Source organism: Corynebacterium sp. HMSC072D12, from assembly GCF_001813925.1.
Taxonomy (GTDB): Bacteria; Actinomycetota; Actinomycetes; order Mycobacteriales; family Mycobacteriaceae; genus Corynebacterium; species Corynebacterium aurimucosum.
Window position 1 is genome coordinate 53,834 of the sequence record NZ_KV814392.1, and the last position, 54,462, is coordinate 108,295.

At 63.8% G+C, this 54,462-nt stretch carries 56 protein-coding genes (2 of these 56 only partly in view); 30 read left to right on the plus strand and 26 right to left on the minus strand.

Annotated elements, in window-relative coordinates:
• The 6 genes from HMPREF2943_RS03855 to HMPREF2943_RS03880 form a co-directional block, all read left to right on the plus strand.
• Positions 1-383, plus strand: partial view of an aspartate:alanine exchanger family transporter gene (locus tag HMPREF2943_RS03855; RefSeq protein WP_070446522.1) — the 3' end only. 1,210 nt of this gene lie to the left of the window's left edge; the window shows 383 of its 1,593 coding nt (coding positions 1,211-1,593); the start codon falls outside the window, past its left edge; the stop codon is at positions 381-383.
• Positions 384-523: 140 nt separating this feature from the next.
• Entirely contained in the window at positions 524-1,093 is a 570-nt protein-coding gene (locus tag HMPREF2943_RS03860; RefSeq protein ID WP_070446520.1) for a hypothetical protein, read from the plus strand.
• Positions 1,093-1,785 (plus strand): tRNA (adenosine(37)-N6)-threonylcarbamoyltransferase complex dimerization subunit type 1 TsaB, encoded by a 693-nt coding sequence (gene tsaB, locus HMPREF2943_RS03865; RefSeq protein WP_070710841.1) that lies wholly within the window; start codon positions 1,093-1,095, stop codon positions 1,783-1,785. The genes HMPREF2943_RS03860 and tsaB overlap by 1 nt, the downstream gene beginning before the upstream one ends.
• Entirely contained in the window at positions 1,782-2,297 is a 516-nt protein-coding gene (locus HMPREF2943_RS03870; protein WP_070710842.1) for a GNAT family N-acetyltransferase, read from the plus strand. The genes tsaB and HMPREF2943_RS03870 overlap by 4 nt, the downstream gene beginning before the upstream one ends.
• Positions 2,291-3,343 (plus strand): tRNA (adenosine(37)-N6)-threonylcarbamoyltransferase complex transferase subunit TsaD, encoded by a 1,053-nt coding sequence (gene tsaD / locus HMPREF2943_RS03875; RefSeq protein ID WP_070710843.1) that lies wholly within the window; start codon positions 2,291-2,293, stop codon positions 3,341-3,343. The genes HMPREF2943_RS03870 and tsaD overlap by 7 nt, the downstream gene beginning before the upstream one ends.
• Before the next feature lie 167 nt (positions 3,344-3,510).
• Positions 3,511-3,939 (plus strand): hypothetical protein, encoded by a 429-nt coding sequence (locus tag HMPREF2943_RS03880; protein WP_070446512.1) that lies wholly within the window; start codon positions 3,511-3,513, stop codon positions 3,937-3,939.
• A 34-nt stretch (positions 3,940-3,973) separates the two neighbouring features.
• On the opposite strand, the gene HMPREF2943_RS03885 is transcribed toward HMPREF2943_RS03880, so the two are convergent.
• Together HMPREF2943_RS03885 and HMPREF2943_RS03890 are read right to left on the minus strand one after the other, a co-directional pair.
• Complete coding sequence (locus HMPREF2943_RS03885; protein WP_070446510.1) at positions 3,974-4,609, minus strand: response regulator transcription factor; 636 nt, start codon at positions 4,607-4,609, stop codon at positions 3,974-3,976.
• Entirely contained in the window at positions 4,606-5,736 is a 1,131-nt protein-coding gene (locus HMPREF2943_RS03890) for a sensor histidine kinase (protein WP_070446508.1), read from the minus strand. Before HMPREF2943_RS03890 ends, HMPREF2943_RS03885 begins: the two co-directional genes overlap by 4 nt.
• Positions 5,737-5,848: 112 nt before the next feature.
• Here HMPREF2943_RS03890 and HMPREF2943_RS03895 point away from each other — a divergent pair, with 112 nt between their 5' ends.
• The 5 genes from HMPREF2943_RS03895 to HMPREF2943_RS12605 all read left to right on the plus strand — a co-directional run bounded on the left by HMPREF2943_RS03895 (position 5,849) and on the right by HMPREF2943_RS12605 (position 10,751).
• Positions 5,849-6,454, plus strand: a complete 606-nt coding sequence (locus tag HMPREF2943_RS03895; RefSeq protein ID WP_070446505.1) for an ABC transporter ATP-binding protein — start codon at positions 5,849-5,851, stop codon at positions 6,452-6,454.
• On the plus strand, positions 6,438-7,712 hold the full coding sequence (locus tag HMPREF2943_RS03900; protein WP_070710844.1) for an FtsX-like permease family protein: 1,275 nt from the start codon (positions 6,438-6,440) through the stop codon (positions 7,710-7,712). Before HMPREF2943_RS03895 ends, HMPREF2943_RS03900 begins: the two co-directional genes overlap by 17 nt.
• Positions 7,713-7,853: 141 nt before the next feature.
• Positions 7,854-8,153 (plus strand): co-chaperone GroES, encoded by a 300-nt coding sequence (gene groES / locus HMPREF2943_RS03905; RefSeq protein ID WP_167595557.1) that lies wholly within the window; start codon positions 7,854-7,856, stop codon positions 8,151-8,153.
• 18 nt (positions 8,154-8,171) lie between these two features.
• A complete protein-coding gene (groL, locus tag HMPREF2943_RS03910; RefSeq protein ID WP_070710845.1) occupies positions 8,172-9,788 on the plus strand; it encodes a chaperonin GroEL in 1,617 nt (538 codons plus the stop codon).
• Between the two features lie 228 nt (positions 9,789-10,016).
• Positions 10,017-10,751, plus strand: coding sequence for a hypothetical protein (locus HMPREF2943_RS12605; protein ID WP_070710846.1), 735 nt, complete (start codon positions 10,017-10,019; stop codon positions 10,749-10,751).
• Positions 10,752-10,937: 186 nt separating this feature from the next.
• Here HMPREF2943_RS12605 and HMPREF2943_RS03920 read toward each other — a convergent pair whose 3' ends face one another.
• A complete protein-coding gene (locus tag HMPREF2943_RS03920) occupies positions 10,938-11,237 on the minus strand; it encodes a WhiB family transcriptional regulator (RefSeq protein WP_070446497.1) in 300 nt (99 codons plus the stop codon).
• 395 nt (positions 11,238-11,632) lie between these two features.
• On the opposite strand from HMPREF2943_RS03920, the gene HMPREF2943_RS03925 reads away from it, so the two are divergent.
• Positions 11,633-12,250 (plus strand): sigma-70 family RNA polymerase sigma factor, encoded by a 618-nt coding sequence (locus HMPREF2943_RS03925; RefSeq protein ID WP_070446495.1) that lies wholly within the window; start codon positions 11,633-11,635, stop codon positions 12,248-12,250.
• 105 nt (positions 12,251-12,355) lie between these two features.
• Positions 12,356-13,186 carry a hypothetical protein gene (locus tag HMPREF2943_RS03930; RefSeq protein WP_070710847.1) on the plus strand — a complete coding sequence of 277 codons (831 nt, stop codon included), beginning with the start codon at positions 12,356-12,358 and terminating at the stop codon, positions 13,184-13,186.
• Positions 13,187-13,264: 78 nt separating this feature from the next.
• Here HMPREF2943_RS03930 and HMPREF2943_RS03935 read toward each other — a convergent pair whose 3' ends face one another.
• Positions 13,265-13,639: a DUF5319 domain-containing protein gene (locus HMPREF2943_RS03935; protein ID WP_010189463.1), complete on the minus strand. Its 375-nt coding sequence runs from the start codon at positions 13,637-13,639 to the stop codon at positions 13,265-13,267.
• A 148-nt stretch (positions 13,640-13,787) separates the two neighbouring features.
• On the opposite strand from HMPREF2943_RS03935, the gene guaB reads away from it, so the two are divergent.
• The gene (guaB, locus tag HMPREF2943_RS03940) at positions 13,788-15,302 is read left to right on the plus strand and encodes an IMP dehydrogenase (RefSeq protein ID WP_070446490.1); all 1,515 of its coding nucleotides are present in this window, start codon (positions 13,788-13,790) and stop codon (positions 15,300-15,302) included.
• A 9-nt stretch (positions 15,303-15,311) separates the two neighbouring features.
• Positions 15,312-16,508 carry a GuaB3 family IMP dehydrogenase-related protein gene (locus tag HMPREF2943_RS03945; RefSeq protein WP_070446489.1) on the plus strand — a complete coding sequence of 399 codons (1,197 nt, stop codon included), beginning with the start codon at positions 15,312-15,314 and terminating at the stop codon, positions 16,506-16,508.
• Between the two features lie 170 nt (positions 16,509-16,678).
• Here the strand turns inward: HMPREF2943_RS03945 and HMPREF2943_RS03950 are convergent, their stop codons facing one another.
• On the minus strand, positions 16,679-17,656 hold the full coding sequence (locus tag HMPREF2943_RS03950) for an EamA family transporter (protein WP_168166178.1): 978 nt from the start codon (positions 17,654-17,656) through the stop codon (positions 16,679-16,681).
• 74 nt (positions 17,657-17,730) lie between these two features.
• Between HMPREF2943_RS03950 and HMPREF2943_RS03955 the strand changes: the two genes are divergently transcribed.
• Both HMPREF2943_RS03955 and guaA read left to right on the plus strand, forming a co-directional pair.
• Entirely contained in the window at positions 17,731-18,657 is a 927-nt protein-coding gene (locus HMPREF2943_RS03955; protein WP_070710849.1) for a LysR family transcriptional regulator, read from the plus strand.
• A gap of 24 nt (positions 18,658-18,681) precedes the next feature.
• Positions 18,682-20,250, plus strand: coding sequence for a glutamine-hydrolyzing GMP synthase (gene guaA / locus HMPREF2943_RS03960; RefSeq protein ID WP_070710850.1), 1,569 nt, complete (start codon positions 18,682-18,684; stop codon positions 20,248-20,250).
• A 414-nt stretch (positions 20,251-20,664) separates the two neighbouring features.
• Here the strand turns inward: guaA and HMPREF2943_RS03965 are convergent, their stop codons facing one another.
• The 3 genes from HMPREF2943_RS03965 to HMPREF2943_RS03975 are packed head-to-tail and all read right to left on the minus strand — an operon-like array spanning position 20,665 to position 24,074.
• The gene (locus tag HMPREF2943_RS03965) at positions 20,665-21,852 is read right to left on the minus strand and encodes an HNH endonuclease signature motif containing protein (RefSeq protein WP_070710851.1); all 1,188 of its coding nucleotides are present in this window, start codon (positions 21,850-21,852) and stop codon (positions 20,665-20,667) included.
• A 33-nt stretch (positions 21,853-21,885) separates the two neighbouring features.
• Positions 21,886-23,007: a threonine aldolase family protein gene (locus HMPREF2943_RS03970; protein WP_070710852.1), complete on the minus strand. Its 1,122-nt coding sequence runs from the start codon at positions 23,005-23,007 to the stop codon at positions 21,886-21,888.
• Positions 23,008-23,018: 11 nt separating this feature from the next.
• Positions 23,019-24,074, minus strand: coding sequence for a PspC domain-containing protein (locus tag HMPREF2943_RS03975; RefSeq protein ID WP_070710853.1), 1,056 nt, complete (start codon positions 24,072-24,074; stop codon positions 23,019-23,021).
• A 112-nt stretch (positions 24,075-24,186) separates the two neighbouring features.
• Between HMPREF2943_RS03975 and HMPREF2943_RS03980 the strand changes: the two genes are divergently transcribed.
• Both HMPREF2943_RS03980 and HMPREF2943_RS03985 read left to right on the plus strand, forming a co-directional pair.
• A complete protein-coding gene (locus HMPREF2943_RS03980; protein ID WP_210399719.1) occupies positions 24,187-25,335 on the plus strand; it encodes an ATP-binding protein in 1,149 nt (382 codons plus the stop codon).
• 2 nt (positions 25,336-25,337) lie between these two features.
• Positions 25,338-25,991 (plus strand): response regulator, encoded by a 654-nt coding sequence (locus HMPREF2943_RS03985; protein ID WP_070710855.1) that lies wholly within the window; start codon positions 25,338-25,340, stop codon positions 25,989-25,991.
• A gap of 109 nt (positions 25,992-26,100) precedes the next feature.
• On the opposite strand, the gene HMPREF2943_RS03990 is transcribed toward HMPREF2943_RS03985, so the two are convergent.
• Entirely contained in the window at positions 26,101-26,511 is a 411-nt protein-coding gene (locus tag HMPREF2943_RS03990) for a hypothetical protein (RefSeq protein ID WP_070644411.1), read from the minus strand.
• A gap of 59 nt (positions 26,512-26,570) precedes the next feature.
• Between HMPREF2943_RS03990 and HMPREF2943_RS03995 the strand changes: the two genes are divergently transcribed.
• Together HMPREF2943_RS03995 and HMPREF2943_RS04000 are read left to right on the plus strand one after the other, a co-directional pair.
• Positions 26,571-27,254 (plus strand): hypothetical protein, encoded by a 684-nt coding sequence (locus HMPREF2943_RS03995; RefSeq protein WP_070710856.1) that lies wholly within the window; start codon positions 26,571-26,573, stop codon positions 27,252-27,254.
• Positions 27,251-28,795, plus strand: a complete 1,545-nt coding sequence (locus HMPREF2943_RS04000; RefSeq protein WP_070710857.1) for a DNA polymerase Y family protein — start codon at positions 27,251-27,253, stop codon at positions 28,793-28,795. Before HMPREF2943_RS03995 ends, HMPREF2943_RS04000 begins: the two co-directional genes overlap by 4 nt.
• A gap of 5 nt (positions 28,796-28,800) precedes the next feature.
• Here the strand turns inward: HMPREF2943_RS04000 and HMPREF2943_RS04005 are convergent, their stop codons facing one another.
• Positions 28,801-29,454: an AMIN-like domain-containing (lipo)protein gene (locus tag HMPREF2943_RS04005; RefSeq protein ID WP_070446467.1), complete on the minus strand. Its 654-nt coding sequence runs from the start codon at positions 29,452-29,454 to the stop codon at positions 28,801-28,803.
• Positions 29,455-29,552: 98 nt separating this feature from the next.
• On the opposite strand from HMPREF2943_RS04005, the gene HMPREF2943_RS04010 reads away from it, so the two are divergent.
• On the plus strand, positions 29,553-30,422 hold the full coding sequence (locus HMPREF2943_RS04010; protein WP_070710858.1) for a sucrase ferredoxin: 870 nt from the start codon (positions 29,553-29,555) through the stop codon (positions 30,420-30,422).
• Between the two features lie 93 nt (positions 30,423-30,515).
• Here HMPREF2943_RS04010 and HMPREF2943_RS04015 read toward each other — a convergent pair whose 3' ends face one another.
• The 4 genes from HMPREF2943_RS04015 to HMPREF2943_RS04030 form a co-directional block, all read right to left on the minus strand.
• The gene (locus tag HMPREF2943_RS04015; protein ID WP_070446463.1) at positions 30,516-31,196 is read right to left on the minus strand and encodes a methionine ABC transporter permease; all 681 of its coding nucleotides are present in this window, start codon (positions 31,194-31,196) and stop codon (positions 30,516-30,518) included.
• The gene (locus HMPREF2943_RS04020; RefSeq protein ID WP_070710859.1) at positions 31,193-32,236 is read right to left on the minus strand and encodes a methionine ABC transporter ATP-binding protein; all 1,044 of its coding nucleotides are present in this window, start codon (positions 32,234-32,236) and stop codon (positions 31,193-31,195) included. Before HMPREF2943_RS04020 ends, HMPREF2943_RS04015 begins: the two co-directional genes overlap by 4 nt.
• Before the next feature lie 106 nt (positions 32,237-32,342).
• Positions 32,343-33,245 (minus strand): MetQ/NlpA family ABC transporter substrate-binding protein, encoded by a 903-nt coding sequence (locus HMPREF2943_RS04025; protein WP_070710860.1) that lies wholly within the window; start codon positions 33,243-33,245, stop codon positions 32,343-32,345.
• A 33-nt stretch (positions 33,246-33,278) separates the two neighbouring features.
• Positions 33,279-34,178 carry a MetQ/NlpA family ABC transporter substrate-binding protein gene (locus HMPREF2943_RS04030; RefSeq protein ID WP_070644405.1) on the minus strand — a complete coding sequence of 300 codons (900 nt, stop codon included), beginning with the start codon at positions 34,176-34,178 and terminating at the stop codon, positions 33,279-33,281.
• Between the two features lie 163 nt (positions 34,179-34,341).
• On the opposite strand from HMPREF2943_RS04030, the gene HMPREF2943_RS04035 reads away from it, so the two are divergent.
• Positions 34,342-37,479, plus strand: a complete 3,138-nt coding sequence (locus HMPREF2943_RS04035) for an error-prone DNA polymerase (RefSeq protein WP_070710861.1) — start codon at positions 34,342-34,344, stop codon at positions 37,477-37,479.
• Between the two features lie 5 nt (positions 37,480-37,484).
• Here the strand turns inward: HMPREF2943_RS04035 and HMPREF2943_RS04040 are convergent, their stop codons facing one another.
• The 3 genes from HMPREF2943_RS04040 to HMPREF2943_RS04045 are packed head-to-tail and all read right to left on the minus strand — an operon-like array spanning position 37,485 to position 38,222.
• Entirely contained in the window at positions 37,485-37,832 is a 348-nt protein-coding gene (locus HMPREF2943_RS04040; protein WP_246817263.1) for a hypothetical protein, read from the minus strand.
• On the minus strand, positions 37,832-37,954 hold the full coding sequence (locus HMPREF2943_RS12690; protein WP_256364858.1) for a hypothetical protein: 123 nt from the start codon (positions 37,952-37,954) through the stop codon (positions 37,832-37,834). The genes HMPREF2943_RS04040 and HMPREF2943_RS12690 overlap by 1 nt, the downstream gene beginning before the upstream one ends.
• Positions 37,955-37,961: 7 nt before the next feature.
• Positions 37,962-38,222 (minus strand): helix-turn-helix transcriptional regulator, encoded by a 261-nt coding sequence (locus tag HMPREF2943_RS04045; protein ID WP_070446452.1) that lies wholly within the window; start codon positions 38,220-38,222, stop codon positions 37,962-37,964.
• Between the two features lie 58 nt (positions 38,223-38,280).
• Between HMPREF2943_RS04045 and HMPREF2943_RS04050 the strand changes: the two genes are divergently transcribed.
• Both HMPREF2943_RS04050 and HMPREF2943_RS04055 read left to right on the plus strand, forming a co-directional pair.
• Complete coding sequence (locus HMPREF2943_RS04050; protein ID WP_070446450.1) at positions 38,281-38,730, plus strand: PH domain-containing protein; 450 nt, start codon at positions 38,281-38,283, stop codon at positions 38,728-38,730.
• Entirely contained in the window at positions 38,727-40,241 is a 1,515-nt protein-coding gene (locus tag HMPREF2943_RS04055; protein WP_246817264.1) for a PH domain-containing protein, read from the plus strand. The genes HMPREF2943_RS04050 and HMPREF2943_RS04055 overlap by 4 nt, the downstream gene beginning before the upstream one ends.
• Here the strand turns inward: HMPREF2943_RS04055 and HMPREF2943_RS04060 are convergent.
• The 5 genes from HMPREF2943_RS04060 to HMPREF2943_RS04080 all read right to left on the minus strand — a co-directional run bounded on the left by HMPREF2943_RS04060 (position 40,219) and on the right by HMPREF2943_RS04080 (position 45,167).
• Positions 40,219-40,482 carry a hypothetical protein gene (locus HMPREF2943_RS04060; RefSeq protein ID WP_070710862.1) on the minus strand — a complete coding sequence of 88 codons (264 nt, stop codon included), beginning with the start codon at positions 40,480-40,482 and terminating at the stop codon, positions 40,219-40,221. The two genes, HMPREF2943_RS04055 and HMPREF2943_RS04060, sit on opposite strands and share 23 nt — an antisense overlap.
• Positions 40,482-42,416 (minus strand): ferrous iron transport protein B, encoded by a 1,935-nt coding sequence (feoB, locus tag HMPREF2943_RS04065; RefSeq protein WP_070710863.1) that lies wholly within the window; start codon positions 42,414-42,416, stop codon positions 40,482-40,484. The genes HMPREF2943_RS04060 and feoB overlap by 1 nt, the downstream gene beginning before the upstream one ends.
• Positions 42,417-42,419: 3 nt before the next feature.
• On the minus strand, positions 42,420-42,668 hold the full coding sequence (locus tag HMPREF2943_RS04070) for a FeoA family protein (RefSeq protein ID WP_070644399.1): 249 nt from the start codon (positions 42,666-42,668) through the stop codon (positions 42,420-42,422).
• A 109-nt stretch (positions 42,669-42,777) separates the two neighbouring features.
• Positions 42,778-44,649, minus strand: coding sequence for a pyruvate kinase (locus HMPREF2943_RS04075; protein WP_070710864.1), 1,872 nt, complete (start codon positions 44,647-44,649; stop codon positions 42,778-42,780).
• A gap of 47 nt (positions 44,650-44,696) precedes the next feature.
• Positions 44,697-45,167 (minus strand): tRNA (cytidine(34)-2'-O)-methyltransferase, encoded by a 471-nt coding sequence (locus HMPREF2943_RS04080; RefSeq protein WP_070644396.1) that lies wholly within the window; start codon positions 45,165-45,167, stop codon positions 44,697-44,699.
• A gap of 24 nt (positions 45,168-45,191) precedes the next feature.
• Between HMPREF2943_RS04080 and HMPREF2943_RS04085 the strand changes: the two genes are divergently transcribed.
• Together HMPREF2943_RS04085 and HMPREF2943_RS04090 are read left to right on the plus strand one after the other, a co-directional pair.
• Entirely contained in the window at positions 45,192-46,046 is an 855-nt protein-coding gene (locus tag HMPREF2943_RS04085; RefSeq protein WP_070710865.1) for a bifunctional methylenetetrahydrofolate dehydrogenase/methenyltetrahydrofolate cyclohydrolase, read from the plus strand.
• Between the two features lie 217 nt (positions 46,047-46,263).
• The gene (locus HMPREF2943_RS04090) at positions 46,264-46,587 is read left to right on the plus strand and encodes a DUF3017 domain-containing protein (protein ID WP_070710932.1); all 324 of its coding nucleotides are present in this window, start codon (positions 46,264-46,266) and stop codon (positions 46,585-46,587) included.
• A 50-nt stretch (positions 46,588-46,637) separates the two neighbouring features.
• Here HMPREF2943_RS04090 and HMPREF2943_RS04095 read toward each other — a convergent pair whose 3' ends face one another.
• The 4 genes from HMPREF2943_RS04095 to HMPREF2943_RS04110 all read right to left on the minus strand — a co-directional run bounded on the left by HMPREF2943_RS04095 (position 46,638) and on the right by HMPREF2943_RS04110 (position 51,200).
• Positions 46,638-47,837, minus strand: coding sequence for a homoserine O-acetyltransferase MetX (locus HMPREF2943_RS04095; protein ID WP_236659323.1), 1,200 nt, complete (start codon positions 47,835-47,837; stop codon positions 46,638-46,640).
• Positions 47,785-49,104 carry an O-acetylhomoserine/O-acetylserine sulfhydrylase gene (locus HMPREF2943_RS04100; protein ID WP_070710866.1) on the minus strand — a complete coding sequence of 440 codons (1,320 nt, stop codon included), beginning with the start codon at positions 49,102-49,104 and terminating at the stop codon, positions 47,785-47,787. The genes HMPREF2943_RS04095 and HMPREF2943_RS04100 overlap by 53 nt, the downstream gene beginning before the upstream one ends.
• A 138-nt stretch (positions 49,105-49,242) precedes the next feature.
• On the minus strand, positions 49,243-49,857 hold the full coding sequence (locus HMPREF2943_RS04105; RefSeq protein ID WP_070710867.1) for an MBL fold metallo-hydrolase: 615 nt from the start codon (positions 49,855-49,857) through the stop codon (positions 49,243-49,245).
• 44 nt (positions 49,858-49,901) lie between these two features.
• Positions 49,902-51,200, minus strand: coding sequence for a MocR-like pyridoxine biosynthesis transcription factor PdxR (locus HMPREF2943_RS04110; RefSeq protein WP_070710868.1), 1,299 nt, complete (start codon positions 51,198-51,200; stop codon positions 49,902-49,904).
• A gap of 81 nt (positions 51,201-51,281) precedes the next feature.
• Here HMPREF2943_RS04110 and pdxS point away from each other — a divergent pair, with 81 nt between their 5' ends.
• The 3 genes from pdxS to ppc all read left to right on the plus strand — a co-directional run.
• Positions 51,282-52,184: a pyridoxal 5'-phosphate synthase lyase subunit PdxS gene (gene pdxS / locus HMPREF2943_RS04115; RefSeq protein WP_049157099.1), complete on the plus strand. Its 903-nt coding sequence runs from the start codon at positions 51,282-51,284 to the stop codon at positions 52,182-52,184.
• Between the two features lie 95 nt (positions 52,185-52,279).
• Positions 52,280-53,089: a type 1 glutamine amidotransferase family protein gene (locus HMPREF2943_RS12720; protein WP_371325743.1), complete on the plus strand. Its 810-nt coding sequence runs from the start codon at positions 52,280-52,282 to the stop codon at positions 53,087-53,089.
• A 124-nt stretch (positions 53,090-53,213) separates the two neighbouring features.
• Positions 53,214-54,462, plus strand: partial view of a phosphoenolpyruvate carboxylase gene (ppc, locus tag HMPREF2943_RS04125; protein WP_070710869.1) — the 5' portion only. The gene runs 1,502 nt beyond the window's last position; the window shows 1,249 of its 2,751 coding nt (coding positions 1-1,249); it begins with the start codon at positions 53,214-53,216; its stop codon lies beyond the right edge, outside the window.

A 54,462-nucleotide genomic window follows, 5' to 3' on the forward strand; every position in this document is an offset into this window, starting at 1 on the left:
ACTGGCAGCTTCCTTTCCACGCCAAGCAGACAATCTCCACGCTGGGCTTGACCTTGTTCTTGGCGGGCGTGGGTACGTCGGCAGGCGGCCAGTTCCGTGATGCGCTGTCGGATCCGACCTCCCTGAAGTACATCGGTGTGGGCATGGTGCTGTCGCTGGTCTCCGCCATCGGCATCGTCGCGGTATCCATGCTGGTGCTGCGCCTGAAGTTTGATGAGTCGATGGGCATCGCCGCGGGTATGACCACGAACCCGGCGATCATGGCCTACCTCAACCCGCAGACCGGTACTCAGCTGGCAGAGCGCGGCTATGCCACCGTGTATCCCACGACGATGATCGGCAAGATCCTCATGTGTCAGGTCCTAGCGTTGTTGATCGTGTGACCCTGTGTGCCTGATTTTTTATGCTGGGCGTGGCGCTTCAGCGCAGGGCCTTCACAAGGGTTGTTCAGGTTCGCGGCAAGGTGGTCGCGTAGGATATCTCCCGTACTGAACTCCCTATTAATTAGGAGCACATCCCTTTTATGAACAAAATCGGACAGTTCATCACCACCGTTGTTATCGGCGGCTTCGCCGTATTCCTTGCCGCGCTCATCGTGCTGCCGATGGTCCGGACGGCGGACGCGGAGTCGAAGGAGCCCTCAACCGTTGCTCAGTCCCTGAGCGCCTACCCGAAGAATCTGGACTTCGCTATGTTCATCCCGCAGGATGTGTACGGCCCAGAGTGGAGTGCGGCCGCAGCCGTCTGCCCGGGTATCACCGAAGAGCAGCTCAAGGAGCGCGGAGTGGAGACGGGAAACCTGAATATCGACTTCGTCGATGGGGCTGTGCCTGATGACGTGAACTACATGCTGCTGGTCTCGCAGTACAACGAATTCAAGGCGGAGAAGCTGCCGCGCGCGAAGGTGGACCTCTGTGATGGTTTCCTGCAGCAGCTGAAGACACCGGAAGCTGCTAGCCAGAATATCCCGCCGCTGTTGCCGTTCCAGCAGGGACAGCCGCTGCAGTTTATGCGCGATACCCCGGAATACGTGGAGAAATTGGGGAAGAACAACCCTGACTACGTTGAGACCGACTGGCACCTCGCAGGCTAATGAAGGTTCTCGCACTCGATACCGCCACCACGGATCTGGTCACGGGCATCGTTGACACCGACACCGGGGAGAGCATCGACCGTGTTATCAGCGGTACGCGCGCCCACAACGAGAAGCTCATCCCTACTATCGAAGAGCTGCTTGCCGACGCCTCCCTGACCTACCCAGATCTCTCCGCCATCGTCGTGGGCATGGGGCCCGGGCCGTTTACCGGTCTGCGCGTAGGCATGGCTACCGCTTCCGCCCTGGGAGTGGCCCTTGATCTGCCGGTCCATGGTGTGTGCACTCTGGATGCCATCGCGCACGGGCGCACGGGGGAGTGGCTGGTGGCCATCGATGCTCGCCGCAAAGAGGTCTACTGGGCCACCTTTGCCGATGGGGAGCGTCGCAGCGGCCCAAACGTATCGAAGCCGGAAACCCTTGATCTGAGCGCTGTCGGACTCGCGATCCCGGACAGCGTGCGCCTAGTGTTCCCAGAGTCTATTGCCCCTCGTTTGCCGGAGGGCATCGCTGGCCTTCCCCGTGAGTGGGCTACCCCGCGCGCAGCGGGTTTGGTTGCCTGCGCTGATCTGTCCGCTGAACCTGAGCCGCTTGTCCCGCTCTACCTTCGCCGTCCCGATGCCGTGGAACCACAGGCCAAGCCGCGCTCGGCTGCCTTGGTCGGCGGCATCGAGGAGATACCGGCATCATGAGGCTGCGGCCATTAGCGTCCGCGGACGCACCGCGCTGTGCCGAGTTAGAGAAGGTCCTTTTCCCCGGCGAAAGCCCATGGCCGGCGCGAGCCTTCGAGCAGGAAATCGCGGCGGGCCACACCACGTACTGGGCGGTTGACGCAAGCGTCAACCGCGTGGGCCACAACGTCAACCGCGAGGGCCACAACGACAACCGCGCCGAAGTTCTCGGCTATGCCGGCGTGGGCCGCATGGGCCCCGCTGCTTGGCCGGAGTACGAAATCCGCACCATCGGCGTCGACCCCGCGGCCCAACGGCAGGGCATCGCGCGGCTGATGATGGACGCCATCGTCGAACTTGCAGATTCCCACGACGCGCCCATCTTCCTCGAAGTGCGCGTGGGCAACGATCCGGCCATCCGCCTCTACGAGGCCTATGATTTTGTCATCAACGGCCTGCGCCGCAATTACTATCAACCCTCCGGTGCGGACGCCCACACCATGTATCGACCACGAAAGAGTGAAAGATGTTAATCCTCGGCATCGAGTCCTCCTGCGACGAAACCGGCGTGGGCATCATCGAGCTGTTTGATAACGGCCACATGGAGATCCGCGCCGACGTCGTCGCCTCCTCCATGGAGCAGCACGCGCGCTTCGGCGGCGTGGTGCCGGAGATTGCCTCCCGCGCCCACCTCGAAGCTATGCCGCAGGTGATGAAAGCGGCGTTGGAGGAGGCGGGCGTCGAGAAGCCAGATGCGGTGGCCGCCACCGTGGGCCCGGGCCTAGCCGGCGCGCTCCTCGTCGGAGCGTCGGCAGCCAAGGCTTTTGCTTCCGCGTGGGGCGTGCCCTTCTACGGCGTCAACCACCTTGGCGGGCACGTCGCGGTGGCGAACCTGGAGGGCGAGGAGCTGCCGCATTCGGTGGCACTGCTCGTCTCCGGCGGCCACACCCAGCTGCTCGAGGTGGAAGCCGTGGGCAAACCCATGAAGGAGTTGGGCACCACGCTTGACGACGCCGCCGGCGAAGCCTACGACAAAGTCTCCCGTCTGCTGGGCTTGGGGTATCCGGGAGGGCCGATCATCGATAAGCTGGCTGCCCAAGGAAAGCCCACCATCGACCTGCCACGGGGTTTGTCCAAGGCTGAGGACCTGCGCGGGCCCAACCGCCACAACTTCTCTTTCTCAGGGCTCAAGACTGCGGTGGCGCGCCACGTGGAAAAGGCCGAGCGCGAGGGCACGACGGTCCAGGTTGAGGAGCTCTGCGCCTCCTTCCAGGAAGCGGTGGCAGATGTGCTGACTGCCAAAGCTGTGCGCGCCTGCCAGGACACAGGCGCCAAGGTGCTGCTGCTCGGCGGCGGAGTGGCAGCGAATTCGCGGCTGCGCGCACTTGCGGCAAAGCGCTGCGAGTCTGCGGGCATTGAGTTGCGTGTGCCGCGCTTCAAGCTATGCACCGACAACGGCGTGATGATTGCGGCGGTGGCCGCCCAGCTCATTCACGAAGGCGCCGAGCCTTCCGGCCTGGCATGCGGGACGGATACGCAGCTTGAGGTGGAAGTCCCCCTCGTCGCCGCCGCGCGCTAGCAGATTCGTACCGCGCTCTGTGTCGTCGAGATTGAGGACGCCGGTCACGGCCGCGCTCCAGCGGAGGCGTACTTGGGGGTGCGCTCTAGCGGATGCGCAACCCCCAGGGTGCCGGTAGTGTGATGACCGATAATCGTCCGGCTCACACACAAGGAGCTCACACCGTTATGACCACTGGATTCCTCGTTAACCCTGATCTGTCCCGCCGCATCATCGAGTTTGAGCTCGAACAGGCAAATCAATTCCTCGGTGGTACCACCGAGGATCGCGTTTCCGTGGCCTTCCAGGATGATGGCCAGACCTACGCGGCGTTGTTTAACCCGAACGCGAAGGCTGACGACGCCGACCCGAACCCGGTGGCCTCCTTAGCCCGCAACGCTGCGGCTACCGGCAACTCCGCTTTCCTGCAGGACCCAATCCGCTCCATCTGCGGACCGGTCATCTTTGTCGCTGCCGACGGTGACGATAAGAACATCGACGAAGTCGTCGAAGCCGTGGAGCACGGCATCCGCGCGGTGAAGAACTACCGCGAGGACAACCCGGAGGAGTACCAGCTGTGGCGCGCGGCTGTGCTGAACTCCCACCGGCAGGTCTAATTCCAGCCTTTGTTTGTAGGGCCTGAGCGCTTTTCTAGCGCTCGGTGTGCCGCAGCCATGTCAATACGGCCTTCACCCGTCGGTTGGAGTCCTCGGGTCGAAACCCGAGTTTTATAAATACATTGGAGACGTGCTTGCTTACTGCTCCGGAGGTAAGGACGAGCGCGTCCTCAATGTCTTTATTGCTCAATCCTTGGGCCATAAGCCCCAGTACCTCCCGCTCGCGAGCGGTGAGCCGGGCTAAACCAGTGTGCCTTGCGGAAAGCAGCGCCGTGACCACCTCTGGGTCCACCACGGTGCCGCCGCGGGCGACATCGTTAAGCGTGCGCACGAATTCTTCAACATCAGAAACGCGCTCCTTGAGTAGGTACCCGAATCCGCCGTGCTCCAGGAGGCGGTCGAGATAGCTTGCCGCTACGTATTGGCTGAGCACCACTACGGGTTGGGCGGGGTTGGCTGCCCGCAGATCATGCACGGCTTGAAGCCCGTCATCGGTCATCGTGGGCGGCATACGCACATCGCTGATAATGAGGTCGAAGTCTTCCTGCCCTGCGATGGCGCGCAGTGCTTCGGCATCTGTGACTGCCGTTACGCTATAGCCTAACGCACTGAGTAGTTGCTCCAGCCCCGCGCGCAGGAGCGCGGAATCTTCTGCGAGTAGTAGCTTCATTTCGCCTCCTTCAGCGGTAGTTTGACCAGCAGCTGGCCGCCGCCTTCACCCGTAGCATTGGCGCTAGCAGCATCAAAGGTCACCGTGCCGCCGAGTGCAGCAGCACGCTCGCGCAGCCCGGCGAGGCCCGTGCCCGAACCCACAGCTGCACTCTCACCGTCCAGCTCTTTGTCCGTGGGTCCCGTGCCATTATCTACGATTTCTAGGCGCAGCATATCCCTAAAAGCGACCGTTACCGCGGCTTCGGTGGCTGCGCCGTGCTTAGAGGCGTTTGTGAGCGCCTCGGCGACTGCATGGTAGGCCAGCAGTGCTGTGGTCTCGTCAATCGAGCTCTCAGCGCCCTCTACACGAAGTGTGGTCTCAAGCCCGGAATGGGCGAGTAACTCGTCGAGGGCGGGGATAAGTCCGTCATCGAAAAGCACCTGCGGCGCAATGCCACGCACTGTCGCCCGCAATGAAGCCAGGGCCAAAGAGGCATTATGTTCTGCGTCAGTCAAGGCCTGCTGTGCTTGGGACGGGGCTTGTCGTTTTGCCGCGGCCAAGTTGAGCTTGAGCGCGGTGAGGTACTGCTGCGGACCATCGTGCAGTTCGCGTTCGATGCGGCGGCGCTCGCCGGAGAAGGCATCAATGAGTGTGGCACGCGAGGCTGCCAATTCCTCAGCCGAAGGACTCAATGCCAGCCGCGTTAGCGTGGTCGACGCCAAGACCAAGAGGCGGTTGAGGCCTACCAATAGAGCCGCCAGCATTGCCGCGGCCAGCCAGCAGGTGAAGAAAATCAGCGGACGGTTGGAGGTGGACCACTCGCCAACGGAGAACTCAGCCTTAGGCACGAATGGCGCTATCACTAGCACACCCGCTGTGAAACCCAGGGCCGTCCACGCGGTAAAACACGCAGCTGAAATCAATAACTGCAACACGAGGTGATAGAACTGCTGCCAATCAAACCATCGATCTGCGCGCCGGGGTGGAATTTCCACGCCCATCCACTTTGCGCCCAACCGGCCGACAAACTCCGTGGCGCGACCCACCAACGGGATCCACGGCAGCATCAACACCGAAATCACCAAGGTTGGGATACACAGCACGCCGAGGAGGAGGCTCCACGCACAGGCTTTGAGGGTTCGCATAGTCTTCGACCCTATCCGCCATGCCGGTGGAAGGGCAGTGGAGTTAGCTCCACCATTTTCCGGGTAGCCCGCTCCATGTCATTGCGTTGCGTGGCCGAGTGGAATCAGAGGCATGTTAAAAGCAGAAAACCTTAGTAAGCGCTACGGCCGCCGCACCGTGCTCAATCGCGTCAGTGTGTCCATCGCCCCAGGTGAATTCGTGGCCATCATGGGGTCGTCCGGAAGCGGCAAAACCACGCTCCTGAACCTGCTATCCGGGCTAGATAAGCCCACGTCCGGCCAAGTCAACGCGCCGGGGCGCAAGCAGCGTGCATTTGTATTTCAGGACTACAACCTGCTGGAATCCCTCAACGCGCAGCGCAATGCTACCTTGACGGCGCGTTTTTCCGGACGGCGCCCTACACGCGGCCGGGTGGCAGAGGTCTTCGACTCGCTCGGTCTCGCTGGATTGGAGAGTCGCCTGCCCGCGCAGCTGTCTGGTGGGCAGCAGCAACGCGTGGCCGTCGCCCGGGCATTGCTGGCCCAAGCGCCCTATATCTTCGCTGACGAGCCTACGGGCGCGCTTGACGACGCCACCGCTTCCACCGTCCTATCCCACCTTCGCGCCGTCGCCCGCGATGGAGCCAGCGTGATCATGGTGACTCACTCGCACCTTGCCGCCGAGGCGGCCGACCGGGTCATTTCCTTGGAGGAGGCGGCCCATGTTGGTGTGGCTTAAGGACTTACAGTCCAATTGGCTATCGTGGCTGGCCGTAGCGTTGACCTTGGTGGTGTCTTCCACCTCGTGCACCCTAGCGCTAGCCATGCTGGTCGGTTCCTCCGGAGCCGAAGAAAACCCCGCTGGGCCTCTGGGCGGCACGGTGCTGGCAATGTCACTGTGCGTGGTGGTGCTGGTGACGCTGTCTCAGATGCGCCTTATTATCGCCGAGCGTGAACCGGTCTATCGTTCTTGGCGCATGGTGGGCATGCCGAGATGGATGATCCTGTTTTTCATTCTGGGCCAAGTCGCGGTGGTCAGCGCGGCCGCCGGATTACTCGGTGTGCTGCCGGCCCGTCCACTGCTCGCACCGTGTGTGCGTGCCCTGCGCAGTGACGGCATCCCCGTGCCAGATATTGCCATAACCGGCCAGGTTGTTGTCATTGCGGTAGCCGTCTGCATGTCCGCGGCCCTAGTTGGCGCGCTCCCTCCACTGCGCCGAGTCTTTCGCCCGCGCGCCACCGCACACCCGGTGTGGCTCATGGTGAAATTCCTGCTCGCATCCGCGGCCATCGGCGGCACGGTTTACGGGTGCCTGCACATCGATGACCCCGGCGACCTCCTGTCGGCCGAGATGGGCTTGGTCATCCTCGTCGCGCTCTTCTTACCCTGGCTTATGCCTGCCCTGGATCAATGGACCCGCGCGGCCGGCATCGCTGGGGCCAACGTGCGCGTGCGCCGGTCCTTTTCCACCCCGCACATCGTGCCGTGGGTGCTCGTCGGTGGCTTTATCGTCGCCGTCGGCTCGGGTCTGCGCTTTGGGAACGACGCAGGCGCCGGCGGTACCTTGTCCTCCTGGCAAGTCTTCGTCGCCCTTTTAGGGCCTGTCTTTGCCCCTAGCATCGTGGGCGCCGTGCTTACCTCGCTGCTGATGCACGGCCGCATCGCAGCCGATATTCGTGGCCTTACCTTGGCAGGTGCTGCCCCTTTGGCTTGGATGCGCGTGCAAGTAGGGGAGGCGGCTTGCCTCGCCTTGACTGCGGCTGGCGTGGTCTGTGCGCTGTGCTTGGCGACGCTCCTCCCACTCCACCGCCTCCTTACCCCACAAGAAGCACTCGGTCGGACAATCCTGGAGGAGCTATGGTGGCCGTCCTTCGCCGTAATATTCGGCGCAATGTTTATCGCCCTGGGCGCCGTCAAGCTGGCGCTGGCCGGCTTTGTACACGCACGAGCGGCGTCGTTCGCGGAGGGCGAACGGGTTAGCGGCCCACAACGTTGAGGGCTAGCAGTCGCGCGGGTAGAGTGCTAGGCAGGTTGTTTTGACCCACAGTTGTTCACCCGCGACGACGGCTGTGCTGGGCTACCCACAACCGGCACGCGCGCGTCCACGTGGACGTGCACTAGGAACACTTTGGAGGAAATCATCATGGCAAACATCAAGCCGCTGGAGGACAAGGTCCTCGTCCAGATCGTTGAAGCTGAGACCACCACCGCGTCCGGTCTGGTTATCCCGGACTCCGCGAAGGAGAAGCCGCAGGAGGCCACCGTCGTAGCCGTCGGCCCGGGCCGCACCAACGACAAGGGCGAGGTTGTCCCGGTCGGCGTTAACGAGGGTGACACCGTCATCTTCTCCAAGTACGGCGGCACCGAGCTGAAGTACGATGGCCAGGAGTACCTCCTGCTGTCCGCTCGCGACCTGCTCGCTGTCATCGAGAAGTAAAAGTAGGCGATTAACCCTATGCCAAAGCTGATTGCATTTGACCAGGAGGCCCGCGAGGGCATCCAGCGCGGTGTAGACACGCTGGCCGACGCCGTCAAGGTCACCCTCGGCCCCCGCGGCCGCAACGTCGTGCTGTCCAAGGCTTTTGGTGGCCCGACCGTCACGAATGACGGCGTCACCATCGCCCGCGACATTGATCTCGACGATCCTTTTGAGAACCTCGGCGCCCAGCTGGTGAAGTCCGTGGCCGTCAAGACCAACGACATCGCCGGTGACGGTACCACCACCGCGACCTTGCTGGCCCAGGCACTCGTCTTCGAGGGCCTGCGCAACGTTGCCGCCGGTGCTAACCCGGTGGAGCTCAACAAGGGCATCGAGGCGGCCGCTGAGAAGGTCATCGAAGAGCTCAAGAAGCGCGCCACCCCGGTGAACTCCTCCGCGGAAATCTCCCAGGTTGCTACCGTGTCCTCCCGCGATGCGGAGGTCGGCGAGATGGTTGCCGGCGCGATGGACAAGGTGGGCAAGGACGGCGTCGTGACCGTCGAGGAGTCCCAAACCATCGAGTCCACCGTGGACGTGACCGAGGGCATTTCCTTCGACAAGGGCTACCTCTCCCCGTACTTTGCGACGGAGGAGGAGACCTACAACGCCGTGCTTGACGACGCCGCAATTCTCCTCGTCCGCAACAAGATCTCCTCCCTGCCGGACTTCCTGCCGCTGCTGGAGAAGATCGCGGAGTCCTCGCGCCCGACGCTGATCATCGCTGAGGACATCGAGGGCGAGCCGCTGCAGGCGCTCGTCGTGAACTCCATCCGTAAGGTCCTCAAGGTCGCCGCCGTGAAGTCGCCGTACTTCGGCGAGCGTCGTAAGGGCTTCATGGATGACCTGGCTGTTGTCACCGGTGCTACGGTCGTCGACCCGGAGGTCGGCATCAACCTCAAGGAGGTTGGCCCTGAGGTTCTCGGTTCTGCACGTCGCGTCACCGTGTCTAAGGAGGACACCGTGATTGTGGATGGTGCAGGTACTGCTGAGGCCGTCGAGGAGCGCCGCGAGCAGATCCGGCGCGAGATCGAGCGCACCGATTCCACCTGGGATAAGGAGAAGCTCGAGGAGCGCCTGGCCAAGCTGTCTGGCGGTGTTGCCGTCATCCGCGTTGGTGCCGCTACCGAGACCGAGGTCAATGAGCGCAAGCTGCGCGTCGAGGATGCCATCAACGCCGCCCGCGCGGCCGTTGAAGAAGGCGTTATCGCCGGCGGCGGCTCCGCACTGGTTCAGATCTCCCAGGAGCTCAAGGCCTTTGCCGAGGGCTTCGAGGGCGAGGCCAAGATTGGCGTGCAGGCTGTGGCCCGTGCGCTGACCCGCCCGGCCTACTGGATCGCTGAGAACGCCGGCCTGGATGGTTCCGTCGTCGTCGCCCGCGTTGCCGAGCAGGCCAACGGTGAAGGCTTCAACGCCGCCACCCTGGAGTACGGCAACCTGCTGGAGCAGGGCATCATCGACCCGGTAAAGGTCACCCACTCCGCCGTGGTTAACGCCGCCTCCGTGGCCCGCATGGTGCTCACCACCGAGGCTTCCGTCGTGGAGAAGCCCGCCGAGGAAGAGCCGGCTCAGGCTGGACACGCGCACGCGCACTAAACGTGCACGCGGGAAACCTACGTTTCCCGCATAGCCACAAGGATTCCCGCGTAGCCACAAGGGTTCCCGCATAGTCACAAGGGTTCCCGCGTAGCCATAAGGAATTCCCGCAGGGAGCGGTGGCTCCCCGCGTGGCCATAAGGAAGGCCCGCCGCCCGCATCCATCGCGGGGAGGCGGGCCTTTGCCGTGGGGCGGGAATCTCCGCCCCGTTATGAGACTGTGGAGCCGTGGAACAAGAATTCATCACCGCCACCGACATCACCGGGCACCTGCGCGTGCTTTTCTCCCGCCTGGCAGAACCCCGCGCGGGCGGGCCCGCAACTTATTCCTTCAACGTTCCTTCCGCCTTCGGTCAGGGCGCTATCGAGGTCAATGGAGCCAAGGAAGTTCGTCGCTTCGAGCGCACCGGCGGCATGTGCCCGCGGTGTGAGGGCAGGGGCGAGGTGGGGGGGGACGTCGACAAGCGCCAGCTCGTCGATGAGTCCCTGTCCCTCAACGACGGCGCCGTCATGTACCCCGGCATGAAGGTGGACTCGTGGGGGTGGCGCGCCTACGCCGAGCCCGGGCTGTATCCGGCCGACGTGCCGGTCCAGGACTCTACCGAGGAACAAAAGTGCAACCTGTATGAGACCGAGACCAAGGTCAAGGTCGGCGGCGTCAACATGAGTTACATGGGAGGCTGGTCACGTGGGAACGTGTTGAGCGTCCCTACAGAAGCATATGCGTGCCTTTGTCGAGCGCGCAGTGGTCTTTGTGGACTGCCCAGCCAGGGTACGCGCTTGGCGCAGCACGCGCGGGCGTCCTACCTCAACGGCGTCTCCATCGCGGAGGTCTGCGATATGGAGCTTGCCGACGCCGCCGCATGGCTCCGTACCATCAACTCACCCCTTGCCGTGGCCCCGTTGCGCTGGTTGGCGACAGCCCTGGATTTGGGGCTGGGCTACCTGACGTTGGGGCAGTAGCTCTCGATGCTCTCCGGCGGCGAGGTCGTGGCGGCCTGCCCGCCGTGCGAGTTCCTCGACAAAGACACGTTGACCGCCCGCTACCTAGCGCAGGTGCTGTAGAACTGGCGGCTTCTACCGGCCGCCAATTGCCGGCTGCTGAATATCAGCGCAGCCTGCTTAACGCCATGGCTGGGGGAGGGCGGACTAGGCGCCGACGGTCGCGTGGGTGCGGCGCGAGCGCAAGGCAACGACGCGCTCGGATTCGCTCATGCCGCCCCACACGCCATAGGGCTCGCCGGATGCGAGGGCGTGTTCGCGGCACAATTCGATGACTGGGCAGGTGTGGCAAATAGCCTTGGCGCGGTTTTCGCGCTGGGCGCGGGCGCGACCGCGCTCGCCGTCTGGGTGGTAGAACACGTCAGAGTTTTCCCCACGGCAAGCGCCGTGTAGCTGCCAATCCCAGAAGTCCGTATTGGGCCCGGGGAGCAGGAAAGGCTGAGACACGTTCGATTCTCCTTATTCGTCAAAGATAGAGTTTCCAAGCGCGAGGCGTGCTGTAAGCGCGACTCAACACGGGAGATGGTCCCGTGAGCGCTAGGGCGAAGTAAGACGAGATAGAAGTGTGTCTTCCCTTGGTAAACGGCGCGTTAAGCATTGCTGACATGCAGGTGTAACGAGCCGAAATTCCTCACGTTTACCCAGTATGACCTGCATTTAAGGTTAAGATGAACGATGAATGAACTTTTTTATCACAGCTGAAAAGCCGGGGAATGGACCCGTCGTTTCGGGTTTCGCCAAAAGGTTATGACATGATGTTCATGCAGAATATGTAGTAATGAATTAAACGAATTCATTCAGAAAAGACTTTAGGCAGAAGAGCACAAAGCAGAAGAGCAAGGATGGCAGTGGCTACACATGCTACAGGCGCAGGCGGCTCCTCCACAGCGGCGAAGCGCGACAGCGATAAGGAACTAGCGGACCTCGTTCCGCTAGCCGTCGACGGTAGCCGCCGTGCCCTGCAGCGCATCATGCGCATCATTCACCCGCAGGTCCTGCGCTATTGCCGCGCACGCATTGGCGGTCACCGCCAGCCCACGGCGGAGGATGTGGCACAAGAGATCTGCTTGGCGGTGGCGACGTCGATTGGCACGTACAAGGACAAGGGCCGCCCGTTTATGGCCTATGTGTATGGCATCGCTGCCCACAAGGTGACCGACGCTCACCGGGCCCTCAGCCGCGACCACACCCACCCGACGGAAGACCTTCCGGAAGACGCCGCTCAGGACGCTACCCCCGAAGAATCCGCCCTTGAAGTAGACGGTAGTAACAGAGTGCGGGCAATGCTCGATACGTTAAGTGACAAGGCCCGGGACATTATCATCTTGCGTGTGTTCGTGGGGCTGTCGGCAGAGGAGACTGCGGAAATTGTGGAGTCTACCCCTGGCGCAGTCCGCGTGGCGCAACATCGTGCACTTGCGCAATTGCGCAAATCCCTCGATTCGCACGAGACGTCGTGAACCAGCAGTGTGAACCAGTAGTTGGGCTAGCCCAGAGCTAGCAGTGAGCCATCGGTACTTGGCACCGACAAATTAAAATTTTACTAATAAGGAAGGGAGGACATCATGGCAAAAAAGGACCAGCCTCAGCAGGGTGTCGCTGAGCAGCTGCAGCCTTTGGTCGATGATGATGCATTCCTCACCACTCTCTCCGAAGGAACGGATCCCTCCGATGGCAGTGATGAGTTGGCGGGTCTTCTGCTGGAGTTGCGCGGGGACGTCGAAAAGCAGATGCCCCCGGCCCCCCTCATCGAAGGCGCGGAGGAGGAGCCGGAGGTTATTTCCCTCGGCGCGGCACGTCGCCGTCGGAGCAAGCCATTCATACACGGCCTCATTGGAGCGGCCGCAGCTACGCTGCTCATTGCAGGTACCGGAGCTGTGGTGGTCAACGCCGGACCGGGTTCCCCGCTGTATGGCGTGAACCAGTCGCTCTTCGGCGCAGACGAGCACGATGTGTCTGTGGTCGAGCTCGCCGGAACACTCGATGAAATGGAGAGGCGTTCCGCTGAGGGCGATATGGACGGCACCCGTCAGCTGCTTGAAGAAGCCCGGAAGATGGTGGATCAGGCCAAGCGGGAACGCGAGGCGGAGTCCCCGAGTACGACGAAACAACAGCCCCGCACCACGGTGACGCAGACGCAGACGGTGGAGAAGCCCGCCCCTGTAGAGGAGCAGAAGCCACCGGAGCCGGAGACCGTCACGCAGACCGAGACTGCGGTCTCTACCGTCGTGGTGACACGTACGGTATCGGCAGGTAACCCACTGGAGCCGCCGACGCAGAACCAGCCGGAGCCAAGTCAGCCGGGTGGTGGAGAGCAGGCGACGCCACCGCAGAATGACAACTCGGATGGCGCTGGGGATAACGGTCAGCTCCCGCCGCCGCAGTTCCAGCAATAAAACCACAAAGAACCTCTTTCCTCCCACACCAGGAGGAAAGAGGTTCTTGTCGTTGAGCTGCGCGGTACTTCAGCCGCGCTAGTAGCGCGAATCCATACCGTCGAGGTAACCCACCGCATAATCCCACGGAACATAGCGCATCGGATCCGGCTCGGCACCCGGCTCGTGCACGGGGGCGAGCTGGCCTGCCAGCGTAGCCTGCATGTTGGAGGCCATAATGTCCCACTCGTAGAAGTGGTTTTCTTCGCAGTCCTCGCAGAAAAAGAAGATGCCGTCGATGCCGCGCGGGCTCAAAACACGCGCAAACTCTTGGACCATGGCCAGATCATGAATGACGGCGAGACGGTCCTCCTCAGACAGCGGCTCGACGTGCTCATCCTCCTCGAGGAAGGAAGCTGGGTCGTTCGGGTCGTCCGCGAAGGGATCGCGGGGCATGTTGGCGAAAAAGTTCACGTCTGCGAGCCTATTGACTCCGTGCGCGCAAGGCAATTCCCTATAGAGACTTTTTCTATACCCACGGCTACCACTACGGGGCGTCCACGCACTACAGTGAGGGCTACCGCATACAACTATCTGGTCAGTTTAGGAGAGCCCCACCCTCATGAGCCACGTCCACACCGGCGGAGACAACCCCGACAAGATTGCACTCTACGGCCTTACTTTTGATGATGTTCTGCTGCTTCCCGCAGAATCCAACGTCGTTCCCTCCGAGGTGGATACCTCGGCGCAGTTCACCCGCAACATTCGCCTCGGCGTGCCTCTGGCTTCCGCCGCGATGGATACGGTGACCGAGGCCCGCATGGCCATCGGCATGGCGCGTCAGGGCGGCATCGGCGTCCTGCACCGCAACCTTTCCGCAGAGGAGCAGGCTCAGCAAGTAGAGATTGTGAAGCGCTCCGAGTCCGGCATGGTCACCGACCCGGTCACGGCCACCCCGGACATGACTATCGACGAGGTAGACACGCTGTGCGCGCGGTACCGGATTTCGGGCCTGCCGGTCGTCGATAAGCAAGGGACCCTCGTGGGCATCTGCACTAACCGTGACATGCGCTTCGAGCCGGATTTCTCCCGCAAGGTTTCCGAGATCATGACCCCGATGCCGCTAGTCGTGGCCAAGGAAGGCGTCAGCAAGGAAGAGGCGCTGGAGCTGCTGTCCGCCAACAAGGTGGAGAAGCTGCCCATCGTTGATGATGAGAACAAGCTCGTCGGCCTCATTACCGTCAAGGACTTTGTCAAGACCGAGCAATTCCCCAACGCCTCCAAGGATGCTTCCGGGCGCCTTCTCGTGGCGGCGGGCATCGGTACCGGTGAGGAGTCCTACCAGCGCGCAGGCCAGCTTGTCGACGCCGGCGTAGACGTCCTCGTCGTCGACTCCGCCCACGCCCACAACAACCGCGTGCTGGAGATGGTCTCCCGCGTGCAGAAGGATTTTGGTGACCGCATTGACGTCATCGGTGGCAACCTGGCCACCCGTGCTGCTGCACGCGACATGATTGAGGCCGGCGCCGACGCCATCAAGGTCGGCATCGGACCGGGTTCCATTTGCACCACGCGCGTTGTGGCGGGTGTAGGCGCCCCGCAGATCACCGCCATCATGGAGGCCGCCGCCGTGGCAGGTCCGGCGGGTGTGCCGGTTATTGGTGACGGCGGCATGCAGTACTCCGGTGACGTCGCCAAGGCCCTGGCGGCCGGCGCCGATGCCGTCATGCTGGGCTCCATGCTGGCCGGTACCACGGAGGCACCGGGTGACATCGTTGTGGTCCAGGGCAAGCAGTACAAGCGTTACCGCGGAATGGGTTCCATGGGTGCCATGCAGGGCCGCGGCCTGACGGGCGAGAAGCGCTCCTACTCCAAGGACCGCTACTTCCAGGCCGACGTCAAGAGTGAGGACAAGCTGGTGCCAGAAGGCGTGGAGGGACGCGTGCCTTTCCGCGGTGATATTGATGCCATCGTTCACCAGATCGTGGGCGGCCTGCGCGCTTCCATGGGCTACACCGGCTCCGCTAACCTGGCTGAGCTCAAGACCAAGCAGTTTGTCCAGATCACCGCTGCGGGCCTTAAGGAGTCTCACCCGCACCACCTTCAGCAGATCGTCGAAGCTCCGAACTACCGCTAAGGACTAAGAATGCGCGATTACGTAGAAATCGGCGTGGGCCGCGAGGCCCGCCGCACCTATGACTTGAACCAGATTTCCCTGGTGCCGACTCGCCGCACCCGTTCCTCCAAGGACGTGGACACCTCATGGCACATCGATGCCTACACCTTCGACGTGCCGTTCGTTTCGGCGCCGACTGATGCGCTGGCCACACCCGAATTTGTTATCGAGATGGGCAAACAGGGCGGTCTAGGCGTCATCAATGCCGAAGGCCTGTGGGGCCGTCACGAGGATTTGGAAGGCGCGATTGCCCGCGTGACGGAGAACTTCGGCGACCTGTCCACGCTGCAGGAGCTGCACGCAGCACCCCTGAATGAGGAGTTGCTGGCAGAGCGCATCGCGCAGGTGCGCGATTCCGGCGTGACCGTGGCCGTGCGCGTCTCCCCGCAGCACGCCCGCGAGCTGGCGCCCGTGGTTATTAAGGCCGGCGCGGAGTTGCTGTTCATCCACGGCACTTTGATTTCTGCCGAGCACGTGCAGACTGGCGGCGAGCCGCTCAACTTGAAGGAGTTCATCGGCTCGCTGGATACCCCGGTGGTGGCCGGTGGCGTGGCGGATTACACCACGGCGCTGCACCTCATGCGCGCGGGCGCTGCGGGCATCATCGTCGGCGCCGGTGTGAACACCAACCCGGAGACCGTAGGTATTGATATCCCCATGGCGACGACCATCGCGGATGTTGCGGCCGCACGCCGCGACTACCTGGATGAGACCGAGGGCCGCTACGTGCACGTGCTTGCCGACGGCGACATCTTCACCTCCGCAGACATCGCCAAGGCCATTGCCTGTGGCGCTGATGGGGTCGTGCTCGGGCCAGTCCTGGCTCGCGCGGCGGAGGCTGGTGGCAAGGGCTGGTACTGGCCGTCCACGGCCGGCCACCCGCGTTTCCCGCGCGGCCTCATTGAGCCGATTGGCGTGGCCAATTCCCTCCTGGGCACCGGCACTTTTGGCGCCGATGTTTCGGGCACCGACGTTTCTGGCAACGCAACTTCTGGCGCCGCCGAGGATGCCTCAGCGGGTGCGCCTTCCTTGGAGGTCGTGCTCCATGGCCCGTCCAACGAGCCGCTGGGTGAGCTCAACTTGGTCGGTGGACTCAAGCGCGCCATGGCAAAGTGCGGCTACACGGATTTGAAGTCCTTCCAGAAGGTTGGTCTGGCCGTCCGTTAGTGCTGCGGACGCAGCTGTGCGCAGGCGCGGCTGCCCGTACGCGCGGCCACCGGCGGGAGCGGCTGCCTGTAGGTGCGGCTACCCGTCGGGGCAGCCGACTGCCGGAGGAACACTGCGGTGATCGACAAAGCTTCGATCTACTTCGCTGTCTTGGCGGCTCGTGTCCTGGCTTAGCGCTCTGCGGGGTTGAGCACCGATGGTGCTTCCACGTTGGAGTTGCAGCTGCGATTACGTGGCCGCTGAAACCACAGCAGCCGGGGCTTCTTCAGGTGGCGTGGGCGCAGTGCCACTTTGCGGAAAACCACGCGCCCGCGCGCCGGTGCCATGGTTTGTAGCACCGAGGCCACCACGACCAGCCCGATGGCCGCCAGCTTGAGCTGGGACACGTTCTGGGAGAGCAGGAGCCAGCCAAAGAGTGCGGCGAAGACGGGCTCCAAAGCGATCAGGATGGAAAAGACGTTGGGGGCAAGCCTGCGCAGCGCAAGGAACTCCAACGAGTAGGGGATGAGCGAGGCCAGCACGCCCGTGCCCAGAGCAAGCAGCAGTAGCGAAGGATCGCTGGCCAAAGCCACCGCCCCGCGCCCACCCACTGGCAGGAGCACCAAGCCACCGATGAGGAAGGCCACGGCCAAACCATCTTGGCCGCTAAAGAGCGCGCCGGCCTTCTTACTGGCCAGTATGTAGGCGGCCCACATCGCGCCGGCACACAGCAAGAAGAACACACCTCGCAGGTTGAGGGGAGCTCCGTTGAAGGAGTCCAGGCCCATCAGACCCATGCCGAGAAGGGCGAGGGCGACGCAGGTGGCGTCGCGAAGCGAGCGTGAGAGGCACGCCGCCAGCAGTAGCGGGCCGAGGAACTCGATGGTCACGGCAGGACCTAACGCAACAAGCTCGATGCCGGCATAGAAGAATCCGTTCATCAGGCCCAGCGTGAGTCCGAAAATGCTCGCGGAGATCCACTTCTCACGGCTCCACGTGCGCACGCGCGGTCGCGCAATGGCGAGCAGAATCACGGCGGCGAAGAGTAAACGCAGCGAAGCGGTGCCCCAGGGCCCGCCGATGGGGAAAAGCTGGATGGCGAGGCTCGCTCCGAGCTGGATTGAAATGCACGAGCCGATGACGCACAGAACGGCAAGGGGATTGGTCATGCAGTCCATTGTGGGGTGGGAAGAACTGTTAGTCTATCTACAGTTTTTAACACGTACCTGTTAGGGATTCTGTCATGTTGGATCTGCACCGTCTGCGCATTCTTTATGAGCTGCAACGCCTCGGCACCGTCACTGCCGTGGCGGAATCGCTGCGGTATACGCACTCGGCCATCTCCCAACAACTGGCACAGTGTGAAAAAGAAATAGGCGTGGCGCTCTATGAGAAAGTCGGCCGGCGAGTGCGTTTGACGGAGCAGGGGAAAATCCTTGCGTCTTATGCTGAGCGGATGCTCGCCTTGGCGGATGAGGCCGAGTCACAGGTCATTGCATCCACCAACGCGGTGCGTGGCACGATCAAGGTCACGACGTTTCAGACCATCATGTCCTCGCTGGTCCCGCGGGCGCTGACGGAGCTAGCCAGGGAGTACCCGGACCTGCGCGTGCAGATCATCCAGCGCGAAGCCGATGGCGCGATGGAGCTGCTGGCGCGCCGGGAGGTGGACCTCATCCTGGGTGAAGAGTATGAGTCGGACATGCCCGCCACGGATGAGCACACCCACCGGGAGCTGCTTCTCGACGACCCCCTACGCCTCATCACCCCACTCACCGGCCCCTGGAACACACTGCGCTTAGAGGATTTTGCAGCGTTCGATGGCGAAATCCCTTTTGCCATGGACCCGGAGGAGTTTTTATTGGGGCGCTTCGTCCACCGTCTGTGCCGCCGGCATGGTTTTAACCCCAGCGTGCTCTATGAAACCCCGGATCCCTTCTTGCACGCGCACTTGGTGCGCACGGGCCACGCGGTGGCGGTGATTTCGGACCTCTTTCTTGAGGAGATCGAAGGCGTGCGTGTGGTTGCTTTGCCTGGTAATCCCACCCGCACGCTCTACACAGCGGTGCGTGCTGGACGCGAGGGACACCCCGCTCTGCGGGCGTTTCGGGCCGCGTTGGGCAAGGCCGCTATTACTGCGAAAGATTATGGGCCACTCCCTGCGGTCTAGGGCGCGGGTTCTTGCGTTAAACTGATGACCGTGACTAACCCAAATACAACCCCGCGTCCTGTCCTCGTGGTGGACTTTGGCGCCCAGTACGCGCAGCTCATCGCCCGGCGCGTGCGTGAGGCCAACATCTACTCCGAGGTTGTCCCCAATTCTGCCTCCGTGGAGGACATCAAGGCCAAGAACCCGGCCGCGCTGATCCTCTCCGGTGGCCCGTCCTCCGTATACGCGGACGGTGCCCCTGCACTGAAGCCGGAGCTGCTCGAGCTCGGCATCCCGGTCTTTGGTATCTGCTACGGCTTCCAGTCCATGACTCGCGTTCTCGGCGGCACCGTGGCCGCCACTGGTGCCCGCGAGTACGGCCGCACGGACATGACCGTGTCCGGCGGCGTGCTGCACAAGGGCCTCGAGGCCACGCACAAGGTGTGGATGTCCCACGGCGATTCGGTCTCTGAAGCCCCGGAGGGCTTTGAGGTCACCGCCTCTTCCGAGGGCGCTCCCGTGGCAGCCTTTGAGTGCCTGTCCAAGAAGATGGCCGGCGTGCAGTACCACCCGGAAGTTCTCCACTCGCCGCACGGCCAAGAGGTGCTCACGCGCTTCCTGACTGAGGTAGCAGGTTTGGAGCAGAACTGGACCGCAGAGAACATTGCGGAGCAGCTCATTAACGATGTGCGCGAGCAGATCGGTGAGGAAGGCCGTGCAATCTGCGGCCTGTCCGGTGGCGTGGATTCCGCCGTAGCCGCAGCCCTCGTGCAGCGCGCTATCGGTGACCGTTTGACCTGTGTCTTCGTTGACCACGGCCTGCTGCGCGCGGGTGAGCGTGAGCAGGTGGAGAAGGACTTCGTGGCGTCGACTGGCGCCAAGCTCATCACCGTGGATGAGCGCGAGGCCTTCCTCAACAAGCTGGCCGGTGTGACCGAGCCAGAGGCCAAGCGTAAGGCCATCGGTGCGGAGTTCATCCGTTCCTTCGAGCGCGCCGTCGACCAGGCTCTGGACGGCCAGGATGCCGCGTTCTTGGTGCAGGGCACGCTGTACCCGGACGTGGTGGAGTCCGGCGGTGGTGACGGTACTGCGAATATTAAGTCCCACCACAACGTGGGCGGCCTGCCTGACGACGTCGAGTTCGAGCTCGTCGAGCCGCTGCGCCTGCTCTTCAAGGATGAGGTCCGTGCGGTTGGCCGCGAGCTGGGCCTGCCGGAGGAAATCGTGGCGCGCCAGCCTTTCCCGGGCCCGGGCCTGGGTATCCGCATCATCGGCGAGGTCACCGAGGAGCGTCTGGAGACGCTGCGCCAGGCGGACCTCATCGCGCGTACCGAGCTGACCAACGCTGGCCTGGACGGCGAGATCTGGCAGTGCCCGGTGGTGCTGCTTGCCGACGTCCGCTCCGTCGGCGTCCAAGGCGACGGCCGCACCTATGGCCACCCGATCGTCCTGCGCCCAGTGTCCTCCGAGGACGCCATGACCGCGGACTGGACCCGCCTGCCGTACGACGTGCTGGAGAAGATCTCCACCCGCATCACCAACGAGGTCAAGGAAGTCAACCGCGTGGTGCTCGACGTAACCTCGAAGCCGCCGGGAACCATCGAGTGGGAATAAACACTGCCGAAAGATACTGGAACAAGCACTGCATCAGTGCAGCGGTGTTCTCAGCGAGATAGCGTAGTGCTCAAAGCGCGAAGGGAAGCAAACTTCCCGACGCTGCGTAGCGCGGCCGTGCCTCTAACCAACGGGGCGCGGCCGCGTTCCCCGTTTCGGCCCTAGCATTCAACGCTGCGGATTGGCGCAGATGGGGGTGCTAGGCTCCTGCGTACCCTCCAGGTTGACCGCTACAAGCTCCAGCCTGTACGTCGCACAGCACTAATACGCATACCTCTATAACGCGCGCGCGAGTAGCCGCACGCCGAGTGGGTTTTCTCAGCGAGCGGCTGGTTAAAGCGGCTGTGTGACGCAGCGTGTCGGGGACTGGTGAGCCTGCGGAGCAGTATCGCCCCCGAGCCCAGGGGCGAGGCTCTACGGGCCGGAGGAGCTCGTTGGGCGGTTCGGAGGCTCGCCGGAGTCACGCGGCGGCGCCCCAGGGCCGGAGCCGTAAGGCGGTCCGGGCGAGCCGTATGTCGGCGGATCCGTGGATGTTCGAGCAGCCCTACTCTCTGGAGCATGATTAGCTGTACGTTTAGTAGCATGCGGCGGGTGAGCCGGGCTTTCGATGGGAATTGGCGGCCCCGCCCACGGCGGCAGGTAGTGCACGCGGCCATCGATGCGGTCGAGGTGCCCGCGGCCGGTGGGCTTTTCCGGGTCATCGTCATTGACCGCATTGTGGTAGGCGCACAACGGCACCAAGTTGGTCATATTCGTTGGCCCGCCATCTTGGAAGCGGGTGAGGTGATGAATCTGTGAGTCCTCGGCGGGTGCGTTGCATCCCGGCCACGCGCACGTCGGGTGCTCCGCAGACAAGGCGAGCCGCTGCTTTAAATTGGCAAAGCGGCTCGCCATGTAGAGGTTCACGGGGCCGTGATGGGGATGGACGAGGGTGATGAGGCCGACGTCGGCAAGCTTTTCGCGCACGAACTCCGCACCCGTCATCGTCGCGCCATTAGTCAGCTGCAGCTCAATCTCCTCACCGTCACCGTCGACGATGCGGTCCAGCTCATCCAAGCGCACGATGACGTTCGACTGCAGCGTCTGGCCGGAACCACCGCCGCCGCGGAACACGGTATGCGCTGCGGTGAGCAAATCCCGATCCGTGGACTTGAGCACGGCCAACAGCTTGGAAATATTGAGCGAGGAATCCGTAATGCTCAGCGTGTGGTTGCGGCCCGCGCGCCGCGTCACCCGCACGCCCGGTGCAGGGTCCTTCGGCGGACGCCATTCTTTGAGCTTGGCCTTCGCCACCATGGGGATTTTCTCCCGCGGGGTAGCAGCCAGTAGTTGGCGCAGCTCCCAGGCCCTGCGGGCTTTAAGCTTGGAACAGTAGCGCTCAATCTCAAGGAGCGTGAACACGTCGTGGCCCGTACGGCGTGCCTTGCGCTGCCGGGAGCGGAACATCGTGTCCCCGAAATACACCGCGTGCAGATTCAGCAGCTTCTCCGCGAAATCTGGTCGCGCACCCATCTGAACCAGCTGCGCGCGCGTAACACCGGCGCATTGCTCGACGACGTCCAGCCCGCGCGCTAGTGCTTGAATGTAACCCCCCAGTTGCATAGCCCACAGCCTAAACCAGGCCGGGGAACCACGCTACTTGAGCGCAGAAATCGCAGCGCAGAGCTTATCGACGTCCCCCTCTTCCGTCGACCACGCCGTACAAAAACGCACCACCCGCAGGCCTTCGTGTTCTTCGAAGAACTGGCACACGAAGTCCTGCGAGAGTTTGTCTTCCTGCTCGCGGGTTAGCAGAGCGAACTGCTGATTGGTGGGGGAGTCAAAGAGCATGTCGATGCCTGCGGCGCGGAATGCCTCGGCGATGCGCTGGGCCTGGGCGTTGGCGCGGGCGCAGATCTGTTCGTAGAGGGTGGTTGCTGCCGCGCTGTTTACCTCATTGCCCGGGGTGGCTGCTTGAGCGCGAGTGCAGGTTGCGTTTGCTCCAGTTAACGCGTCGGTGGGGGCATTAGGTGGGGCGCTGAAGAGGGCAGCGAATTGCGCGCCGAGCAACCAGCCCTTAGCCAGCAGGCCACCGTTTTGTTTCATGGCATTGCGAAAGCGCGGCGCACCCGCGGGGAAGACGATGGCCTCGCCGAAGAGGGCGCCGCATTTGGTGCCGCCGATGGTGAAGACGTCGACAAGCGCGGCCAGGTCCGGCAGGGTGATATCTGAAGCGGACAGACCGTAGCCGAGGCGGGCGCCGTCGACAAACAGGCCCAACCCGTACTCATCGCAGACCGCGCGCAGGGCCACGAGTTCGGCGCGGGAGTAGGCGGTGCCAAACTCAGTGGGTTGGGTGATATAGACCAGCGCCGGCTCCGGCATGTGCTCTTCCACCCCGGAGGCGCGGTACTCATCCATGCACGCGCGGACCTGTGCGGCGGTGATCTTTCCCAGCTGGTTTGGCAGCGTGATGACCTTGTGCCCGGTGTGCTCGATAGCACCCGTCTCATGGGTGGCGATGTGCCCGCTATCCGCCGCAATAACACCTTCCCAGGGGCGCAGCCGGTGGGCGATGATGGTGGCGTTGGCCTGCGTGCCACCGACCATGAAATGCACCTCGGCGTTCGGTGCCTGGCAGGCAGCGCGGATGCGCGCAGCGGCCGTGTTGCAAAGCTCGTCGGTGCCGTAGCCGGCATAAGCCCCGCCTGCCCCCGCGATGGCATCAAGGACGCGGGGGTGAGCGGAGCGGTGGTAGTCGTTGCCGAAGTGAATCATGGTGGGCCAGTTTAGCCGGTGACGGTAAGCTCGCCGATACCTGCGTCGATGTGAATCTTCAACAGTGCATCAGGGTCCTGACGTTCGGTGCAGTTACTCTCACCCAGGCCGTCATCGCAGGTCAGCGAGACAGGGATGTCCTTCGGGAGGATGACCTCGACGGCACCGATGCCGGCGTCGACGGTGACATCGTGCTCGTCTTTCAGGCCGTGGAGCTGGCTGAAGTCTACCGTCGATTCGCCGATGCCCAGGTCGTAGTATTCCTTAAGCTCCTCTTCATGGGTGGGGGCAAAGTGCTGTTCACCGGCGTTAAAGCGGAAGCTGAAACCGGACTCCTCGTCGGCCTCGGCGACGAAGGTGACTCCAAGGAAGGCAATCGTCAGGGCCGCTCCCACAGCGCCGAGGGCAATCGCGCCCTCGACCCACTGCGAACCGCGCTTCTTTGTCGGTTCCTCCCGCGGGCCCGGCTCCGGCAGGTCCCAGGCATCGGGAACCACGCCGAGTGGATCCCAAGACGGCGGAGTCCTACGCCCTGGCGGGAAGGGGTGGCCGTCTGCCGGGGTATAAGGGTTGAGGTTGACAGGTTCCTCGCGCACCGGCTGCTCGGCGGCCAATAGCCCGCTGGGCGGTAGCGGTTCGCGTTGGTGAAGGGCGTACCACGCCAGCGCCAACAGTCCGAAGGTCAACACAGCGGGCGGAAGTCCGGCGAGGAATTGTCCGCTGAGGAACAGTGGGCCGGAGCTAAAAGTAAGAAGAACACCGACAATCAGAATCCAGCCGAGCTCTTGTTCCTCCTTGACACCATCCTTGCCCAAGGCCGCATCGAGCGGGCAGTAGGGCGAGCCAAAGCGCGGCATGAGCGCCCACGCGGCGAGGTAGGCGGCGATGCCACCGCCGAAGGCGAGTGACGCGACCACGAAGACCACGCGCACGATCGTGGGGTCGAGCTGATAGCGCACCGCGATGCCTTCGCAGACACCAGCGAGGTGCGCGTCACCGCCCTGTTTCTTGGGAAGGCGGACGGGGCGGGTCGTCCACATCTGGTTGAGCGTGCTGTTCTTCGTCATGCTTTTATGGTGCCGTGCGGGGCCTCGTTGCGGTATCGGTAATCGCCCTGATTTTTCGGCCTCAGGGTTGTCCCTGATGTGCCCGAGGGTGGGGCGTGGGACTATGGCTAGTATGACTTCGCCCTATGTCCCCGCCGAGAATGCGGCACCCTATCCCGTGATGTCGCGCCCCCAGTCTGGCCGCGTGGTCGCCGGCGTGGCGGCGGGGCTGGCGCAGAATCTGGGGGTTTCGGCGCTCTCCGTGCGCATCGCTTTGACCGCGTTGACCCTGCTGGGCGGGGTGGGGGCGATGGCCTATGCCGGTCTGTGGATTTTCACGCCCGCGCTTGACGACGCCCCCTCCGCCCGCCGCAGCCCCCTCTCCCTCGTGCTGGTGCTCTTGGCGCTGGCGGGTAGCGCGGTGGGCGTGTTGGGGGTATCGGGGGCGTCGTTAAGCGCGGCGGTGCCGTTGGCGGTGGTGGCCATCGGCGCGGTGTTGGCGTGGTTGGCCTATGACCGCGGCCTGAACACGCCGGTGGGCCTGGTTGCCGTGGCGGCGGGTGCCGTTCTGGTCATCGGTGGCGTCGTGGTGGCGGCGGTGACGTGGGAGAGCGGATCGGGTTCGGCGATCCTGGCCACGGCACTGACGCTGGTGGGCTTTGGTGCGCTGGTGGTGCCGCTGGTGCTGAAGCTCTGGCGTTCGCTGTCGCAGGAGCAGGCGGCGAAGGCGGTTTCGGAGGAGCGCGCCGAGATTGCCGCCCGCCTGCACGATTCGGTGCTGCAGACGCTGGCGCTGATTCAGAAGAGGGCGGGGGATTCGCGTGAGGTGACGCGTTTGGCGCGCGCCCAGGAAAGGGAGCTGCGCGCCTGGCTTTTCGACGCCCCCTCTGCGGCCCCCACCACCTGCTTTGGTGCCCTCGAAGCGGCGTGCGGGGAAGTGGAGGATCTCTTTGATATGCGGGTATCCGCGGTGACGGTGGGCGAAGACGCGGAGCTAACGGAATCCGCGAAGCTGCTTATCCAGGCAGCGCGCGAGGCCATGGTGAATGCCGGCAAGCACGCAAGCGTGGACGTGGTGGATGTCTACGCGGAGTTGTTGGCGGGCGAGCTGAGTATCTTTGTGCGCGATCGCGGGGTGGGTTTCGATGTGGAGGATATTCCCGCTGATAGGCACGGGATTCGTGACAGTATTCGCGCGCGCGTAGAGGGATCAGGTGGGTGCGTGCGGATTTCTTCGACCCCGGGGGAGGGCACCGAGGTGGAGCTGGAGGTAGCGTTATGAGCATGGTGAAGGTCTTTTTGGTTGATGATCACTCCGTCTTCCGCGCGGGTGTGCGCGCAGAGCTGGCGGTGGCCCCGGAGATTGAGATCGTGGGTGATGCTGGCACTGTCGCGGAGGCGCTGGAGGGCATTGCGCGAACCTCGCCGGACGTGGTGCTTCTCGATGTCCACATGCCCGACGGCGGCGGCCTCGCCGTTATTAATGGGACGGCACATCAGCCGTCGCGTCCGGTGTTTTTGGCGCTGAGCGTGTCGGATGCGGCGGAGGATGTGATTGCGCTGATCCGGGCGGGCGCGCGCGGGTATGTGACGAAGAATATTTCCGGCCCGGACCTGGCCGAGGCGGTGGTGCAGGTGCACAGCGGGGATGCGTATTTCTCGCCGCGCCTGGCGGGTTTTGTCCTTGACGCTTTTGCCTCTGGTTCGCCCGCCCCGGAGTCGGAGGAGGGGCACGACCCAGCGGTGGATGCCCTCACGCGGCGCGAGCTGGAGGTCTTGCGGCTGCTTGCGCGCGGCTATACGTACCGCGAGATTGGCAAGCAGCTGTTCATTTCGGTGAAGACGGTGGAAACGCACGCCTCCAATATTTTGCGCAAGACGCAGCAGTCCAACCGCCATCAGCTCACGCGCTGGGCCACCTCGCGCGACCTGGCTTAGACGCCCGGCCGAGGCGGGTTGGCAAAGGCGCTGGCGCAGACAGCCCCGCACAAACCAGGATCGGGGGCCGGTGGAGGTGGTCGCCGCTCACGCAGTTAGTCCGGCGGGGTTAGGCAGGGGGCGCGTAGGCGAGCTTGCGGGAGCCGTCAACGTGGGGGAAGAGCAGGAAGGCCGCGCCTGAAACGAGCGCCCACACCAGCGCGCTGCCCCAGGCAGGAAGCGCGAGGAGCGGGGAGAACATGACCATCAGCCACAGCGCCATAAGCGGGATGAGCTGTGCGGCGTTGGGCAGCATGGTGACGTTGTGGCGCTGGGCATAATCGCGCAGATCAGCACGGTAGGGGTGCAGGAATACGAGCGCGCAGGCGGCGATGAGGAAGAGCAGGCTGAGTCCTAGCGCGAGGCCGAAGTGGATGCGGCTGCTACCTGCCGCCACGGCAGCGCCAGCTAGCAGCGAGGCACCGAGGCGTACCCACGGCGGAGTGGGGATAGGGGTGGTGTGCGCGCGGAGGGGATTCATGGCGCCTAACGCTACCAGCGCAATTGCGCGCGTCCGGAGAGAGGTTCATAATAGGAGCCATGAATCAAACAGGTGTTCGTGTAGCGGGTGGCTCCCGGGCTGACCAGATTGCGGTTCTGCGCGCCCAGATTCAACGCCTGGAAACCTCGGATGATTCTGCGCAGGTGCAGCCGGAGGCGGAGCTCCTCGGAGTCCCTGAAAAGCTATCTGAGCTGCTCCCGGGTGGTGGTCTGCCCCGCAAGCAGGCAACCGCCTGTGCGGAATGTGCTGCGCTCGTGGTGGAGCTGATATCCCATGTTAGCGCGGCAGGCGGACACGTCGGGGTGGTGGGTTGGCCCGATCTCCTACTCGCACAAGTGGCCGAGGAGGGTGATGTCTCCCGGGTTATCACGGTGCCCGATCCAGGCGTAGAGCCCTGGGCGGTGACCGGCGTGCTGTGCGAGGGGCTGGATCTAGTCGTGCACAAAGGCACAGGCGTGCTGAGCCCCACGCGGGCGCGCCCCGTGCTGGCAAAAGTGCGGGCTGGGCAGGCGGCCCTGCTTACCGTGGGAACCCGGCTGCCGGGCACAGCCGTGGAGATAGGCGCGGAAGTTATCGCTGTGCATGGCGTGGGCCGGGGCAGCGGGCGGATTCGGGGGGTTGATATAGGGGTGCGGGTGGCGTCGGCAAGCATGCGCCCGCGCCGTGGAGTGCTCACATGTGGGCAGCGGCCGGACACTCGCCCGCGCCTGGAGGTCGTGTGAGGGTCGCGGCGCTGTGGTTCCCGGATTGGCCTATCCAGGCGCTGCAGGACGCAGACAGGGCAGCATGCGCTATCGCTGCCCAGCACCGCGTGGCGGTGTGCAACGCGGCGGCGCGCCGGGCGGGGGTGCGCCGCGGAATGCGCGTGCGCCAGGCCCAAGCTCTCCTACCGGAGCTGCGCGTGGAGGAGGCCAACCCGGACCGAGACGGCGTGGTCTTCGCGGAGATTGCCGCGGGGCTGGACGCGGTGGCCTCCTCGGTGGAGGTGCTGCGTCCGGGCCTGGTCATCGTGGATGCGGGCGCGGCCGGGCGTTTCCACGGCAGCGAGGAGAAAGCAGTGGAGATGCTTGTCGACGCCACCGCCAGATCCCACCTCGACGCCACCGTCGGCGTCGCTGATGAGATCGCCACCGCGCTGATTGCCGCGCGCCACCACAACCTGGGCGCGGTAGTCCCGGCAGGCGGCTCGCGTAGCTTTCTGGCTCAGCAGCCGGTGGGGGTATTGGCCGCGGAGGTGGCGCTGGGATGCACGGCGGACGTGGTGCATGCCTTAGAGCAGCTGGGCGTGCGCACGTTAGGGGAGTTGGCGAGCTTGTCGCTGCGCCAAGTCACCACCCGTTTCGGCGAGGCTGGACGGCGATGCCACGCGGTGGCTGCGGCGGCACCGGATCGGCGCGTGGCGCCGGAGCTTGTGCGCCCCGACTTAGGCGTGGAGCAGGGCTTCGAAGAACCCTTGGAGCGCGTGGATGCTGCGGCCTTTGCCGCGCGTCAGCTCGCGGCGCGCCTGCACGTGCTACTCGATGAGGCCGGCGTGGTGTGCCTGCGGCTGTGCGTTGCCGCGGAGTTCGAGGGGGGCGAGCGCCTGGAGCGGATCTGGCGTATCCAGGAAGCGCTCAGCGAGGCCGCTACAGCGGACCGCGTGCGCTGGCAGCTCGATGGTTGGTTGAGTGCTGCGCGGGCGGGTAGTGCGCCGGGTGAGGGAGGGGGCATCGTCAAGCTGGCGTTGGAGCCGGTGGAGGTTACCCCGCCGGGGGATGGGCTCCTGTGGGGCGCGGGCGAATCCGCGGAGCAGGCCAAGCGCGTCATCGCGCGGGTGCAATCCCAGCTGGGGGTAGATCGCGTGCTGCAGCCCCGCCCGGCGGGCGGGCGTGGGGTGGCCGAGCGCATCGAGTACGTCCCCTACGGCGAACAGCGTGACCCGCAGCCGGAGGGCACCTGGCCCGGGCGCATCCCCGCGCCGCTCCCGGCAAGCCTGGCGCACCCGGCCGCGCGGATCCGGCTTATCGACGCCTCATCGAAAGACATCATCGTCACCGCCGAGGCCCTCCTCTCCGGGGAGCCGGCGGGCCTGGGGTGGGGGCGCCACCGCTACCGGGTGACCGGTTGGGCTGGCCCGTGGCCCGTGGACTCTGAGTGGTGGGAAGCAGGTGCGGCGCAGCGCTGCGCGCGCCTGCAAGTCGTCGGGGAAAACGAGAAAGGCCAGCGCGCCTGGCTCCTCGTGTGGGCAGGCGGACGCTGGTCGGTGGAGGCAACCTATGCCTGAACTGTTTAGTTCAGAATGTCGATAACCAGGCGCGTCGGTGCCTTGAGCACCTGAACCGAGTATGGGTGGCGCCCATCAAGCCCGATGACAAACTGCGAGCGGGCCTCGAAGGTGCCGCTGCTGACCACCTGGGTCACCAGCCCGCCGGCGCCCTTCACGGTACCGATATTCGGGTCTTCCATATCAAGTTGGAAAGGGTAGGCGGTGCCGTCGATGCTGACGTCGAGCGCGGTGGAACCGTTGTAAGCAATCGGGTTGCCGGAGCCCTGCTGGGCGGGGGAATCGGTGTAATCGATGAACCAGCCCGGTGAACCGTCCCCGACAAACTCGAAGACCACGCGGTCAAAACCTTCATGCTTGCCCACGCGGACATCGGTCACCACCAGTTCCGAGGGGGCCGGTGGGCGGAGGGTTTTCATCTCCATGTTGGCGTCGCCCAGCGGGGTCAGCCCAGCCGGTGCGGCGGGGGAGGGGGCAGTGGGAGTAACGGTAGCCGTGGAGGTGGAGGCGCCGGACAGGGTGGCGTCGAGAGTCTTCGTGGGGCCGTCGGAGCTGCCGTCCGGAGCGGAAGACGGAGCGCATCCCTGAAGCGCGAGTGCACCCGAGACAACGAGTGCGGCCACTGGGGCGGCTGTGCGCAAGAGGTTATGTTTCGGCATGACTTCGAGCGTAGTGGCACTACGGGGAATTATATGCATCGAGCTAAGCATCGTAACCACATTGTTGTGAAGAAAGTGATGCCAGTTAAGATGGCGTCATGACCTTCTGCTCCGACGTCCAGGTCGAGCCCCTGGCCGGTACCGCAAAACAAGAATCTGTGTACGTCCTCTTTGAGTGGCCCACGGCCTGGTCTCGTGACGTGCTTGACGGGCGTACCTTTGGCCCCGGCTTGACTGCGAAGCTCAAGGCCAAGCTCAAAGGCGTGGCGGGCCTGCAACTCATTCGCCGCCCTGGGCGTGCCGGGCATGAGCGGGGGACGGGTCACTTCCGCTGTTTCGTCGTGTGGGCACGCGAGGGGTTGGTACAGGATTACGTCCTCAACAGCCCGGAGGACATCCTCGATCTGGATCTGGAGCATCCCACTGGCACGTGCCTGCCGCTGGTGCTCGTGTGTACCCACGCCAAGCGTGATGCCTGCTGCGCTATCAAGGGCCGCCCGCTTGCTGCTTCCCTGGCGTGCGAATTTGAGGAGACCGTGTGGGAAACCTCCCACACCAAGGGACACCGTTTCGCACCGTCGGTGCTCCTGATGCCGTGGGGATATTCTTTCGGCCGCCTCAACGTGGACGCTGGCCGCGAGCTCGTGGGCAAGGCTCTGCACGGCGAGTATTTCTACCCCGCCAACCGTGGTTCCGGTCTTCACACTCCCCAAGGCCAGGTAGCGGAGCTTGCAGTAGCACGCCAGCTTCTCGACGCCTCCGAGTCCCTCCACTACGGCGACCTCACCGTCGACGCGGCGGAAACCCCCGCCGCGAAGAATAGCGTCGTTGTGCGCCACCACGATGGCCGCGCATGGGACGTAGAGCTCGAAGAAAAAGAGGCCTCCGGCGTCGTCTCTTCCTGTGGAGACGAGCCGAAGACCTCTTCCTACTTTGCCGCGCGCCGCGTCTTGCGACGCGGCACGTAGGATAAGGACGCGGCGCATAAGATACGAACGCGGCGCTTAGAGTACGGGCGTGGCACTCTAAACCGCGCCGAGCCATGCGCAGGCGCGACGCGGCTAGCGGCGCATAATCTTGGCCGAGAGCCAGTTGCCGAAGAACTGAGCTGCCTGGACCAGCACAATGATGATGAGGGTGGCCACCACGGTGACCTCCCACTCGAAGGCGCGGTAGCCGTAGACAATGGCGAAGTCACCCAAGCCACCGCCGCCGACGTAGCCCGCCATCGCAGACATATCGACGATGCCGATGAACAGGAAGGTGTAGCCCAGCACCAACGGGCCCAGTGCCTCCGGAATGATGACCGTGGTGATGATCTTCCACGGCGAAGCACCCATCGCGCGGGCTGCTTCAATCACGCCCGGATCCAGCGCCACGAGGTTCTGCTCGACGATGCGCGCCACCGCGAAGGTAGCCGCGATAACCATGACGAACGTGGCCGGTTCGCGGCCGATGGAGCTGCCCAGCACCGCCACCGTCAGCGGCTGCACAAAGGCCAGCAAGATAATGAACGGAATCGGGCGAATAAAGTTCACCAGGATATTGATGACGAAGTGGATAGGCTTGTTCTGCAGGATGCCGCCTGGGCGCGTGGTGTAGAGCAGGATGCCCAGCACGAGACCGATGATGCCGGCGACCACCAGGGTGGTGGCGACCATGATGAGGGTGTCCTTGATGGCGTCGACAAGCGTGCCGCCCAGTCGATCCCAATTGGCCTGCGCGAGGTAGGTGACGTTCATCGTTGGATCTCCTCAATATCGGTGGTGCGTTGCATGTGTGCGTAGAAATCTTCAATGGCCGCTTCCGGCCCGTTGAGGCGCACGGTGATCTTGCCAAAGGAGTGCTTCTGCAAGGTGGTGATGCCACCGTGGACCACGGCAATGGACACGCCCTTGTCCGCGAGCTTGCCGGCGGCGTCGAAGAAGCCCGACTTTTCCGTCAGGTTGATGGTGAACAGGCGGCCCTCGTGGGCCAGCAGGTCATCGGCCTCAACGACGTCCGGGGTATTGCGCAGCGAGGTGGCCACGAACTTCTCCGCCACCTTGGTCTGCGGATTGGAAAAGACCTCATAGACGCTGCCGGCCTCGATGACGTGGCCGTTTTCCATGACGGCTACCTTGTCGGCGATGGAGCGCACGACGTCCATCTCGTGGGTGATGACCACGATGGTGATGCCGAGGTCGCGGTTGACCTTGCGCAGCAGGTCGAGCACCTCGTGGGTGGTGGTGGGGTCGAGCGCCGAGGTGGCTTCATCCGCCAGCAGCAGGGAAGGGTTATTAGCCAGGGCACGGGCGATGCCGACGCGCTGCTTCTGGCCACCGGAGAGCTGCTCTGGGTAGTTATCGCCCTTGTCCGCCAGGCCGACGAATTCTAGCAGCTCCTGGACGCGCTGTTGACGCTCCTGCTTGTCGACGCCCTGCAGCTTCAGCGGGTACTCAATATTGCCCGCCGCGGTGCGCGAGGACATGAGGTTGAACTGCTGGAAGATCATGCCGATGTTGCGGCGAATGCCCCGCAACTTGGATTCGGGCAGGGGGACGACATCGGTGCCGTCGAGAAGCAGCTGCCCCGAGGTTGGCTTATCCAGTCCGTTGATCATGCGCACCAGCGTGGACTTGCCGGCACCGGAGAAGCCGATGATGCCGATGATCTCACCGGGCTCGACGGTCAAAGAGACATCATCAAGCGCTTTCGTGGTGGTTTTCTTGTTTTTAAAGACTTTGGTGATATTGCGGAATTCAATCCGGGTGCCCCGGTGGGCGCCTTGTTGTTCAGTCACGTGGTTTTCCTTTGTACGTGTCCGTGTGGTGAGCGAGGAGGGAGTAACGGGCAAAATCCCCCGGGTCACGCAAACCAGCGTGAGCGCGGGGGAGGGGGAGATTTGCTTAGCTAGAGGAGGCTTCTTCTTCCAGCCGCTCCAGAATCTCCTGAAGCTCTGCCTGCGGTTTATCCACAAAGATAGTGGTTCCACCCGTGGTGTCTTGCACTGCGGCCTTCACCTCGTCGGAGAGGTAGAGCTCGGCCAGCTTCTTGACCTTCTCGTTGTCCTTGTCCTTTTCCTGCACAGCCCACACGTTGACGTAGGGGTCGAACAGGATCTTCGGGTCGGCGTTGGGGTTTTCCGGGTCGTCGTAAAGCACGGCGTCGGCCGGGTTGATACCCGCACGCTTGAAGAAGGAGTTGGTGATGATGGCGGGCTTGCCTTCGCCGAAGGCGGACGGGGTCTGGGAAGCATCGACCGGGGTGACACTCACCTTGGATGCGGCCTCGTCGATGTCGGCGGGGTCCGGGGTGAGCTTGCCCTCTTCCTTGAGCACCAGCAAACCGTTGGCGGCCAGCAGGTTGATGGCGCGGCCCTGGTTGGTAGCGTCATTGGGAATGGCGATGTCCTGGCCCTCGATGCCGTCGATGCTGTCGTGGCCCTTCCAGAACAGCGGCATGGGGTAGACCTGCGTGGAGGCCACCGGAACGAGGTTCGTGCCGTTGCCCACGTTGTACTCAGCGAGGAACTTTAAGTGCTGAAACTTGTTGGTATCCGTGCTGCCCTCTGCCAGGGACTGGTTGGGGGTGGCGTAGTCGGTGAAGCTCTTCATCTCGATTTCGATGCCTTCCTCGGCAGCGAGTTCCTTGAGCACGCCCCACTCCGGAAGTTCGGCGTCGGTGGTGCCGACGATGATGGGATCTTCGGCGGTGCCGGCGGCGAAATCGGAGCTTGCAGACGAGCAGGCGACCAAGCTGGTAGTAGCAAGCAGGCTAGCGGCGGCTGCTACGAGACGGCGGATGCGCATGATTCGTCCTTTACTAGTCGGTGGTGGGTTTGTTTAGACCTGCTCTTCGAGGCGGTCCAGGATCTCCTGGAGCTCCTCCTGGGAGCGGTCGACGGCCACGGCGGTGTCGCCGGAGGACTTCAGAACGGCGTCGGTGACCTTCTGGTCCTTCCACAGCTCAGCCAGTTCGTGGAGGGTTTCGTTATCGGCGTCGTCGGCGCGCACGGCCCAGACGTTGATGTAAGGCTCAGCCTCGGTGGAGTCCGGGTCATCCTGAGCGACGGCAGACTGCGGGTCAATGCCAGCGCGCTCGAGGAAGGAGTTGTTGATGACAGCCGGCTTGCCCTCGCCATACGCGGCCGGGGTCTGGGCGGCATCCACCGGGGTGACCTTGACCTTGGACTTCTTTTCATCGATGTCCAGCGGGGTGGGGGTCAGCGGGCTACCTTCCTTGAGAGTGACCAGGCCTTCCTGAACCAGCAGGCCGATGGCGCGGCCCTGGTTGGTGGAGTCGTTCGGAATGGCGACTTCCTGGCCCTCGATGTCAGCGAGGTCCTTGTGGTCCTTCCAGTAGATGGCCAGCGGGTAGATCTCGGTGGCGGCCAGCGGGACCAGGTCGGTGCCGTTGCCCTTGTTGTACTCAGCCAGGAACTTCAGGTGCTGGAACTTGTTCGTCGTCAGCTTGCCCTGGTCCAGAGCCTGGTTCGGGGTGTTGTAGTCGGCGAAGTTCTCCAACTTGACGTCGAAACCGGCTTCTTTGGCCAGGTCCTGGAATACGGCCCACTCTTCCATGTTGGCGTCAGTGGTGCCGATGGTGATGGTGGAGTCCTTGGTAATGGCCTCGCCGGAATCCTTGGACTCAGCGGAGTCCGAGGAATCGGAGGAGCAAGCAACCAGGCCGGTTGCAGCGATGACGGCTGCCGAGGTGGCGGCAAGTACGCGACGGATGCTCATGGTGGGTTCTAGTGTCCCTTCTTGGTTTGTGCGGCAAGTCGTGTCACCGCAGGAGTTTGCACTGCAGGAAAAACTAGCAACGATTGAACCGCTTTGTCTATTCAGGGAATTGTTCAACGGCAACCTTGACGGGAACCTGTGTTCGAATCTACTGTGTGAGGCTATGAGGTTTAATGGGGGTAAGACGCTGCCGTGGTCCCGGGTGGAGAGGATCCTCTCTGGTCGCCCGGGCCCCGTCCCGGTCTCGGTGGATCATCTGCCGCAGGCCACGGACGTGCCGAAAGTAGGGCATTCTTCCGTGCCTTTCGCGGAGCTGCACGCGGTAAGTTCCTATAGCTTTCTGCATGGCGCCTCCGAGCCGGAGGGGCTCGTGGCGCGCGCCGTCGAGCTGGGCTTGCGGGGGATTGCGCTGGTAGATCGGGATGGATTCTATGGCCTTATGAAGTTTGCGGAGGCTGCCGCCAAGGTGGGTCTGCCCGCGGTCTTTGGTGCGGAGCTTAGCCTCGACCCGGCCCCGCTGACTGTCCTGGCGCGCACACCGGAGGGGTATCGGCGTCTATCCCGGCTCATTGCCCGCGCCCGCATGGAGGCGGGGGAGAAGGGGGTCGTGTCCTATCCTTCACTGCCGGAGATTGGTGCGCTGCTGCAGGATGAGTGCCTCTTTCTGGTGGGCTGGGAGTGGTCGGAGCATTTCGATCATCTGGTCGATGGAATAAAAATAGACAGCATGGTTTTGGAGTACGCATGTACCCAGCTCCCAGAGGACGCGGACCACCACCTACTGCTGGATTCCTTGCCGGTTCCACGCGCCATCGCTACTGCCCACCCGGCTGCCGCCACGCGGGATCGCGCGCGCCTGGCCGGGGCCAAACAAGCCCTGTCTAGACGCCTCGCGCTTGCCGACGCCTCCCCCAACTCCCACCCCATGGGCTCGTCCTGGCTGCGCTCCGGGGAACAGATGGCGTGCCTGCTGCCTGAGCGCCCCGAGCTGATTGCGGAAACCGTTCGCGTCCTCGAAGAATGCAGTTTTACCTGGGAGGCGCTGGCCCCGAACCTGCCTGACTTCGACGTGCCGGAAGGGCATACCGAGATGTCCTGGCTGGAGCACCTCACCTTCGAGCGCGCGGCAGTTCGCTATGCCACGCGCCCTGAGGAGATTCGGCGCAGGGCGTGGGAGCAGATGCGCTATGAGCTGGGTGTGGTCAAGCAGCTGGGATTTCCCGGCTACTTCCTCATCGTGTGTGATCTGGTGGACTTTTGTAAACGGGAAAACATCCTGTGTCAGGGGCGCGGGTCGGCAGCGAATTCGGCGGTGTGTTTCGCGCTGGGGATTACGAATGCGGAGCCGATTTCCGCAGGCCTGCTCTTTGAGCGTTTCCTTTCCCCGGACCGCGATGGTCCGCCGGATATTGACATTGATATTGAATCCGGGCGGCGCGAGGAGGTTATCCAGTACGTCTATGCCAAGCACGGCCGCGAGAGGGCGGCGCAGGTGGCGAACGTGATTACCTATCGCCGCAAGGGCGCGTTGCGGGATGCCGCCCGGGCGTTGGGCTACCCGCAAGGCTCGGCCGATGCGTGGTCGAAGGGCGTGGCGCCCGCGCCTTCGGATGTTGAATCCCTGGCTGAGCAATTTCTGGGCCAGCCGCGCCACCTGGGGATTCACTCCGGCGGCATGGTGTTGTGCGACCGGCCGATTGCGGATGTCGTGCCCGTGGAATGGGCGCGCATGGAAAACCGCTCGGTGCTGCAATGGGATAAGGATGATTGCGCCGCAGCTGGGCTGGTGAAGTTCGACCTGCTGGGCCTGGGCATGCTCGAAGCTCTGCACCACATGATGGACTTGGTGGAGGAGAGTACTGGCCGGGTGGTCAACCTGTGGGAGTTGGATCTGGCTGACGTGGAAGTCTATGACATGCTCTGCCGCGCGGATGCGGTGGGCGTGTTCCAGGTGGAATCGCGAGCGCAGCTGAGCACGCTGCCGAGGCTCAAGCCGCGGGTCTTCTTCGACCTTGTAGTGGAGGTCGCGCTCATTCGGCCGGGCCCCATCCAGGGCGGGTCGGTGCACCCTTATCTGCGCCGCCGCGATGGTAAGGAGCCGGTCACCTATGACCACCCGGTGCTAGAGAAGTCCCTGGGCAAGACACTGGGAATTCCGCTCTTTCAGGAACAGCTCATGCAGATTGCAGTCGATGCCGCCGGGTTCAGCGGTGCGGAGGCGGATGACCTGCGGCGCGCGATGGGCTCGAAACGCTCGCCGGCCAAGATGGCAGCGCTCAAGCAGCGCTTCTATGAGGGCTTGGAGGAAACCAACGGGATTACCGGGGAAATCGCGGACAAGCTGTGGGCCAAGATCGTGGCCTTCGCCGCCTATGGCTTCCCGGAGTCTCACTCGCAGTCTTTTGCCTCCTTGGTGTACTTTTCGGCGTGGTTTAAGCGCTATTATCCGGCGCAGTTTTGTGTGGGCCTGTTGCGCGCGCAGCCAATGGGTTTCTACTCGCCGCAGTCCCTCATTCAGGATGCGCGCCGCCACGGCGTGGAGGTGCTGCCGGTCAGCGTCAACGAGTCGGGTCGCGAAGCGCGCGTGGTGGTGGGCACGGACGGTGAGGTACGCATTCGCCTGGGCCTTAACCTCATCAAAGGCTTGGGTAATAAAGCCGCTGACCGCATTGAGGCGGCCGCGCCGTTTGCCGACGTCCCCGATCTCTCCCGCCGCGCCGATCTCACCGTCGATCACGTGGAGGCCCTCGCGGTGGCGGGGGCCTTGGATGTCTTTGGGGTGGACCGCCGCCAAGCACTGTGGCAGGCGGGCGTGGCCGCAACAGAACGGGCGGGGATGCTGCCGGGTCTGTCTGCTATCGAGGCGCCGTCTTTGCCGGGGATGAGTGCCTTTGAGCTCATGGCGGCGGACGTGGCAAGCACCGGCGTGACCCACAACCAGCAGCCGATGGAGCAGATCCGCGGGCAATTGCAGGCCCGTGGAATTCTGTCGGCGGCGGATCTACCGGCCGTGGAGGATGGCACCCGCGTGCGTATCGCCGGGGTGGTCACGCACCGCCAGCGCCCGCAGACGGCGGGCGGGGTGGTCTTCTTTGGGTTGGAGGATGAGACCGGGCTGATGAACGTGATGGTCTCGCCCGGCCTGTGGGCCCGGGATAAGGTGACGGCTCGGACGGCGCCCGCGCTCATCGTGCGTGGCATCGTGCAGAATGCTTCCGGTGCGGTCACCGTTGCCGCGGACCAGCTAGAGCCGCTGGCCTTTGGCGAGGCGCTCTCGCGCGGCTCGCGGGATTTCCGCTAAGCGGTTTACTCCTTGGAGATGAGCTTGTCGCGGTTCATCTTTCCAGCGAGGGAACGCGCCACGGAGAAGGGTAGCCACACCAGCAAGAGCAGGATGAGCTTGAAGTAGAGCAGGGATACGAACACGCCATCCATGATGGGCATGGTTCGCGCACCCCAACTAATGATGCCGGTGAGCAGCAGCAGAATGACAAGTGCGGCGAGGGAGAACTTGAGGCCGTCGTCACGCGCTTCGACGTGCTGCTGCATTTGGTACTCATCGAGTTCCGTCGTGGGAAGGTCAGCGGCGCCAATCGTTCTGCGGAGGCGGGCGGTCAGCAGTGCGGTTAGTAGCGTTCCGAGGGCGGCCACCATCAGTGAGGTGAACAGGTCCCAGAACTGCAGGGGAAGGGAAGGCAGATGAGGAGGGTGGAGAGCTCAGCCAGGGTGGTGTAGCGCTTGCGGGCCTTGACGGAATCGGGAATAGAGGCGGACATGTGTGGCTTATCCCTTTCGGTAGATTTCGGAGGACATAGGAGTGAATTCGGTCCGGGAGAACACGGCTTCCACGGGTAAGTCGAAGACCTCGCAGATGTTGAAAGCAAGATCCAGGCTGGGGGAGTGGTCACCGCGCTCGAGGGCGCCAATGGTTTGGGGGTTGACCCCGATGGCGTCGGCAAGCTGTGCACGCGTCATGTCCCGTTCAACGCGGAGCACGCGGACCCGGTTAAATAGTGGGCGGGTTGGCTTTTTCTTTGGGGACATGCACCACAGTGTTGTATAAACCCAACGACTTGTCAAGGGTTCGTGTTAAAGTTGCGGCATGAATTCCGTATCCCCGTCACTCACTAAAGCCCGCTACATTTCGCGTTTGAGTTGGGACGTCATTCTTGCTGCCCTGGCGGCCGGGGCGGCGTATTTCTGGTGGGATTGGCTCTATTGGGTCGCCGGCGCGCTCATCGTGTGGGCGCTCTACGAACTCTGGCTCATCCCCGCCCAAGTCAGGAACTTAGGCTGGCAGGAAACCGCCGACGAACTCTTGGTTACGCGCGGCAAAATCTGGCACACCTTCACCGTCGTGCCCTATGGCCGCATCCAATTCGTCGACGTCACCGCCGGCCCTATCGAGCGCGCGATGGGGCTGAAGAAGGTGCAGTTGCACACGGCGTCGCCCAGCAGCGACGCCACCATTCCCGGCCTCCTTGCCGCAGACGCCGACGCCCTGCGCGAGCGCCTCGCCGTCAAGGCCCGCGAGAGGATGAGTGGGCTGTGAAGGACCGCGCGCTTGTCGACGTCGACGGCTACACCCGCGTCCACCGCCTCACCCCGCTGCTGCGCTTTTGGTCGCTGATTCTGGCGCTGCTCGCCATTTTTGCGGTGAACATCAACGCCTCCATGATTTCTGATGTTCTGTCTTACCTGCAGAGCGGGCACTTGGGCGAGATCGGCCGCGGCACTCTGCTGGGTGCCGGCGGCTTCGTGCTCGTGTGCGCGGTGATTTGGCTGATGTCAGGAATCTGGTGGCGCAAGCTGGGCTACAAGCTCACCGAGGATGAAATCGCTCTGCGCCATGGGGTCATCTCTACGTCTTTCCGCTCTGCGCGCTACGAGCGCATTCAAGCGGTAGACGTTGTGGAATCCGTCATCGCGCGCCTGTTGGGGCTGGCAGCAGTGCGCGTGGAGACCGCGGGTGGCACCTCTTCCGTCATCAAAATTGAGTACTTGTCCAAGGCGAAGGCGGAAGAATTACGCGCGGAGTTGCTGCGGCGCACGAATAAAGGTCCTACCAGTGAGCCAGCACCAGAAGCGGAGGAAGCCACCGCCCTGATCCCGGAAATTCCCATTCTGCGCACGATTGCTGCCGAGGCGCTGCGTCTGCCCACGCTGATTAGCGCGCTCGTTATTGGCGGTTTGCTCTTCATTCCGGGCATGTGGACCGCGCTGTTGCCCATCATCGTGGGTTACGTGGGAAGTGTGTGGGGTTTGGTGGATTCTTCCTGGAAATTCACCGCGCTTCACGACGCCCCCACCAACGCCCTCAACGTCTCCTATGGCCTTGCTGACCGACGCCGCCAAACTATCCGCATCAGCCGCATTCACGGCGTGCGGGTGAGCCAGCCTTTCCTGTGGCGGCGTTTGGGCTGGTACGAAGTGAATGTGTCGGTGGCCGGCTACGGCGCTAAGGGCAGCGGCAAGCAATCTGGTTCTACGCGCATCCTGCCGGTGGGCACCCGCGAGCAGGCGCTGGAGCTTTTAGAGCTCATCTCCGATCTGGACCGCACGCAGATCGAGGATTATGCCCGACCCGAGGGGCACACCCAGCCCACCTACACCTCGCCGCGCCGGGCGACGTGGATCAGCCCCATCGACCGCAAGCAGCAGTCGGTGACACTGGTGGATTCCCCGCTTCCCGTGACCATCGTGCACCGCGGTCGCATCAACCGCCGCGTCATGGTGATTGGAACTCCGCACATCCAGGAGCTCACTCTCAAGGTGGGGCCGCTGGGTCACCTTGCAGGCGTGCGCACCGTGCGCTTCGACCTTGTGGCGGGCCCAGTCAAGATGGCTGGCCAGGACCTCACGCCTGCCGACGCCTCCGAGCTCCTCGCCCGCCTGCGCTCCCGCCCCTTGCCATCCCTGGACGCCGTGCTGGAGCAGATCAATGAACCGAACGGCAAACTGCAGAGAGGGCTCCACCAAGACCTACGCAACAAACCGCGTAACAACTCTCGCGACGGTGCGAGCCGTGGGTCGCAGGAGCTTAAGGCCGGCGACGAAGCTTAAGCAGTACCGGACCGCGGGTGCTGCTAGGGCCGGCACACGCCGAGGCCGCCGAACAGGACCCGCATCCGCCTGCGGGACAGGAGCCGAGCGGCTCCATATCGAGGACCCCTCTGGCGGTGAGGTGATCCAGGATGACATCGACCGTCCCGGGCTCCAGCCCTGTCTTCGCCACGAGGCCCACGCGCGAGCGAACTCCGTCCTCGATCGCTTTCTGCACCGCCTGGATGGGGGAGGCAGGCATTAGATAAACACCTTCAACACCTGGAAGGCCGCTACGGCCAGCACCCACGCGGTGGCCAGCTGGACGCCGAAGCCGAAGAGCGTCCAGCGCCAGCCGATCTCGCGCCGCTGCGCGGCAATCGTGGCCACGCAGGGAGTATAGGCCAGCAGGAAGAGCATGTAGGCCCACACCGCGGCGAGCGGGTGACCGCCGGAAGCCTGCTCGAAGTCAGCCCGCACGTGATCGCTGAGCGCGCTGTGCGACTGCTCTTCCGCGGAGGCATCGGTGACGTCCTCGACCGCGTAGGTCTGTGCCCATGTAGAAATCAGCGCCTCCTTGGCCACGAAACCGGTCACCAGCGGGCCGGTCAGGGACCAAGAATCGAAGCCGGCCGGTGCAAAGGCCGGGGCGATAGCGTGCGCGACCGCGCCATAGGCTGAATCCTCCGGGGCTGGTGGTTCACCCCACGAAGAATCCTGCACCGCAGCGCCAACCGGGATGGCCATGAGCAGCCACACCACAACCACGGTACTCACGATGATGCCGCCAGCCGTCTGCAAGAAGCCCTTCAGGCGCGTCCACATCACGCTGAGCGCCAAGCGCACCGTGGGTAGCTGATACGTCGGCAGGTCAATAACGAGTGCTTCTTCCGGAACCGCGCGCCACAGAGTCCTGCGCAGGGCTAGCCCCACCAGCACGAGCAGCGCGATGGAAATGACGTACATAATGAACACCACGCTGCCGGCATGCTCCGGGAAGAACGTAGCCGAGAGCATGACGAAGACCACCAAACGCGCCGAACACGAGGTAAACGGGATGAGCAGCGCGGTCATGATGCGATGCCGCGGGCTGCCCAGCACACGGGTGGCCGAAATCGCTGGCACGTTGCAGCCGAAGCCCACAACAATGGGGATGAACGCCTTGCCCGGCAGGCCGATGGCCCGCATAAGGCGATCCGTGACCACCGCCGCACGCGCCATATAGCCGGAATCCTCCAACACCGCCAAACACAAGAACATTAGCGCCATGAGTGGGGCGAAGGTGAGGACCATGCCGACGCCGCCGATGAGGCCGTCGACAAGCAGGCCCATCACGAGGGGGTGGCCTAAGCCGATGGTTTCTAGCCCCGCCCGCGCCCAGTCGCTCAACGGGCCGGAGACCAGCGCCTCCAAGCCATCCTGCAGGGGAGCGGCCACGGTGGTGGTGATCTGGAAGACCGCCCACATCACGGCCAAGAACAGCAACGGCCCGGCTACCGGGTGAAGGGCTACCGCATCGAGGCGGTGGGAGAGGGGCGTGGCGTGCTCGACCTCGCTCACCGAGGCCTTTGCGGCGGCGTCGAGCTCGGCGAAGCGGTCCTCCAAACCAGCATTCTCGCGCAGCTGCACGGGCTCAGTTGCCAAAGACTCCATTACAACCTCGCGCAGCTTCTCGACGCCCTCCCTCCTACGCCCATCAACCTCCACCACCGGGATGGAGGTGGCCTCGGCCAACGCAGAGGCGTCGACGACCTGTCCCTGGTTGAGCGCCACGTCGGTCTTCGTCAGCGCGATGATGAGGCGGTAGGGCTGCTCCGCCAACTGGAGGGCGACGTTGAGGCCGCGCGCGACGGCGCTGGCATCGACGACCACGACGACGGCGTCGGGGCGCTCATCTGCGGGGCAATCGATGAGCATGGCGCGGGTGAGCGCCTCATCGGGGCTGAGCGGGTCGAGCGAGTAGGTGCCGGGGAAGTCGATGAGATCGGCGGTGGATTCACCCAGCTTCCAGGCGCCGCGGCTGACCTCAACCGTAGTTCCCGGCCAATTGCCGGTCTGCGCCTTCGCACCGGTCAGGGCATTAAAGAGCGTGGACTTGCCGGAATTCGGGGAGCCGACGAGTGCGATGATGGGTGCTCCGGCAGGGGCGACCGCGCCGCCCGGATTGCCGTGACAGCTGGGTTTCGTGGTGGCCATGATTTAGACCTCGATGGCTTGTAGTGTCGCTTTATCGATGGCGTAGCGGCAGCTGCCCACCGACACCACCCGCGCGCCGCCGGCGACGCGCGGGCCCATGGTCAACGTGGCGCCGGGGCGGATTCCCAGCTCGCCGAGGCGCACCGCTAGCGCGGCGTCACAGGTGCAGGAAATGCACTCTTTCCCCAAGGTGATGGTGCATCCCATGGGGATAGCGTCGGCGGTTTGTCGTGGACATTCAGGCAACGTCACGGTGGGCTCTCTTTCTCGATCAGCACTACCGATATAGGTTACCCTTAGTAAAGGTAGGTGTGTCTAGTTTTCGGCGACTTGTCTTAGGTGACCCTCACCACGCGGCGCATTAAGCGTTTGGAGTGGACCAGCTGCTCACCTGGCGTAGTCGCTGGCGATTCTTCAGTCGTGATTGGCCCAGCTTGCGGGACATGCGGTCCAGAATCTGGATGGCCTCCGTGATGTGCGGGCCTTTGTTGAGCATGACGCACTCCGCGCGCAGCGCATAGCCAGCGTCCGTGATTTCCGCGCGGGAGGGAAGCCCGGTCTTGGCCAGGGTCTCCAGAACTTGGGTGGCCATGATGACTGGGATATGAGCCGCCTCCGCGACCTTCATGATGCGCCCCGGCACCTGGACCATCTGCTCAAATCCCAGCTCCACAGCCAAGTCACCACGCGCAATCATGATGCCGAACTTGGCATGCCGCATGCCCTCCAGCAGCACGCTTCCCAGCTGCTCATAGGCGGGAACCGTCTCAATCTTGAGCACGATGCCCAGGTCACGCACACGCTGTGCCATCTCTTCCGAGTCCTGCTCAGCGGCAATCGCCTCGAGTGTGTCGTAGAGGAAGGACACATCAGAGGGCGTGCGGATGAAGGAGACCGCTGCGATATCGCAGTGCGTGGCCACAAAACGCAGCGCCTCGATGTCCTCCTCGGTGAGGCTGGGCAGCGGGACGTCAGTATCCGGCACATTGATTCCCTTATATGCCGCCAGGTTGGTGCCGGTAGGCCCGGCATGCTCCACGGTGATGACGGCCTCGCGCGCCGCACCATTCACCCGCACTTCGCGGACACGACCGGAGATGGCGCCGTCATCGAAAATCACCCGGTCGCCCACCTCGAGCGCACCGACCACCCCCGGCAGCGTACACCCAATAGTGGTCACCTCACCCTCCGCGATGCGCGCCGGCTCCTGCGAAGTGCTGAGCACCAACTCCTCCCCGCGGTGCAGGCGAATCTTTTGCTCGAGGGCCGGAACCCCATGCACCCGGGTGATCTCCCCGCCGTGGTTGAGCACCGTCCCTTCGGCGAGGTAGCAGTTGCGCTCCCCGTGCAGAACGGCCACGCCCGCTTGCGTGCTCTCCACGGTGAAAACACGGGAGCGCCCGCGCGCTTCGGTGAAGCGGACCTCGCTGCCGGGCTGAAGCCCTGCTAGCCACTTACCTTCTACCTCTAGCGCTACCGCTGGGCGCGCCGCGCTTGGCGACGCCTCCCCCGCCACCCCGTGGGCGTGGTCGGTAGAGGGGGCGTCGTGAAGCACGAGCGTTGCCGGACTCAGCAGTTCGCCTGCTGCGGTGCGCTCGCCGCGCACGCGGATGACCTGCGGGCCCGGCTCGATGGTGCCGGTGCGGACCTTGGGGCCAGCAATATCGCAGGAAATCAGAATCTCGCGCCCCACCTCTTGAGCGGCGCGGTGGACGTGCTCCACCATCTTCTCCCACGCCGCCTGGTCATCGTGGGCGCAGTTGATACGGGCTAATTCCATACCCGCGCGGGCGAAACCGAGGACCAACTCATAATCCTCCGCAGCCTCGGTGGGAAGAGTCACCATGATGCGCGCGTGCGTGTCCTCCTGGGTAGGACCGAGGAGGGCCTCGGTGTTGGCGTCGAGGATATCGTCGGCGTCTGCATACGCCGAGGCGATGGGCTGCACGGGGTAGGTCGGCGCCTGGCCGTCGAAGGCGTCGAGCACATTGCGCGCGGCGTGGAGGCGCTCTAGCACCGCGGGCTCCGGGTGGCTCAGGCTCGTAGCACCCAAGGCCGTGAGGCCTTCCTGCAGTTCGACGGCGTCCTGGGAACGCAATTCCATATAACGCACGAGGTTGACCGCGCCGGGGCGGTGGACGGGATCCACGCGCGCTATCTGCGCGGCGTGGGCGGCAGACGAAGCTTCGACGCGGGTAATGAGGGAATCAAGCAGTGGGCGCAGGCTAGGCACGGTGTCTCCTTCGATGTGAAAGTCCACCCATATTGTGCCGCGACTTGTTAGACCGCGCCACGGAAGCCGAGCTGGCGCCAAGCCTCATACACGGCAGTTGAGGCCGCGTTGGAGAGATTCATCGAACGTCGTGCCGGCATCATTGGGATCCGCACGCGCTCCGTTACCCGGGGGTGGAAGGCATGCTCCTCCGGCAGGCCGGTCGGCTCGGTGCCGAAGAGGAGGACATCGCCTTCTTGGTACTCCACGTCGGTAAACCACTTATCAGTGTGGGTGGTGAACGCGAAAACGCGCGCGCCGGGCAGGGCCTCCATGCAGGCATCGAAATCTTTGTGGATCTTGAGGTCTGCCAGGTCGTGGTAGTCCAAGCCTGCGCGCTTGAGGTGCTTGTCCTCGAAGTTGAAGCCGAGCGGCTCGATGAGGTGCAGGCTCGCGCCCGTGACGGCGGCGGTGCGGATAGCGTTGCCGGTGTTGGTAGGGATCACGGGGTTGTCGAAGACAATGTGCAAGCTGCTCATAGGCATCAGTCTAGGATGGTGTGCATGAGCGCTACCAAACTAGATGGCAACCTGTACCGCGACGAGATTTTCGAGGACCTAGCCCAGCGCGTGGCCGCCCTCAAGGAAAAAGGGATTACCCCGGGCCTAGCTACGGTCCTGGTGGGCGATGATCCGGGTTCGCATTCCTACGTGAAGATGAAGCACCGCGACTGCGAGAAGCTCGGTATCAACTCGATTCGCAAGGATCTGCCTGGCGACGTCTCCCAGGAGGAGCTGGAGCGCGTCATCTCAGAGCTCAACAACGACGACGCCTGCACCGGCTACATCGTGCAGCTGCCCTTGCCGAAGCACCTGGATGAAAACCGCGTGCTGGAGCTCATCGACCCAGCCAAGGATGCCGATGGTCTGCACCCGATCAACCTGGGCAAGCTGGTCCTCAACGAGGATGCCCCGCTGCCGTGCACGCCGAATGGCTGCATCCACCTGCTGCGCCGCTTTGGGGTAGAGCTCGATGGCGCGAAGGTCGTGGTCATTGGCCGCGGTGTGACCGTGGGCCGCCCGATCGGCCTGATGCTCACCCGCCGCACCGAGAACTCCACGGTGACGCTGTGCCATACCGGCACCAAGGACCTCGCCGCAGAAACCCGTGAGGCCGATGTCATTATCGCGGCCGCAGGCAAGGCGCACATGCTCACCGCCGATATGGTCAAGGAAGGCGCTGCGGTTCTCGACGTCGGCGTATCCCGCGTCGACGGCAAACTCGCCGGCGATGTGGCTGAGGACGTCTGGGAGAAGGCTGGCTACGTCTCCCCGAACCCGGGTGGCGTGGGTCCGCTGACCCGTGCGTTCCTGGTCAGCAATATCGTCGAGCGCGCCGAAAAGCTCGCCGCTGAATAACGTTCACTATAAGAACGTGCACTGTAAACACACGTCTAACTTGAGCATGTGAGTAGCAAGAATGACGGATCAACCTGCACAGTCACAGGCGACCCCGCAGCGCCAAGCGCGACGAGTTCCCCGGCCCTCGGCTCAGGGGCGAGCCCATGCGCAGGCTGAAGGCCAAGCCCCCAGCCGCGTGCGCAACCGTGGAGCCAACCAGGCCCGCGGGAAAGCTGTGCCGCCGGTATCCCTGTCCAATCCCCACGACGCGCACCTGAAACCTTCGGCGCTGCCGCCGGCGGTGCAGTGGGTGGCCATTGGACTGTTCGTGGTGGCGGTCGCGGTCTCGGGTTTTTATGCCGTGTTTGAGCACTGGCGCCGCGCCACGCTGCTGTTGGGCGGGGCGCTGGTGTGGCTTACGGTGGTGCGCCTGACGTGTGATTCCTCGCGAGTCGGCGTGCTTGCGGTACGCTCCCGGCGCTTCGATGCCTGGTTTACCGGCATCTTGGGCGCGGCGATGGCGTTCTTGGCTTTTTCCATTGACGCGCTGGGATCGTGACGCGCTGGGATCGTGATGCGTGTGGCTCCTGAAAAGAGCCACACGGCTCTTTAGATATAGTATTCGTCGCCGACGTAGGCAGGGCCCACATCAAGGCCATTCGGCGCGGAGAGCAACAAGAAGTTGCGCAGGATGCGATTCATCTGCCGAGTCTCCGTTAAGAAGGCGTCGTGCCCTACGGGCGAGACAATCTTGGCCATCGCCAGCAGGTGGTTAACGTTGCGGGAGATGTGCTCCTGTTGGTGATAGGGGTAGAGGATATCGGTGTCCACGCCCACGACCATCGTCGGCACTTGCGATGCCGCCAGTGCTTTGATGAGCCCACCGCGTCCGCGGCCGACGTCGTGCCGGTTCAACGCCTCCGTGAGCACCACATAGGAACCTGCATCGAAGCGCTCGGTGAGTTTCGCCCCCTGGTAATCCAGGTAGGAGTTCACCGCGAAACGCTGGTTGAGCTCTCGGTGCGGGCCCAAAGGGTTTTCGCCCTGCTGTGGCTGGGCACCAAAGCGTTCATCGATCTCCTGCTCGCCGCGATACGTCAGGTGCGCAATGCGGCGCGCCGCCGCCAGACCATCCCGCGGCGACTTATCGGTGAGGTAGTAATTTCCGCCGTGCCAGAACGGGTCGCGCTCAATGGCGGAAATCTGCGCCGATTGGATACCAATCTGCCACCCCGAAGCCCGAGCCGATACCGCAATCACGCACACCGCCGACACGCTTTCTGGGTGCAACAAGCTCCACTCCAGCGTGCGCGCACCGCCCATCGAGCCGCCGAGTACCGCGTGCACACGCGAAATACCCAACTGCTTCAGGCAGTCGTGCTCAGCCTCCACCAAGTCCCGAATCGACAGCGCCGGGAAGCGCCCGCCCCACGGCTTGCCATCCGGGTGCAACGATTTCGGCCCCGTCGATCCGTTGCAGCCGCCGAGCGCATTGGTGGCTATAACGCACCAGCGCGTCGTATCTAGGGCCTTGCCGGGGCCGACCAGGTCGGACCACCAATCCACCACGTTGGAATCACCGGTCAGCGCGTGCTCAACCACCAAGACGTTGTTGACGCCGTCGGGGTCGCCGGCGAAAGCACCCCAGCGTTGGTAGGCCACGTGGGCGTCGGCAAGCACGGCGCCTGCTTCCGTGGTGAAGTCACCGATGGGGACGACGGCGAGCTCGCCTTCGGGCGCGAGTTCCGGAATCGGGCTAACCAATGGCCGAGAACCCACGCTCGAGGTCGGCGATGATGTCGTTGACATCCTCGATGCCCACCGACAGGCGCACCGTGGCCTGGGTAATGCCCGCGGCCTTGAGAGCGGCCTCGTCGGACTGGGAGTGCGTGGTGGTCGCCGGGTGCACCACCAGCGAGCGGGTATCGCCGATGTTGGCCAGGTTGGAGTGCAGCTTCAGCGCATCGATGAACGCCCAGGCCTCCTCGCGGCCGCCGTCGATGTCGAAGGAGAGCACGGAGCCGGTGTAGTCGTAGCTCAACTTCTCCTTGACCTGCTTGTACGGGGAGGAGTCCAGGCCGGCGTAGTTGACGGTGGTGACCTTGGCGTGGGACTCCAAGTACTCGGCCACGGCCTGAGCGTTGGCATTGTGCTTCTCGACGCGCAACTGCAACGTCTCAATACCATTCAGCGTCAGCCAGGCGTTGAAGGGGGAGATGGCGGCACCCGTATCGCGCAACAGGCCCGCGCGCGCCTTGACAGCGAAGGCTGGTGCGCCCAGGTCGGCGTACTTGAGGCCGTGGTAAGCCTCGTCTGGGGTAACGAAGTAGGGGAAGACCGGCTCGCCGTCGCGCTCGACGGTCCAATCGAAGGAGCCGCCATCGATGATGGCACCGCCGATGGCGGAGCCGTTGCCGCTGTAGAACTTGGTGGTGGAGACGACGACGATATCCGCGCCCAGCTCCAGCGGGCGGGCGAGTGCGCCGGTGGCGATGGTGTTGTCCACGATGAGCGGGACCTGGTTCTTGTGCGCAACCTCAGCGATGGCGGGGATGTCGAGGACATCGGCGACTGGGTTGCCGAAGGTCTCTCCGTAGAAGGCCTTGGTGTTCGGTTGGACGGCGTCCTGCCAGGAGGCTGGGTCATCCGGGTTCTCGACGAGGGTGACGTCGATGCCGAGGCGCTTCAAGGTAACGGTAAAGAGGGTGGAGGTGCCGCCGTAAAGGCGCGGGGAAGTAACAATGTGGTCGCCGGCGGAGGCCAGGTTCAAAATGGCGGCGGTTTCGGCGGCTTGGCCGGAAGCAAAAGCTACGGCGGCGACGCCGCCCTCGAGGGAAGCGAGGCGCTCCTCGAGCGCATCCTGCGTGGGGTTGGTCAGGCGGGTATAAATCGGGCCGGCATCCGAGAGGTTAAAGCGGTTGGCGGCGTGCTCGGCGTCGTTGAAGACGTAGGACGTGGTCTGGTAAATCGGCACGTTGCGTGCGTTGGTGGAGCCGTCCAGGTTCTGGCCGGCGTGGAGGGCGCGGGTGGCAAAGGACCACTCGTTGACTGCGGAATTATCGTATTTGGTGCTCATGTCACAAAAGGCTAGACCAAGCGGTTCAGTGCTGTTAGTGGCTTTCTAGAAACCGCAGGCAAGCCCGAGAATAAAAATAGACCGAGCGGTTGGTTTGGAGGCCTGTGTGTGCTGTAGATCTCCATGCAGTGCGAAGGCTCAAGGCCGCTGTTGGATGTCGATGCTTTCCCCAACGAGCAGGCGCTGGTAGCCGGTTACGCCGGCGCGTTGGAGCATGCCGTCGGTGATCTGCTTGCCGGCGTCGGACAGTACGGCGTCATGGATGGGTACTGTCACGCGCGCACCGATGCGCATGGCGTAATCCGCGGCATCCGCCCCGCGCACCCACGGCCCGGCGATGGGGAGCAGGAGGACGTCTACCGTGCGTCCTTCCGAGGTAACCCACTGGTCGCCGGGGTGCAGCACTCCATTGAAGAAATAGCCCAGGTTCTCCGGACGTGGGATGTTGGGGTGGATTTCCTCGTGGAGCCCGCCCACCGCGCGGATTCTCAGGCCCAGGACTTCGAACTCCTCGCCTGTCTGGACTGCGGTCCCGGAACCGATGGCGTCTACGGCTTCCTGCGTCCCCCACACCGGTAGGCCGCTCGCGCGCACGGCGTCGACGTCGAGGTGGTCGCCATGTGCGTGAGTGAGCAGCACCGCGCCGGCATTATCCAGGCAACTGAGGTCTGAAAGAGGACCGGGATCGATGATGATGCGGCCCTGGGGCGCTTCGACGGCCACGGCGGATTGTCCATGTAACGAAATCTTCATGCCGCCAACGCTAGCGTGGCGCAGAGTGGCTGCGCCACGGATTATTACGCTAGGGCCTGCTTAACCAGCTCCAGCGCGGCGGCGAGCTCAACATCGCTCAAATGCCCGAAGCCCAAGACCACGCCTTCCTCGGCGGCCACGCCGCCCCAGTAATCGCTGAGCGGGGTGAGCGTCAGCCCTAGGGAAGCCGCGCGGTCGACCACAGCGTTGTCGCATAGCAACACCGCATGGAGTCCGCCGTGGATGGGCAGAAGGGTAGCGGGAGCGTCTTCCAGCGCGGCTTGGACGAGGTCGCGGCGGCGCTTGTAGGCGCGGCGCATCCGGCCGGTATGCCGCCGCAGCGCACCGCTGGCCAGATAGTTCGCCAGCGCCGCCTGGGGAATTGCGCCGACGGGCTGGCCGAAGACCTCCCGCACGCGATCCACCGCCGAGCGTAAGCTCGGTGGCACGACCAGATAGCCGCAGGCAATCGACGGCGAAATCACCGAAGAAAACGTTCCCAGCAAGACGGTGTGCTCTGGGGCGAGCGCGGCCAGGGCAGGAAGAGGTTGGCCGACGTAGCGCAGCTCGGAATCGAAGTCATCCTCGATGATGAGCACGTCGTTGCTGCGTGCCCATTCGACGAGCTCCGCGCGCCGGGCCGCCGGCAGGGAACCGCCATAAGGGTGCTGGTGGGAGGGGGTGACGATGAGAACGTCGAGGTCAACGGTGGGGACGGTGACGCCGTGGGCGTCGGTGGGGACGTCGACAAGCGTGTGGCCCAAAGCCTGGGGGACGCGGCGCAGGCTGGGGTACCCGGGGGACTCCACGCCCACGCGCAACTGGCTGCCCAGCGCGCGCAGCAGCACCGACAGCCCGTCGCGGGCGCCGGCGGTGATGACGACGTAGGCCGGGTCGACGGTGAGCCCGCGCATGTGGCGCAGGTGCGCGGCCGCTTCGCGGGGGAGATCGCCGGAAGGATTCACCGCGGCCTTGCGCCACGCCGCCCTCCATTCGGGGGTGATGATTCCTTCGGTATCGGGCAAACCCGGCGTCAACTCTACGCGCGGTGGGGTAGGGGAGGGCCGCGGTGCCGGGGCGGGCTGTGGGGTGCGTCCGTGGGGTAGGTGAGGGTTGATGATGGTGCCCGAGCCCACCGACGCAGTGAGGTAGCCCTCGGCGGTGAGCTGTTCGTAGGCGGTAACCACGCTGCCTCGGGAAATGCCCAAATCGCGCGCCAGCGAACGGGTTGACGGAACCTGCTCTCCGGGCAGCAGAATGCCCGCCGCGACTTGGGTGCGGAGGGCTTCGGCAATCTGCACCGGCAGAGCGCGCGTATCAGATGGATCGAGGCGGAAAGTCACGACCCCATCATAAGTGGTCTAATTCAACACTCTAAAAATGGCTCTTGTCTTGGACCAATTTCCTGGTCCACTATGTGAGCCATGACTGAACAGAAGATTGAACAGGGACGCGCCACGACGCGCGTCAAGCGTGGACTGGCTGACATGCTCAAGGGCGGCGTCATCATGGATGTCGTGACCCCGGAGCAGGCTCGAATTGCTGAAGATGCGGGTGCGTCCGCCGTCATGGCGCTCGAGCGCGTACCGGCCGATATCCGCGCTCAGGGCGGCGTGGCTCGCATGTCTGACCCGGACCTCATCGAGGGCATCGTCAACGCCGTGGATATCCCGGTGATGGCGAAGGCCCGCATCGGCCACTTCGTCGAGGCACAGATTCTGGGTGAGCTGGGCGTCGATTTCATCGACGAGTCCGAGGTGCTCAGCCCGGCCGACTACGTTAACCACATCAACAAGTGGGATTTCGACGTTCCTTTCGTGTGCGGCGCGACGAACCTGGGCGAGGCCCTGCGCCGCATCACCGAAGGTGCGGCCATGATTCGCTCCAAGGGCGAGGCTGGCACTGGCGACGTCTCCGAGGCCGTCAAGCACCTGCGCACCATCAAGGGTGAAATCGCGCGCCTCCAGAACCTGGATCGCGACGAGCTCTACGTCGCAGCCAAGGAACTGCAGGCACCGTATGACCTTGTTGCTGAGGTTGCGGAGACCGGCAAGCTGCCGGTCGTGCTGTTTGTCGCTGGTGGTGTGGCCACGCCTGCCGACGCCGCGCTCGTCCGCCAGATGGGCGCCGAAGGCGTCTTCGTCGGCTCCGGCATCTTCAAGTCTGGTGAGCCTGCGAAGCGCGCGGAAGCCATCGTTAAGGCTGCCACCCTCTATGATCAGCCAGCCGAGCTGGCCAAGATTAGCCGCGGCCTGGGCGAAGCCATGGTGGGCATCAACGTCAACGACATCCCCGCCCCGCACCGCCTGGCCGAGCGCGGCTGGTAAACGCGGTGCGCGCGATGAACATAGAGCGCGCAACGGGCACGATGGCGGCAGACATGGCACACCCGCTCGTCGGAGTGCTTGCGCTGCAAGGCGGAGTGGAAGAGCACATCGCTGTGCTGGTGAGCCTCGGCGCTAAAACACGCCGGGTGCGCTTGCCGCAGGATCTCGACGGGCTGGACGGAATCATTCTGCCGGGCGGAGAGTCGAGCACCATCGATAAGCTGGCGCGCTCCTTCGGCGTCGCGGAGCCGTTGCGCCGAGCCGTCGAGGGCGGGCTGCCGGTTCTTGCCACCTGCGCGGGGCTTATCTACAGCGCTCGCGACCTGGAGAACCCCGCGCCGGGCCAGCAGACGCTGGGGCTTATCGACGTCACCGTGCGCCGCAACGCCTTCGGGAACCAACGCTTCTCCGAGGAGCGCGTCGTTCCCGTCGCGATGCAAAGTCAGCGACCCGATGTAGAGGCCTCCGAGGCCGGGACGCGGCGCACCGAGTCCCGAGACGCCGCGGCGCATGACGACACCGAGGCTCCTGACACAGGGGCCCGAAGCATCACGCTAGACATCGAGGCGAGCTTCATCCGCGCGCCCATCGTTACCCGCGTGGGTGAAGGCGTCGAGGTCATCGCCACGGTGCCTGCCCCTGCGCGTGGTACTGCGGCTGGTGGCGCGGCAAGGGCTAGTGGCGCGGCAAGCAGCAGTGAAGTTCTCAGTGCGGGTGCGAGCGCTAAATCTGGTGTGGCGTGCGCAGATAGTGCCGGGCATGACGGGGAGCTAACTCGTCTTACTGCGGGACACGAAGTGATCGTCGGTGTGCGGCAGGGGCACGTCACAGCGCTGAGCTTCCATCCGGAAGAAAACGGCGACTCGCGCCTCCACGCCGCGTGGCTCGCGTCCTTTGCCTATTAACTCTTTCTGTCCGCACCCCTTTCTGCCCGCGAGCTCTTTCGGCAAATACCTATCACTCGATAGTGCTCTGGGCTACATTGAGATGTGCCAGCCGAACACATCACTCCCAGAAAGGCTCCTCGCCGTGAGCACACCTGCCCCAGAACAAGTCCGCGAAGACATCCGCTTCCTCGGCCGGGTGCTCGGCCGAGTTATCGCGCAGCAGGAGGGCGAGGACGTCTTTGAGCTCGTCGAATCCACCCGCCGCATGGCCTTCGACATCGCGCACGGCGATGCCAAGCCGGAAGATCTCGTCGCTATTTTCCGCGACCTCGACATCACCAAAGTCAACCTCGTGGCGCGAGCGTTCAGCTATTTCGCGCTCATCGCGAACCTAGCGGAGGACTTGGATGACGAGTCCGTCGAGGCGCCGGTTTCCCTGCGCAAGACATTCGCCAAGCTCAAAGAAGAAGGCGTCGCACCTGTCGACGCCGCCTCCGTCATCCGCGGTGCGCACGTTGCCCCCGTTCTCACCGCGCACCCCACCGAAACCCGCCGCCGCACGGTTTTCGACACCCAGACCCGCATCAAGAACCTCCTCAAGGAAGCACACCGCGGCGGCGACATGGCGGCGATTGAGAAGGAAATGTACCTGCGCATGACGCTACTGTGGCAGACCGCGCTGATTCGCATCGCCCGTCCCACCCTTGAAGACGAAATTGACGTCGGCCTGCGCTACTACAAACTCTCGCTGCTCGAGCAAGTTCCTGCCCTCAACCGCGCTATCCGTCACGCCATGCGTGAGACCTTTGGCCAGCAGCTTCCCGATTCCCCCGTCGTCCGCCCTGGCTCTTGGATTGGCGGCGACCATGACGGCAACCCCTTTGTCAATGAGCACACCCTGACCTATGCCACCCGCAAAGCCGCGGCGACGGTGCTCCAGTACTACGCCGACGAGCTCGGCGAGCTGGAGCGCGAACTCTCTCTATCAGACCGCTATTCCTCCAGCTCCAAGGAGCTGGGCGCGCTTGCCGACGCCGCCCACAACGACGAAAAATCTCGCGTCGACGAGCCCTATCGCCGGGCCATCTTCGGCATCCGGAAGAAGGTGCTGGCGAGGTTGGAAGGGGAGGCGTCGCCAAGCGCCTATGCGTCTCCGGAGGAGCTCAAGCGGGACCTGGATGTGATCGACCGCTCGCTGCGCCAGTTCAACGATGACATCATCGCCGATGACCGCCTTGCCCGATTGCGCTCGGCGGTGACCACGTTTGGATTCCACCTCTCGACGCTGGATATGCGCCAGAATTCGGAATCCTTTGAGAACGTCCTCACCGAGATTTTCGCCGCAGCCAGCATTACCTCGGACTATCGCGGGCTGGGGGAGGAGGAGAAGG

Excerpts from the sequence above, each read along its gene's own strand:
- HMPREF2943_RS04080 (WP_070644396.1), bottom strand. The coding sequence starts at position 45,167 with ATGAGCAGCTTGCACATTGTCTTCGACAACCCCGTGATCCCTACCAAC.
- HMPREF2943_RS03885 (WP_070446510.1), bottom strand. The coding sequence starts at position 4,609 with ATGAAGCTACTACTCGCAGAAGATTCCGCGCTCCTGCGCGCGGGGCTG.
- HMPREF2943_RS04095 (WP_236659323.1), bottom strand. The coding sequence starts at position 47,837 with ATGTCAACGACATCATCGCCGACCTCGAGCGTGGGTTCTCGGCCATTG.
- pdxS (WP_049157099.1), top strand. The coding sequence starts at position 51,282 with ATGACTGAACAGAAGATTGAACAGGGACGCGCCACGACGCGCGTCAAG.
- HMPREF2943_RS03930 (WP_070710847.1), top strand. The coding sequence starts at position 12,356 with ATGGCAAAAAAGGACCAGCCTCAGCAGGGTGTCGCTGAGCAGCTGCAG.
- HMPREF2943_RS03955 (WP_070710849.1), top strand. The coding sequence starts at position 17,731 with ATGTTGGATCTGCACCGTCTGCGCATTCTTTATGAGCTGCAACGCCTC.
- HMPREF2943_RS04010 (WP_070710858.1), top strand. The coding sequence starts at position 29,553 with ATGACCTTCTGCTCCGACGTCCAGGTCGAGCCCCTGGCCGGTACCGCA.
- feoB (WP_070710863.1), bottom strand. The coding sequence starts at position 42,416 with ATGGCCACCACGAAACCCAGCTGTCACGGCAATCCGGGCGGCGCGGTC.
- tsaB (WP_070710841.1), top strand. The coding sequence starts at position 1,093 with ATGAAGGTTCTCGCACTCGATACCGCCACCACGGATCTGGTCACGGGC.
- HMPREF2943_RS03880 (WP_070446512.1), top strand. The coding sequence starts at position 3,511 with ATGACCACTGGATTCCTCGTTAACCCTGATCTGTCCCGCCGCATCATC.
- HMPREF2943_RS04045 (WP_070446452.1), bottom strand. The coding sequence starts at position 38,222 with ATGTCCCCAAAGAAAAAGCCAACCCGCCCACTATTTAACCGGGTCCGC.
- HMPREF2943_RS04100 (WP_070710866.1), bottom strand. The coding sequence starts at position 49,104 with ATGAGCACCAAATACGATAATTCCGCAGTCAACGAGTGGTCCTTTGCC.
- HMPREF2943_RS03900 (WP_070710844.1), top strand. The coding sequence starts at position 6,438 with ATGTTGGTGTGGCTTAAGGACTTACAGTCCAATTGGCTATCGTGGCTG.
- HMPREF2943_RS12690 (WP_256364858.1), bottom strand. The coding sequence starts at position 37,954 with ATGTCCGCCTCTATTCCCGATTCCGTCAAGGCCCGCAAGCGCTACACC.
- HMPREF2943_RS03950 (WP_168166178.1), bottom strand. The coding sequence starts at position 17,656 with ATGACCAATCCCCTTGCCGTTCTGTGCGTCATCGGCTCGTGCATTTCA.
- HMPREF2943_RS03860 (WP_070446520.1), top strand. The coding sequence starts at position 524 with ATGAACAAAATCGGACAGTTCATCACCACCGTTGTTATCGGCGGCTTC.
- HMPREF2943_RS04050 (WP_070446450.1), top strand. The coding sequence starts at position 38,281 with ATGAATTCCGTATCCCCGTCACTCACTAAAGCCCGCTACATTTCGCGT.
- guaA (WP_070710850.1), top strand. The coding sequence starts at position 18,682 with ATGACCGTGACTAACCCAAATACAACCCCGCGTCCTGTCCTCGTGGTG.
- HMPREF2943_RS03945 (WP_070446489.1), top strand. The coding sequence starts at position 15,312 with ATGCGCGATTACGTAGAAATCGGCGTGGGCCGCGAGGCCCGCCGCACC.
- HMPREF2943_RS03985 (WP_070710855.1), top strand. The coding sequence starts at position 25,338 with ATGGTGAAGGTCTTTTTGGTTGATGATCACTCCGTCTTCCGCGCGGGT.
- HMPREF2943_RS03990 (WP_070644411.1), bottom strand. The coding sequence starts at position 26,511 with ATGAATCCCCTCCGCGCGCACACCACCCCTATCCCCACTCCGCCGTGG.
- HMPREF2943_RS03870 (WP_070710842.1), top strand. The coding sequence starts at position 1,782 with ATGAGGCTGCGGCCATTAGCGTCCGCGGACGCACCGCGCTGTGCCGAG.
- HMPREF2943_RS04060 (WP_070710862.1), bottom strand. The coding sequence starts at position 40,482 with ATGCCTGCCTCCCCCATCCAGGCGGTGCAGAAAGCGATCGAGGACGGA.
- HMPREF2943_RS04035 (WP_070710861.1), top strand. The coding sequence starts at position 34,342 with ATGAGGTTTAATGGGGGTAAGACGCTGCCGTGGTCCCGGGTGGAGAGG.
- groL (WP_070710845.1), top strand. The coding sequence starts at position 8,172 with ATGCCAAAGCTGATTGCATTTGACCAGGAGGCCCGCGAGGGCATCCAG.
- HMPREF2943_RS04005 (WP_070446467.1), bottom strand. The coding sequence starts at position 29,454 with ATGCCGAAACATAACCTCTTGCGCACAGCCGCCCCAGTGGCCGCACTC.
- HMPREF2943_RS04025 (WP_070710860.1), bottom strand. The coding sequence starts at position 33,245 with ATGCGCATCCGCCGTCTCGTAGCAGCCGCCGCTAGCCTGCTTGCTACT.
- HMPREF2943_RS03980 (WP_210399719.1), top strand. The coding sequence starts at position 24,187 with ATGACTTCGCCCTATGTCCCCGCCGAGAATGCGGCACCCTATCCCGTG.
- HMPREF2943_RS03975 (WP_070710853.1), bottom strand. The coding sequence starts at position 24,074 with ATGACGAAGAACAGCACGCTCAACCAGATGTGGACGACCCGCCCCGTC.
- HMPREF2943_RS04040 (WP_246817263.1), bottom strand. The coding sequence starts at position 37,832 with ATGGTGGCCGCCCTCGGAACGCTACTAACCGCACTGCTGACCGCCCGC.
- guaB (WP_070446490.1), top strand. The coding sequence starts at position 13,788 with ATGAGCCACGTCCACACCGGCGGAGACAACCCCGACAAGATTGCACTC.
- HMPREF2943_RS04105 (WP_070710867.1), bottom strand. The coding sequence starts at position 49,857 with ATGAAGATTTCGTTACATGGACAATCCGCCGTGGCCGTCGAAGCGCCC.
- HMPREF2943_RS04085 (WP_070710865.1), top strand. The coding sequence starts at position 45,192 with ATGAGCGCTACCAAACTAGATGGCAACCTGTACCGCGACGAGATTTTC.
- HMPREF2943_RS03890 (WP_070446508.1), bottom strand. The coding sequence starts at position 5,736 with ATGCGAACCCTCAAAGCCTGTGCGTGGAGCCTCCTCCTCGGCGTGCTG.
- HMPREF2943_RS03995 (WP_070710856.1), top strand. The coding sequence starts at position 26,571 with ATGAATCAAACAGGTGTTCGTGTAGCGGGTGGCTCCCGGGCTGACCAG.
- HMPREF2943_RS03925 (WP_070446495.1), top strand. The coding sequence starts at position 11,633 with ATGGCAGTGGCTACACATGCTACAGGCGCAGGCGGCTCCTCCACAGCG.
- HMPREF2943_RS03965 (WP_070710851.1), bottom strand. The coding sequence starts at position 21,852 with ATGCAACTGGGGGGTTACATTCAAGCACTAGCGCGCGGGCTGGACGTC.
- HMPREF2943_RS04015 (WP_070446463.1), bottom strand. The coding sequence starts at position 31,196 with ATGAACGTCACCTACCTCGCGCAGGCCAATTGGGATCGACTGGGCGGC.
- HMPREF2943_RS04030 (WP_070644405.1), bottom strand. The coding sequence starts at position 34,178 with ATGAGCATCCGTCGCGTACTTGCCGCCACCTCGGCAGCCGTCATCGCT.
- tsaD (WP_070710843.1), top strand. The coding sequence starts at position 2,291 with ATGTTAATCCTCGGCATCGAGTCCTCCTGCGACGAAACCGGCGTGGGC.
- HMPREF2943_RS03970 (WP_070710852.1), bottom strand. The coding sequence starts at position 23,007 with ATGATTCACTTCGGCAACGACTACCACCGCTCCGCTCACCCCCGCGTC.
- HMPREF2943_RS03895 (WP_070446505.1), top strand. The coding sequence starts at position 5,849 with ATGTTAAAAGCAGAAAACCTTAGTAAGCGCTACGGCCGCCGCACCGTG.